The sequence below is a fragment of the Gluconobacter sp. P5B12 genome, from assembly GCF_018812035.1.
Taxonomy (GTDB): Bacteria; Pseudomonadota; Alphaproteobacteria; order Acetobacterales; family Acetobacteraceae; genus Gluconobacter.
The window spans coordinates 579215-636885 of the sequence record NZ_JACRVV010000001.1 but is presented as its reverse complement, the minus strand read 5'-3'; the positions used below and the strand labels follow the sequence as shown (position 1 = coordinate 636885).

Annotated in this window: 52 protein-coding genes (2 of these 52 running past the window's edge); 24 read left to right on the top strand and 28 right to left on the bottom strand. The window is 57.1% G+C overall.

What is annotated here, in order from left to right:
- From KP702_RS02890 to KP702_RS02875, 4 genes are all read right to left on the bottom strand, one after another.
- A protein-coding gene (locus KP702_RS02890) for a cytochrome-c peroxidase (RefSeq protein ID WP_202206580.1) crosses the window boundary here: on the bottom strand, positions 1–554 show its 5' end (the start). Its footprint begins 907 nt before the window's first position; 554 of the gene's 1461 nt are visible here — the first part of the coding sequence; the start codon lies at positions 552–554; its stop codon lies off the left edge, out of view.
- A 96-nt stretch (positions 555–650) separates the two neighbouring features.
- Positions 651–1481 carry a site-specific DNA-methyltransferase gene (locus tag KP702_RS02885; RefSeq protein ID WP_046899662.1) on the bottom strand — a complete coding sequence of 277 codons (831 nt, stop codon included), beginning with the start codon at positions 1479–1481 and terminating at the stop codon, positions 651–653.
- Entirely contained in the window at positions 1478–2623 is a 1146-nt protein-coding gene (locus tag KP702_RS02880) for a murein transglycosylase A (RefSeq protein ID WP_215768471.1), read from the bottom strand. Before KP702_RS02880 ends, KP702_RS02885 begins: the two co-directional genes overlap by 4 nt.
- Before the next feature lie 16 nt (positions 2624–2639).
- Entirely contained in the window at positions 2640–3395 is a 756-nt protein-coding gene (locus tag KP702_RS02875; protein WP_215768470.1) for a Tim44/TimA family putative adaptor protein, read from the bottom strand.
- A 180-nt stretch (positions 3396–3575) separates the two neighbouring features.
- On the opposite strand from KP702_RS02875, the gene secB reads away from it, so the two are divergent.
- A complete protein-coding gene (gene secB, locus KP702_RS02870; protein WP_046899665.1) occupies positions 3576–4100 on the top strand; it encodes a protein-export chaperone SecB in 525 nt (174 codons plus the stop codon).
- A 4-nt stretch (positions 4101–4104) separates the two neighbouring features.
- On the opposite strand, the gene KP702_RS02865 is transcribed toward secB, so the two are convergent.
- Entirely contained in the window at positions 4105–4776 is a 672-nt protein-coding gene (locus tag KP702_RS02865) for a uroporphyrinogen-III synthase (protein WP_202206577.1), read from the bottom strand.
- A gap of 2 nt (positions 4777–4778) precedes the next feature.
- Positions 4779–5828, bottom strand: coding sequence for a hydroxymethylbilane synthase (gene hemC / locus KP702_RS02860; RefSeq protein ID WP_064273994.1), 1050 nt, complete (start codon positions 5826–5828; stop codon positions 4779–4781).
- A gap of 58 nt (positions 5829–5886) precedes the next feature.
- Here hemC and tsaD point away from each other — a divergent pair, with 58 nt between their 5' ends.
- The 3 genes from tsaD to KP702_RS02845 are packed head-to-tail and all read left to right on the top strand — an operon-like array spanning position 5887 to position 8786.
- Positions 5887–6960 (top strand): tRNA (adenosine(37)-N6)-threonylcarbamoyltransferase complex transferase subunit TsaD, encoded by a 1074-nt coding sequence (tsaD, locus tag KP702_RS02855; RefSeq protein ID WP_202206576.1) that lies wholly within the window; start codon positions 5887–5889, stop codon positions 6958–6960.
- Between the two features lie 24 nt (positions 6961–6984).
- Positions 6985–7812, top strand: coding sequence for a 23S rRNA (adenine(2030)-N(6))-methyltransferase RlmJ (locus tag KP702_RS02850; protein WP_215768469.1), 828 nt, complete (start codon positions 6985–6987; stop codon positions 7810–7812).
- Positions 7809–8786: an NAD(P)H-dependent glycerol-3-phosphate dehydrogenase gene (locus tag KP702_RS02845; RefSeq protein ID WP_202206574.1), complete on the top strand. Its 978-nt coding sequence runs from the start codon at positions 7809–7811 to the stop codon at positions 8784–8786. The genes KP702_RS02850 and KP702_RS02845 overlap by 4 nt, the downstream gene beginning before the upstream one ends.
- Before the next feature lie 8 nt (positions 8787–8794).
- Here the strand turns inward: KP702_RS02845 and KP702_RS02840 are convergent, their stop codons facing one another.
- Positions 8795–10039, bottom strand: coding sequence for a NupC/NupG family nucleoside CNT transporter (locus KP702_RS02840; protein ID WP_237389840.1), 1245 nt, complete (start codon positions 10037–10039; stop codon positions 8795–8797).
- Between the two features lie 89 nt (positions 10040–10128).
- On the opposite strand from KP702_RS02840, the gene KP702_RS02835 reads away from it, so the two are divergent.
- A complete protein-coding gene (locus KP702_RS02835; RefSeq protein WP_083956279.1) occupies positions 10129–10623 on the top strand; it encodes a glutathione peroxidase in 495 nt (164 codons plus the stop codon).
- Here the strand turns inward: KP702_RS02835 and KP702_RS02830 are convergent.
- Positions 10564–11019 carry a DUF4112 domain-containing protein gene (locus tag KP702_RS02830; protein WP_202206572.1) on the bottom strand — a complete coding sequence of 152 codons (456 nt, stop codon included), beginning with the start codon at positions 11017–11019 and terminating at the stop codon, positions 10564–10566. The genes KP702_RS02835 and KP702_RS02830 overlap by 60 nt on opposite strands.
- A 105-nt stretch (positions 11020–11124) precedes the next feature.
- Here KP702_RS02830 and KP702_RS02825 point away from each other — a divergent pair, with 105 nt between their 5' ends.
- The 4 genes from KP702_RS02825 to KP702_RS02810 all read left to right on the top strand — a co-directional run bounded on the left by KP702_RS02825 (position 11125) and on the right by KP702_RS02810 (position 18557).
- On the top strand, positions 11125–11361 hold the full coding sequence (locus KP702_RS02825; protein ID WP_046899673.1) for a hypothetical protein: 237 nt from the start codon (positions 11125–11127) through the stop codon (positions 11359–11361).
- Positions 11362–11425: 64 nt separating this feature from the next.
- Positions 11426–12982, top strand: coding sequence for a murein biosynthesis integral membrane protein MurJ (gene murJ, locus KP702_RS02820; protein WP_202206571.1), 1557 nt, complete (start codon positions 11426–11428; stop codon positions 12980–12982).
- A 98-nt stretch (positions 12983–13080) separates the two neighbouring features.
- Entirely contained in the window at positions 13081–15711 is a 2631-nt protein-coding gene (gene mutS / locus KP702_RS02815) for a DNA mismatch repair protein MutS (protein WP_215768468.1), read from the top strand.
- Positions 15708–18557, top strand: coding sequence for a [protein-PII] uridylyltransferase (locus KP702_RS02810; protein WP_202206569.1), 2850 nt, complete (start codon positions 15708–15710; stop codon positions 18555–18557). Before mutS ends, KP702_RS02810 begins: the two co-directional genes overlap by 4 nt.
- Here KP702_RS02810 and KP702_RS02805 read toward each other — a convergent pair.
- Positions 18526–20214, bottom strand: a complete 1689-nt coding sequence (locus tag KP702_RS02805; protein ID WP_202206568.1) for a tetratricopeptide repeat protein — start codon at positions 20212–20214, stop codon at positions 18526–18528. The genes KP702_RS02810 and KP702_RS02805 overlap by 32 nt on opposite strands.
- Before the next feature lie 152 nt (positions 20215–20366).
- On the opposite strand from KP702_RS02805, the gene KP702_RS02800 reads away from it, so the two are divergent.
- From KP702_RS02800 to KP702_RS02775, 6 genes are all read left to right on the top strand, one after another.
- The gene (locus tag KP702_RS02800; protein WP_233126245.1) at positions 20367–20705 is read left to right on the top strand and encodes a hypothetical protein; all 339 of its coding nucleotides are present in this window, start codon (positions 20367–20369) and stop codon (positions 20703–20705) included.
- Between the two features lie 37 nt (positions 20706–20742).
- Entirely contained in the window at positions 20743–21747 is a 1005-nt protein-coding gene (locus KP702_RS02795) for a major royal jelly family protein (protein ID WP_252348493.1), read from the top strand.
- A 22-nt stretch (positions 21748–21769) separates the two neighbouring features.
- Positions 21770–23170: a threonine synthase gene (thrC, locus tag KP702_RS02790; protein ID WP_202206567.1), complete on the top strand. Its 1401-nt coding sequence runs from the start codon at positions 21770–21772 to the stop codon at positions 23168–23170.
- Between the two features lie 68 nt (positions 23171–23238).
- Positions 23239–24504: a pitrilysin family protein gene (locus KP702_RS02785; RefSeq protein ID WP_202206566.1), complete on the top strand. Its 1266-nt coding sequence runs from the start codon at positions 23239–23241 to the stop codon at positions 24502–24504.
- Complete coding sequence (locus KP702_RS02780; RefSeq protein ID WP_215768467.1) at positions 24501–25832, top strand: TldD/PmbA family protein; 1332 nt, start codon at positions 24501–24503, stop codon at positions 25830–25832. The genes KP702_RS02785 and KP702_RS02780 overlap by 4 nt, the downstream gene beginning before the upstream one ends.
- Positions 25832–26737 (top strand): TIM44-like domain-containing protein, encoded by a 906-nt coding sequence (locus tag KP702_RS02775; RefSeq protein ID WP_202206564.1) that lies wholly within the window; start codon positions 25832–25834, stop codon positions 26735–26737. Before KP702_RS02780 ends, KP702_RS02775 begins: the two co-directional genes overlap by 1 nt.
- Positions 26738–26863: 126 nt before the next feature.
- Here the strand turns inward: KP702_RS02775 and KP702_RS02770 are convergent, their stop codons facing one another.
- The 3 genes from KP702_RS02770 to KP702_RS02760 form a co-directional block, all read right to left on the bottom strand.
- The gene (locus tag KP702_RS02770; RefSeq protein ID WP_099210406.1) at positions 26864–27811 is read right to left on the bottom strand and encodes a heme o synthase; all 948 of its coding nucleotides are present in this window, start codon (positions 27809–27811) and stop codon (positions 26864–26866) included.
- Positions 27808–28983 carry a cbb3-type cytochrome c oxidase subunit I gene (locus tag KP702_RS02765; protein WP_202206563.1) on the bottom strand — a complete coding sequence of 392 codons (1176 nt, stop codon included), beginning with the start codon at positions 28981–28983 and terminating at the stop codon, positions 27808–27810. The genes KP702_RS02770 and KP702_RS02765 overlap by 4 nt, the downstream gene beginning before the upstream one ends.
- 83 nt (positions 28984–29066) lie before the next feature.
- Positions 29067–29747 (bottom strand): class I SAM-dependent methyltransferase, encoded by a 681-nt coding sequence (locus tag KP702_RS02760; RefSeq protein WP_202206562.1) that lies wholly within the window; start codon positions 29745–29747, stop codon positions 29067–29069.
- Positions 29748–29910: 163 nt separating this feature from the next.
- On the opposite strand from KP702_RS02760, the gene KP702_RS02755 reads away from it, so the two are divergent.
- On the top strand, positions 29911–30117 hold the full coding sequence (locus KP702_RS02755) for a hypothetical protein (protein WP_202206561.1): 207 nt from the start codon (positions 29911–29913) through the stop codon (positions 30115–30117).
- 36 nt (positions 30118–30153) lie between these two features.
- Here KP702_RS02755 and gshB read toward each other — a convergent pair whose 3' ends face one another.
- The 5 genes from gshB to uvrB all read right to left on the bottom strand — a co-directional run bounded on the left by gshB (position 30154) and on the right by uvrB (position 35293).
- A complete protein-coding gene (gene gshB / locus KP702_RS02750; protein ID WP_202206560.1) occupies positions 30154–31131 on the bottom strand; it encodes a glutathione synthase in 978 nt (325 codons plus the stop codon).
- A gap of 83 nt (positions 31132–31214) precedes the next feature.
- The gene (locus KP702_RS02745; RefSeq protein WP_202206559.1) at positions 31215–31628 is read right to left on the bottom strand and encodes an NUDIX domain-containing protein; all 414 of its coding nucleotides are present in this window, start codon (positions 31626–31628) and stop codon (positions 31215–31217) included.
- Positions 31629–31639: 11 nt separating this feature from the next.
- Positions 31640–32140, bottom strand: coding sequence for a transcription elongation factor GreB (greB, locus tag KP702_RS02740; RefSeq protein ID WP_086634557.1), 501 nt, complete (start codon positions 32138–32140; stop codon positions 31640–31642).
- Positions 32140–33021 carry an aldose 1-epimerase gene (locus KP702_RS02735; protein ID WP_202206558.1) on the bottom strand — a complete coding sequence of 294 codons (882 nt, stop codon included), beginning with the start codon at positions 33019–33021 and terminating at the stop codon, positions 32140–32142. The genes greB and KP702_RS02735 overlap by 1 nt, the downstream gene beginning before the upstream one ends.
- Before the next feature lie 64 nt (positions 33022–33085).
- On the bottom strand, positions 33086–35293 hold the full coding sequence (uvrB, locus tag KP702_RS02730; RefSeq protein WP_306795923.1) for an excinuclease ABC subunit UvrB: 2208 nt from the start codon (positions 35291–35293) through the stop codon (positions 33086–33088).
- A 262-nt stretch (positions 35294–35555) separates the two neighbouring features.
- Between uvrB and KP702_RS02725 the strand changes: the two genes are divergently transcribed.
- The 6 genes from KP702_RS02725 (at position 35556) to KP702_RS02700 (ending at position 41965) form a co-directional block, all read left to right on the top strand.
- Positions 35556–35972, top strand: coding sequence for a hypothetical protein (locus tag KP702_RS02725; RefSeq protein ID WP_215768466.1), 417 nt, complete (start codon positions 35556–35558; stop codon positions 35970–35972).
- A 197-nt stretch (positions 35973–36169) separates the two neighbouring features.
- Entirely contained in the window at positions 36170–37153 is a 984-nt protein-coding gene (locus KP702_RS02720; RefSeq protein WP_202206556.1) for a GDP-mannose 4,6-dehydratase, read from the top strand.
- Between the two features lie 9 nt (positions 37154–37162).
- Positions 37163–38086, top strand: coding sequence for a GDP-mannose 4,6-dehydratase (locus tag KP702_RS02715; RefSeq protein WP_215768465.1), 924 nt, complete (start codon positions 37163–37165; stop codon positions 38084–38086).
- A gap of 147 nt (positions 38087–38233) precedes the next feature.
- On the top strand, positions 38234–38785 hold the full coding sequence (locus KP702_RS02710) for a D-glycero-alpha-D-manno-heptose-1,7-bisphosphate 7-phosphatase (RefSeq protein ID WP_373687826.1): 552 nt from the start codon (positions 38234–38236) through the stop codon (positions 38783–38785).
- 355 nt (positions 38786–39140) lie between these two features.
- Positions 39141–40598 carry a glycosyltransferase family 1 protein gene (locus KP702_RS02705; protein ID WP_215768464.1) on the top strand — a complete coding sequence of 486 codons (1458 nt, stop codon included), beginning with the start codon at positions 39141–39143 and terminating at the stop codon, positions 40596–40598.
- A complete protein-coding gene (locus KP702_RS02700) occupies positions 40595–41965 on the top strand; it encodes a glycosyltransferase family 1 protein (protein WP_237389837.1) in 1371 nt (456 codons plus the stop codon). Before KP702_RS02705 ends, KP702_RS02700 begins: the two co-directional genes overlap by 4 nt.
- A 73-nt stretch (positions 41966–42038) precedes the next feature.
- Here KP702_RS02700 and KP702_RS02695 read toward each other — a convergent pair whose 3' ends face one another.
- The 8 genes from KP702_RS02695 to alkB all read right to left on the bottom strand — a co-directional run bounded on the left by KP702_RS02695 (position 42039) and on the right by alkB (position 52368).
- Positions 42039–43400, bottom strand: coding sequence for an AarF/ABC1/UbiB kinase family protein (locus tag KP702_RS02695; RefSeq protein WP_202206553.1), 1362 nt, complete (start codon positions 43398–43400; stop codon positions 42039–42041).
- A 7-nt stretch (positions 43401–43407) separates the two neighbouring features.
- On the bottom strand, positions 43408–45225 hold the full coding sequence (locus KP702_RS02690; RefSeq protein WP_215768463.1) for a M3 family oligoendopeptidase: 1818 nt from the start codon (positions 45223–45225) through the stop codon (positions 43408–43410).
- Between the two features lie 92 nt (positions 45226–45317).
- Positions 45318–45812, bottom strand: coding sequence for a DUF523 domain-containing protein (locus KP702_RS02685; RefSeq protein WP_215768462.1), 495 nt, complete (start codon positions 45810–45812; stop codon positions 45318–45320).
- Between the two features lie 19 nt (positions 45813–45831).
- On the bottom strand, positions 45832–48501 hold the full coding sequence (locus KP702_RS02680; RefSeq protein WP_202206550.1) for a pitrilysin family protein: 2670 nt from the start codon (positions 48499–48501) through the stop codon (positions 45832–45834).
- Between the two features lie 131 nt (positions 48502–48632).
- Positions 48633–49085 (bottom strand): hypothetical protein, encoded by a 453-nt coding sequence (locus tag KP702_RS02675; RefSeq protein ID WP_202206549.1) that lies wholly within the window; start codon positions 49083–49085, stop codon positions 48633–48635.
- A complete protein-coding gene (locus KP702_RS02670) occupies positions 49082–50272 on the bottom strand; it encodes a nicotinate phosphoribosyltransferase (protein ID WP_202206548.1) in 1191 nt (396 codons plus the stop codon). The genes KP702_RS02675 and KP702_RS02670 overlap by 4 nt, the downstream gene beginning before the upstream one ends.
- The gene (locus KP702_RS02665) at positions 50269–51663 is read right to left on the bottom strand and encodes a class II 3-deoxy-7-phosphoheptulonate synthase (RefSeq protein WP_202206547.1); all 1395 of its coding nucleotides are present in this window, start codon (positions 51661–51663) and stop codon (positions 50269–50271) included. The genes KP702_RS02670 and KP702_RS02665 overlap by 4 nt, the downstream gene beginning before the upstream one ends.
- A 48-nt stretch (positions 51664–51711) precedes the next feature.
- A complete protein-coding gene (gene alkB / locus KP702_RS02660) occupies positions 51712–52368 on the bottom strand; it encodes a DNA oxidative demethylase AlkB (RefSeq protein ID WP_202206546.1) in 657 nt (218 codons plus the stop codon).
- A gap of 145 nt (positions 52369–52513) precedes the next feature.
- Here alkB and KP702_RS02655 point away from each other — a divergent pair, with 145 nt between their 5' ends.
- Positions 52514–52921, top strand: coding sequence for a hypothetical protein (locus KP702_RS02655; protein ID WP_202206545.1), 408 nt, complete (start codon positions 52514–52516; stop codon positions 52919–52921).
- 85 nt (positions 52922–53006) lie between these two features.
- Entirely contained in the window at positions 53007–53828 is an 822-nt protein-coding gene (locus KP702_RS02650; RefSeq protein ID WP_202206544.1) for an alpha/beta fold hydrolase, read from the top strand.
- Positions 53829–53837: 9 nt separating this feature from the next.
- Here KP702_RS02650 and KP702_RS02645 read toward each other — a convergent pair whose 3' ends face one another.
- The 3 genes from KP702_RS02645 to KP702_RS02635 all read right to left on the bottom strand — a co-directional run.
- Complete coding sequence (locus KP702_RS02645; protein WP_215768461.1) at positions 53838–55877, bottom strand: FUSC family protein; 2040 nt, start codon at positions 55875–55877, stop codon at positions 53838–53840.
- Between the two features lie 75 nt (positions 55878–55952).
- Complete coding sequence (gene gorA, locus KP702_RS02640) at positions 55953–57353, bottom strand: glutathione-disulfide reductase (RefSeq protein WP_215768460.1); 1401 nt, start codon at positions 57351–57353, stop codon at positions 55953–55955.
- Positions 57354–57380: 27 nt separating this feature from the next.
- Positions 57381–57671: the end of a ferredoxin--NADP reductase gene (locus KP702_RS02635; protein ID WP_202206541.1), read on the bottom strand. It continues 597 nt past the right edge of the window; 291 of the gene's 888 nt are visible here — the last part of the coding sequence; the start codon falls outside the window, past its right edge; it ends in the stop codon at positions 57381–57383.

Below are 57671 nucleotides of genomic sequence, written 5' to 3'. Positions count from 1 at the left end.
GCAATTGTTTCCGGGATCGGCTGAAGGACTTCGCCACGGAATCCTGGCGCCACATCAGAGCTGGCGTAATAGCGCTCACGCTGATCACGTACCCACTTCAGAATGTCCGCACGCTGTTTCTCGTCCAGATGAGCATGGGGATGCATCGTCAGGTAAGCCGCAGGCGGCATACGGTTCTGAACAATCACTTCCTCAATACGGGAAAGCTGCTCGACCGATGGCGGCTTGCCCTGCTGGAATGCTTCAATGATCGGCGCAAACTCAAAATGACGCTGCCCCTGCTCCAGATCACGGCTCATAATCTGATTGGCGAGCGGCAGTTTGAAGTAGAATGGCAGATCGGCGTTGCGCGTGTGGCAGTAGTCACAACGGACTTCCTGAAACGCTGCAAACGCTGTCATGGCGATAGGGTCATGCCGTGTGGGGCTGCTCGCGGGAAGCTGCGGCGCACCAGCATGATCGAAATGCTCAAGATAGGTGACTGTTCCGCCCCAGGCGACAACGCCCAGTGCCACCAGACCGGCAATTCCTTTGGTAATTGTGCTGCGACGCACCGCAAATCTCCTCACTGTCACGAGAATGTGAGGTTTGGAGATTGTAACACAAGAAGTCAAAACGATTGATCCTGTCAGACCTACAGGTCTGACCGATCATTCGTCTTCCCAGTCTTCCTCCCGGGTCCCAATCGCAGCCCTGAGGCGCTTACGGGCGATGTTGACGTAACGTGTGTCTTTTTCCACGCCAATGCCGGACAACCCCTTGCGTTCCGCCGCAATCAGGCTGGTCCCCACTCCCATGAACGGGTCCAGCAGGACGCCGCCCGGCTTGGCGCCATGCAACCGCAGACAGGCTTCCGGCAACGCGATTGGAAACGTCCCCGGATGGCTGAATTTTTCTTTTCGGCTTCGCACGGTCTCATAGGGAATGAACCACGTGTCCCCACGGCATCGACGATCCATCTCATGCTGTCGGCGCGAGATATTGCTCTTGTCCGTAAATGGAACGCCAGCATCCAACCGGGCAACTTTGACGTCCCCCTTTTTCGTCAGATGGAAAATATGCTCGTGATTACGGTTAACAAAGCGGGGTGAATTCAGCGGCTTGAAATGCCCATAAGTAATTTCACCCACCGAAATCGACTTGATCCAGGTAATATGGTTCTGAAGCACAAAGAGCTTCCGCAACCGGGACATCAGTTCGAACGGCAGCCAGGGCTGTGAAGATGATCCAGCGATATTCAGAAAGAACGACCCATCGTCCTTCATGATCCGTTTCACACTGGCGCAAACGTCTTCCATCCAGTCCAGATAGGCATCTTCCGGCAACTGGTCCTGATAGGTCCGATATTCAATCCCAAGATTATAGGGCGGAGACGTCACCACGACGTCCACCGTCTGCGACGACATACGCCGCAGAACTGTGGTGCAGTCTCCCCGGATCAGCGTATGGGCGCCGAGTGTTTCCCGGCGGCTCCGGATCATGGGGTGGGCGAATCCGCTGGAGGACGCGGCAACAGAATGACCATCCGGCCATTTTCATGCAGATTGCCGGCAACATACTGGGCAAAAGCACCCCATCCGGTGAACAGATCGGCACGCCCCGCCCCCTTGATATCGGTTCCGATATCCTGAGCGAACACGAGGTGCTGCCAAGGCGCTGGCTGGCCCTTTGCATCCGGAAGCTTTGTCTCAACCCAGAGCGGGGTCGCAAACGGCACGATCGATCGGTCAATCGCAACGGACCGCCCAGCAGTCAGCGGCACACCGAATGCTCCTGTCGCGCCCTGCGCCAGACTTCCCGTATCTTTGCGGAAGAAAACGTAATTCGGGTTACGCTCCATCATCGCCATCATGCGATCCGGATGCGCCTCCAGCCATGCACGGATGCTTTCCATACTGACAGCAGAGGGAGCCAGCTCGTTATCCTGAACCAGCACACGGCCAAGCGGGACATAAGGCTGGCCATTTTTGCCGTCATAACCAGCCCGGATCTGTGATCCATCTGGCAGGATCAGACGACCGGAGCCCTGAATTTGCAGAAAAAACAGGTCCACAGGACTTTTTAGCCATGCGATTTCCAACCCGCGCCCCGCCAGAGCACCACCGTCAATCTGGGTACGATCGTAATACGGTTTGAACTGACCGTTCTCCCAACGTCCCGTGACCATCTGACCGTTGGTTGCTTTTGCACGAACCAGATCTGCCGGGCGCCCATAAAGAGGCGTCTGGTACGGCCCCTCGCGCGTCAGGGATGCCTCAATCTGGGGTTCAAAATACCCGGTGTAAAAAGCTTTGGTATCGGTCTCGTAGGGCTGGAACCATGTCTGCAGGTAAGATTTGGCATCCGCAGCACTCTCCAGTCCGGCGCAAGCACCAGACCAGTCTCCAACCTGACGACCATACGGAAGGGTCTCAGCCCCCCCGAGAGGCGTTTCAGGCGGCAATTGCGTCAGCCGATGACACTCCTGCCGCAGAACGGGCAGCAGCGAAGCGAAATCCTCCCGATCCCACCCCGCGAGTGCATCGAAACCTACAGGCGTCAATGAAACAGAAGATGACGGTTCATTCGACGTGGTGCACCCGGCCAACATGGTCAGGGCAGCCAGACTCAGCAGCTTTTTCATAATAAACGAACTATTTTCAGGCTGGCCGCGATGCCGCAAGACGCCACCGCGCGTCCGACGTCCCAAACTGACGTTCAAACAGCCAAAGATCGTGGAATTCCGTCACGGCATCCGTGCCCTGCACCGGGTCTCCGTTGCGATCCGTCAGCATATTAACCTGACGGGACACAATCTGAACTTCGATTCGACCGATCTGGGCAGCCCCATCGTCGATGGGAAGCATCGCATCCAGAATGGCCATGCTTTCGATACCGCGCAGATCGCTGCGCTGTGTTTCGCCGGCTTCAGCACGCGCGTTGATCGCGGAGAGAAAGGCGTCTTCAGTTTCCGAGGTCATAAGACCTGACAGAGCCGCACGGTCCCCCGCAGCGAAAGCCGGAACAATCTGGCGGAACGTGTTCTCAGCATCCTTAAGAAAAGCCTGAGGCGTAAAACCTGCATCAAGCTGGGTCATACGACCCAGTACGCTGCCCACCCGGGTTGCCGGAGCGGGAATGTCGTATTCGACCTGCGCCACGACAGTTTCTTCACCCCGCTGGCTTGTACCAGGCAGCGGTGGAGGCGTCGGACGGGCGGAAGCCTGCCCACCAGCAGCGAAAACCGGCGGACGCTCCTGACGCACACCCTGCATGCCAATGCGACGCCCCAGCACGCGGTACAGGCGAAAGCCCAAGGCAATCGCCAGAATTGCCAGCACCACGATGTCCCATGGGAACGCGTGGCCGGAATGGCCCATCAGAGCGGAGGGAAGATGAATGTCGTCAGAAGACATGAAGATTATGTTTCACACAGATCGTTGGAATTTCCGTTGTCTTACAGATAGGGCGACAGCGAACCAATCTCAACCTTCCGCATGCAGGAACCCCGTCTTGGCGCGCATGACACATCATGCTACCGCCACTGTATCGCAATCGTTCCATCGCTATCCGCCTCGCGGATCCGGAGACCGTACATGTCCGAGAATACCACCGACAACACCGCACAGAACATGGAAGGCGCTCCGCCGCAGATGCCGCTTGCCGTCAATCTGCAGTACACGAAGGACCTGTCCTTTGAAGTCCCGGCTGGCGCTTCCATTTTCGCTACCCTGCGCGCTGCACCGCAGATTTCCGTGAACATCGATGTTCAGGCAAACCGCCTGGAAGAAGAGCAGCCCGTTTATGAAGTTGCCCTGGCCGTCCGCGCCGAAGCTGCTGAACCCGCAGCAGAAGAAGGTGGCAAGGCTGGCCGCACGGTGTTCATTGCCGAGCTGACCTATGCCGCCATCGTGACTCTCGGCAACGCTCCGCAGGAACTCGTCGAGCCGATCCTGCTGGTTGAAGTGCCGCGCCTGATCTTCCCGTATGTGCGTTCCATCATCAGCGACGTCACACGTGACGGCGGCTTCCCGCCGGTGGTTCTGCAGCCGATCGACTTCGTTGCCCTATGGCAGGCCAAGCGCGCCCAGCAGTTCCCAGAGCCAGCTGGCGAAGCCTGATCCTTCAGGTGACGAAAGGCCCGAGCCGTTCCAGTGGATCGGGCCACTCCACTGCACGCCAGTCCTTTTCGGTCAGGCGTGCAGCGATGGCCCCTGACAGACAGAGCGCCCTCACACCGGACAGAGCATTTCGCTCCGGCGCACCCAAAGCCTCCATGAAGGCTTCAGCCGTTTTTCCGGAATAAAGAACAACCCCTTCAATACGATCGCTCAACAAAGCGTCTCGCGCAGCATCCGTAAGAGTTTTCCTCTTCGTCACTGCGTATACATCGATGCGCTGTGCTCCCAACGCTGCTGCGAGCTCGATGCCATAACCCTTCCCACATGCCAGCATAAGGGACTGTCCCGTCAGGTTGTGACGACGGCAGAACTCCAGCAGGGCTTCAGCGTCGCCATCTGCGGCATGAACATTGGAAAAGCCCATGGTGCGAGCATGTTCAGCCGTCTTTGCTCCTACCGTGACCATCAAACGGTCTCGCGGCCAATTTTTGAGAGCGGCCAGCGCATTGGCGCTTGTCAGAGCTACAGCCGCGCAGTCAGTCACGGCTATGGGTTCATAGGTCTGAATTTCCAGCATAGGGCAGGCAATCGCCTCCCATCCCTGACGCTGAAGGGCCTCCGAGGTAGACGCCAGACCCGGCTCAGGACGCGTGACCAGAACAGCGCGCCGCGCCATGATCAGGCGCGTGTCATCTCGGCGAAAATTGCTGCCGGCGTATTGCGGCGCAGCTCGTCTGCCAGTTCCGTTCCCATCCGGGCGGCCTCAAGTGGCGCACCAGTGATTTCACGGCGGATCAGGAACGTCCCGTCTTCGCTTGCAACCATACCCGTCAGTTTCAGTACGCCAGCTTCAATTCTGGCATATCCGCCAATTGGCGTTCGGCAGGAACCGTCAAGCTCAGCCAGCAAAGCACGCTCAGCAGTCGAAACGGCCCGGGCTTCCGGGTCTTCGATGGCAGACAGAAGCTCACGCAGTTCCGTGTCACTCTCGCGGACCGTCACACCGACGATACCCTGCCCTGCAGCTGGAAGCATTTGGTCTGGTTCAAGCACGATATCGACACGATCTTCCATTCCGAGACGCCTTAGTCCCGCGAGAGCCAGAAGCGTGGCATCACACGCCCCCGCCTGCAGCTTGTCGAGACGCGTCTGAACATTGCCGCGCAGCAGCCCAAACCGGAGATCCGGGCGACGGCTCAGCATCTGCGCCTGTCGACGGACGGACGCACAACCGATCAAGGCACCCTCTGGCAGGGACGCATACGGATCAGCCGGGTCAACTTTGGTGGACCGGTCACGCAGGATAATGGCATCGCGGGCGTCTTCACGCTTCAGCGTGCACGCCAGGACAAGGCCGGGAGGGAGATTGGTTTCGAGATCCTTGAGGCTATGAACTGCGAAGTCGATCCGGCCCGCTACAAGAGCTTCGTGGATTTCCTTGGCAAACAGGCCCTTGCCACCAATTTCCGCCAGACGCTGGCTGAGGTTACGATCACCTTCAGTGCTGATCTGATGTTCCTGGAATGCTCCCATGTCACGCAGGACCGGACAAAAACGGGTCAGACGTGTCAGGAACGTCCGCGTTTGCCACAGCGCCAGCGGTGACGCGCGCGAGCCCACTCTAAGTGGGAGTTTGCGCTGGCCGGACGGGCTGGCGGCATGAGATCGGCGGACGGCTTCCGCCGCGACCTTTTGAAGGGCGTCGGAAGACAGGACGGAAGCATTCATGGACCGCACCTGTAGCTCATTCAGGCGGGGCTGTCATGATATGAGAGACTCGGTCATAATGCATGCCATGTCTGACCCTGCTGCATCCCGCCCCCTTCTGGCGATCGAAACGTCCTGCGACGATACCGCTTGCGCTATTCTGGCCTATGACGGCACCATTCTCGCTGAAGGTGTTCTTTCCCAGAACGATCACGCCATTCTTGGTGGCGTTGTACCGGAAATTGCAGCACGAGCTCATCTTGATGCCCTGCCTGCCCTTGTCCAGTCCGTACTCGACAAGGCCGCCCTCACCTTGCAGGACATTGATACCTTCGCAGGAACGACTGGCCCGGGCCTGATTGGTGGGCTGATTGTGGGCAGTTCCTATGCAAAAGGGCTGGCTCTCGCACTGGGCCGACCTTTTATCGCCGTCAATCACATTGAAGGGCACGTCCTGACGGCTCGACTGCCGTCTCTTGAGGCCGATCTTCAGTTTCCATTCCTGACGATGCTGGTCTCAGGCGGTCACTGCCAGTGCATTTCCGTGGAACAGACAGGCCAGTACGTGCGCCTTGGTGGCACCATTGATGACGCCGCCGGCGAGGCTTTCGACAAAGTTGCCAAAATGCTTGGTCTTGGCTGGCCGGGTGGGCCTGCTCTTGAAAAACTGGCACAGGAAGGCCGCGCTGATGCTTTTGCGCTTCCCCGCCCGCTTAAAGGGCGTGAAGGCTGCGACTTTTCTTTTTCCGGCCTGAAAACAGCCGTCAGCCGCCTGATTGAGCCCTTGGGATCAGGCGCTCTTCCGCGCCAGTTCGCTGCCGACGTCGCCGCATCCTTCCAGCAGGCTGTGGCAGATGTCATGGCAGACCGTGCGGAACATGCGCTTGCAATGGCGCCTCACACGACTGCACTCGTCGTCGCAGGTGGTGTGGCTGCGAACCGGACCCTTCGCGGTGCGCTGGAAACTGTCGCAGACCGCCACGGTATCCCATTTATCGCTCCTCCGCTTCGCCTCTGCACGGACAATGCTGTCATGATCGGCTGGGCAGCCCTTGAGCGCCTCCATGCGGGTGAGCATCCCAACGAAATAGATGTCGCAGCCCGCCCCCGTTGGCCTCTTGCGGAACGTCATCCCGCTCATAGCCCTTCCTGATTCCATAGCCGGAACCTGTCTCCCGTGAACTACAGACACGCCTACCACGCCGGAAATTTTGCGGATTGCATGAAACACGCGATCCTTCTGGTGCTTCTGAAGTCCCTCGCGCGCAAACCTGCGGGATTTTGTGTTCTCGATACACATGCAGGCTGCGGACAATATGACCTGTCTTCTGAGGAAGCCCAGAAAACCGGCGAATGGAAAAGCGGGATCGGCCAACTTCTGGACTCGGAAGATCCAGCCCTTCAGGATTATCTCTCCGCCGTGCGCGACCTCGGCCTTTATCCGGGATCACCGGCCCTCGCTCGCCATGCGCTGCGCCCCCAGGACCAGCTTGTGGCCTGCGAACTTCACCCAGAAGATGTTCGCCCGTTACGTCGCCTTTTCCGGGATGATCCGCAGGTCTCCATTCATCATCGCAACGGTTATGAAGCTCTGCGCGCGCTTCTCCCCCCGAAAGATCTGAAGCGTGGTCTGGTTCTGATTGATCCGCCATTTGAGAAGCTGGACGACTTTACGCAATGTGCTGAGGCGATCTCGCTGATCCGCAATCGCTTTCGCGCAGGCATTGTCGCGGTTTGGTATCCCATCAAGCACCGCACCCCGGTTCGGGCATTTTACAATGCCCTGAAGGGTGCAGGCATTCGCGACATTCTGGCATGTGAGTTTCTTCTGCGCCCGGCGTTGGATCCGTCTCGCCTGAATGGATGCGGAATGCTGGTGGTGAATGCTCCTTTCGGATTTGAAGAGGATGCCGCGCGCGTCCTGAATGCGTTGAAGCAGGGGCTTGCGACGGATGACCCGGAAGACGACATGCAGGTGCATATCGAACGTCTAATAGAGGAATGAACATGAACGGGCGCCATATCGCAGTCATCGGCGCAGGCGCCTGGGGAACGGCTCTCGCATGTGCCGCGGCCCGCACCGGAGCACGCGTTACACTCTGGATGCGAACTCCAGTTCCTGATGGCGTCCGGGAGCTTCCTCGATTGCCCGGTATTCAGCTTCCTGATGCGGTTACCGTTACAGGCGTTTTCCCAACACATGCGGACGTTGTGCTTCTGGTTGTGCCTGTTCAGACTGCCCGATCCGTATCCGTCGCACTGGAAGGTGTTCTCGCTTCAGGTGTGCCAGTCGTGACGTGCTGCAAAGGCCTGGAACAGGCGACCTCGCTTCTGCCACTTACCGCACTCGCCGAAACGATGCCTGATCGGCCAACTGCCGTTCTCTCCGGGCCAAACTTCGCCATTGAAATTGCAAAAGGCCTTCCGGCAGCAGCGACATTGGCCAGCACAGATCTGACGCTGGCAAAACATCTCACCAGTATCCTCAACTCGTCATCGTTTCGTCTCTATGCCAGTGACGACATTGCGGGAGTGCAGCTTGCCGGAGCAGCAAAAAACGTTGTGGCGATCGGCGCGGGTATCGTGATCGGAGCAGGCCTGGGAGAAAATGGCCGGGCAGCCCTTATCACCCGGGCTGTCGCAGAGATTGCGCGCCTGGCCGAAGCGTTGGGCGGACGTGCTGCCACTCTGGCGGGCCTATCTGGCGTTGGAGACCTGATCCTGACCTGTACCGGGCGGGGCTCACGGAACTACAGTCTCGGCATTGAGCTCGGAGAGGGTCGCCCCCTGTCGGAAATCCTTGCTTCCCGTACAACGGTTGCAGAGGGCGTTTTGACCGCGCCGGCGCTTGTGGCGCTCGCTCACAAGATGGGCGTGCACGTCCCGATCCTTGAGACAATCACCCATCTGCTTTCAGAAAAACTTACACTGGAAGAAGCCAGAATGCTGCTGCTGGACCGGCCTCCGACGCTGGAATAATTGGCTTTTCAGACGAACAGCCCGGCGATCACGGCGCTCATGGCGTTGGAAAGTGTACCGGCCACCACAGCGCGAACCGCCAGCTTCGATACATCCGTCCGCCTGCGCGGCTCCGCACTCCCAAACGCACCAATCAAAATGCCAATGGTGGAAATATTCGCAAATCCACACAGTGCGAAAGACAGGATCGTGATGGTTCGATGCGACAGGACATGCGCGTGAATCATGGGAGAAAGATTCACGTAGGCGACGAATTCATTGAAAGCGATTTTCTGGCCGAGCAATCCACCCGCCACCACACACTCAGACCACGGCACGCCCATCAGCCAGGCGAAGGGCGCAAAAACGTAACCAAGGATTTGCGCGAGAGACAGCCCGACCATCGCCAGAAGACCATCTGTCAGGGCAATAATGCCAACAAAGGCAATCAGAACCGCCCCGACTGCAACCGCGATTTTGGCACCGTTCATGGCACCTTCGGCCAAGGCCTCAAACATGCTGTGATGGCCATGATCCGCCCCAGCAATTTCTGTGCTGACATGCCTCGGGCCGGGGAACAGAACACGTGAAAACAGCAGTCCACCAGGAATAGCCATTGCAGATGCAGCGAGCAGGTTCTCCATCGGAACCCCTAGCGACGCATAACCTGCCAGAACCGAGCCTGCGATGGATGACGTCCCGCTACACAGAACCGTCGCCAGTTCTCCAAGAGAAAGTCCGGCGAGACAGGTCTGGAGTGCAATCGGCATTTCACTCTGACCAAGGAAAATGGTCAGAACGGCTGAAAAAGATTCCAACTGTGTGGTGCCAAGAATTTTCGCGAGAGCGCCACCGATGACGCGCGACAGGAACTGAAGAACACCCCAGTGTTGCATCAGCCCCAGAAGCGCCGCGACATACACGATTTCAGGCAGAACCTTGAGGGCGAAGATAAATCCTCCGTCCCCGAAAACCGTGTCCATTTTCGGCCCTACAAGACCACCGAAAAGGAAGGCACTTCCCTGATCCCCATAAGACAGGACCTTCGTCACGGCGCCGGAAATCATGTGGAGCCCATGTGCCCCGGCGGGAATCCAGAGAATTACGGCTGCGATAGCCACCTGAAGGGCTAAGGCACGCGCAACCAGTTTCCAGTCGATCGCCCGCCAATTCGTGGAAAATAACGCGCCAAGACAGAGAAGACCGGCCATGCCGATCAGGACGCGCAGGATCACGAAGGCAAGCTCCCTTTCAAAAACAGAACGGTTGCACAACCTGTCTGCATGACAGCGCCATGTCCAGCCCCGCTCTCGCCTCTTTAGCAGTATGATATTACAGTAGATGAAAATGAGGGGGAGAAACCATGACCTGCGCCTATGATTTCCACCTGCCCGGGCTCTCTGGGGAAACGATCGATCTTTCCCAGTTCCGTGGTCGGCCACTCCTGATCGTCAACACGGCCTCAAAATGCGGCTTTACCCCCCAGTATGAAGGCTTGCAGCATCTTTGGTCCCTCTATGGGCGCGACTACCCGGATGGCATGACCGTTCTCGGCGTACCTTCGAATGACTTTGGAGAGCAGGAGCCGGGCTCGGCAGAAGAGATCAAGACATTCTGCCACCGCAATTACGGGGTCTCATTCCCTATGGCGGCCAGAGCCCATGTCAAAGGGCCAGATGCCATCCCGCTCTTCAAATGGTTGGGTAAAGAGGGCGGATTTTTATCTCGCCCCCGCTGGAATTTTTATAAGTACCTCGTGAACCGCGAAGGGCATCTCGTGCGGTGGTTCACACCGCTTTCAAAACCGACGCCCGGACGGGTAGAAGAGGCCGTCCGCCGGATTCTTCTCGATCACTGAATTATATGGTGCCCCGGTTTCCGACCGGGACAGCGCCTCTTCAATCAGGCGGACATTGCGCATGTCAGCCTTGAACACGGTATCGAACAGATCCCCCATTAGCGGAACAACACCAAACACCGCTTCAATGCCGACATTAATCAGCATCTTGCGAACGGTTGCTGCTCCCACACCCATCCGGTGGCCTTCCCAGACAATATAGAGGGACAGGAGCGTTCCAAGAGCCAGCCCTCCTCCGGGAATGAGCCCCAAGACCGTATCAACACCTGCTCTCATGCGAAGCCCGGGAATTCGGACAGCCGAGTTCAGAACCCAAGCCAGACGCTTGAGCCGCTCCAGCCTTCGTAAGAGTTCTGCGGTGTCTGATGGAGATGAGGAAAATGCGGTTTTGACCATGATACAAAATAACACGCAGACGGGATCGAGAGTTTCCTCTTTTTCCTTGACGCAGCGTATCAAAAAACGCGAGCCTCATGACAGGAATATGACAGGAGACTTCTCATGACAGCGTCTCTCCTTCGGCCCATTCTGCCGCTTCTGGTCGTTGCTGCCCTTGGCGCCTTCACGCCTTCTGTCGCACATCACGTCACGAGCTTTCTGGGCCTACCCGGTATCTTCTGGGCGAGTGTCATGCTGACGCTGGAAATTGTTCTGCTTTGTATCGGTCTGGCTGCCGTTCGCCCCTCCATGACGCGTCCTTCGGAAAAACTTTACGCTCGCGAGACTGTTCTTCGCTAAAAATCGTTCCTTCTGGCTTCAGGAGGATATGTTACCCGTCAGCGGGATACGCTAGAGACAGGAAATGCTTCGCAATTTCCTGACAGTTGGCAGCTGGACCATGCTTTCGCGTGTTCTGGGCCTGATTCGTGACCAGCTTCTTGCTGCCTTCCTTGGAGCCGGCCCTGCACAAGACGCCTATCTGGTGTCCCTGCGCCTGCCGAACATGTTCCGGCGACTGTTCGGAGAAGGCGCGTTCAACGCAGCCTTCGTGCCGATGTTTACCGCCAAGTATGAGACTGAGGGACGCACCGCAGCCCTGCGTTTTGCAGGGCAGGCTCTGTCCGCTCTGGTGGCATGGCTGGTGATCCTGACGATCATCTGTGAACTGTGCATGCCCCTCATCATCTCGATTCTTGCCCCTGGGTTTCAGGGCGAGCGTTTTGAGATGGCCCTGACGCTGACACAGATCACTTTCCCCTACATGGTCATGATCTGTGCGGCGGCTCTGGTTTCCGGCGTGCTGAATGGTCTGGGGAAATTCAGCGCTGCATCCGCTGTCTATCTGAGTTTCAACATCATCGGCATCGCAGCGATCTTTCTGGGGGCCTATGTTTGGCACAGTGTTGCGCTGACCAGTGCATGGGGTGTCGTTATTTCGGGCATCGTTCAGCTGGGTGCCCTCTACTGGGCCGCTCATCGTGCCGGTGTTGCGCCGCATCTCGTCCGCCCCAGCTTTTCAAAAGATATCCGTGGTCTGATGCGCCGGATGGGACCCGGTCTCGTCGGATCGGGTGTCACACAGATGAACCTGATGGTGGACACGATCATTGCCACCAGACTGCCCGTTGGCTCCCCGTCGATTCTGTACTTCGCGGACCGGATCAACCAGCTCCCTCTTGGCGTTCTTGGTGCTGCTGCGGGTACAACCCTTCTTCCGCTTCTCACCCGACACGTGGCCAACAACGACCGCGCTTCCGTACATGCCAGCCTGAACCGGGCCCTCGATTACGCCCTGCTTTTGACGCTTCCCGCAACGATGGGCCTGATTGCACTGGCTCCCTCGATCATGGCTGGCCTGTTCAGCTACGGTCACTTCACGGTCGCAGATGCGCTGAAGTCCGCCCAGTCCCTCCGGGCCTACGCCCTCGGGCTTCCAGCATTTGTACTCATCAAGGTCTTTTCGCCCGGCTTTTTCGCGGAAGGGGATACCAGCACGCCAGTCCGGATTGGTTTCTTTACCCTTGGATTGAATCTGGCGCTCAATCTGTTGCTCTACAAGCCACTGGCTCATGTGGGCCCTCCATTGGCCAGCACGATTGCAGCGGTCGTGAACGTTGCCATTCTGGCCGTGCTTTTGCATCGCCGTGGCATCTTCCAGCCTGACCCACGATTGAAAAGCCGCTCAGCCCGGATAATTGGCGCCTCTCTCATGATGGCCCTCTGGGTTGCCGCAGCACAGAAATTCGCCGCTCCCGACCTGCCGAACTGGCACGGAATCTGGCGCCTGAGCATGCTGGGCGCACTGATCGTGTTCGGGGGCGTGGTCTACGCCATTTCTCTCGACGCCCTGAAGGTTCTGAAACTCAGTGACGTGCTCGCAGCGTTGCAAACGCGCATCGCCAGAAGACGCACACGCTAAGACACTGATCCTGCCGGTTCACACACCGGCAGGGACACGGTAGTTTCCCCTCCCCTCCTCATATCTCACCACCGGAGACCGGACCCATCGGCACGTTCATGCCCCTGCCTTCTGCCGCCAATGCTACGCCTTCCATGGCGCAATGGTTCGCGCTCAAGCATCAGGAGCCAGATGCTCTTCTGTTCTTCCGAATGGGTGATTTCTACGAGCTATTCTTCGCAGATGCCCAGGCCGCCGCGATGGCACTCGATATCGCGCTGACAGCACGGGGTAATCACAACGGCGAGCCGATTCCCATGTGCGGCGTTCCTGTTGCAGCGGCACCGGCCTACCTGTCTCGTCTGATTCGCCGAGGCTTTCGCGTTGCTGTTGCGGAGCAAACGCAGGCACCGCAAAAAGGCCAGAAAGGCCCCCTTCCCCGTGCGATCGTCCGTGTCGTCACTCCGGGCACTCTGACGGAAGACGAACTGCTCGAAGCTGGCCGCGCCAATCTGCTTCTGGCTATTGCCCGCTCCGGAGACCGCCGCTCCAAAATGATTGGCGCAGCCTGGATCGATATTTCTACAGGCGCGTTCGAGACAACGTCCGTGCCTGAAGTCGCCCTTCCAGAGCTGATGGCCCGCCTGGACGCTGCGGAAGTTCTTTCAGATCCCGAGCTCATCCCGGCAGACCACGCCAGCCGGCTTGCACCAGTCGCTGTTCCGCCGTCTCTGGATAGCGCCCGTACTCTGATTTCCCGTGCCTATGGGGTGGCACAGATTGATGCGCTCGGAGACTTCCCGGACGAGCAGGCCATCGCCTGTGCCATGGCACTTCATTACGTTCAGCGCAGTCAGGCCGGAGCGCTTCCCAGACTCTCGCGCCCGATGCCGCAGGGCATCAGCGGCGTGCTCGGGATCGACCCAGCAACCCGCGCCAGCCTCGATATTCTGCGTACCCGTGATGGGGAGACAAAATACAGCCTGTTCGGTGTGATCTCCCGCACCGTCACAGCAGCAGGCTCCCGCCTGCTTTCTCAATGGATTTCCTCTCCACTCACTAACGCCATTACCATCACCGAGCGTCAGAACGCATGGCTGTGGCTTCAATCCGTTCCGGGTTTTACAGCCGCATTGGGCGATATTCTTAAACGCACACCAGACCCGGCTCGCGCCCTCGGCCGGCTGTCGGCAGGACGTGGCCAACCGCGCGATCTCGCATCCATCCGCGATACTCTGATTGCCGCTGACGATCTGACAGCCCTTTTCCAGCCGGCCTGTGATAAGAGCACACCATCTCTGATCCGCACGCTAACTGCTGGCCTTTATGGCCGCGCCGATGCCCTGTTGGACACGCTAAAAGCTGCGCTTGCGGAAGAATTGCCTGCACGCATCGAGGACGGTGGTTTCATCGCCATCGGATTTGATGCTGAGCTGGATCGATACCGGACACTCCGGGACGAAAGTCGACGGATTGTCGCTGCACTTCAGGGACGCCTCTCCGAAGAGTACGGGATCAGCAATCTCAAGATCCGCCATCATGCCCAGCTGGGTTACGTCATTGAGGTCCCTGTTGCAGCCGGGGCGAAGCTGAAAGAACGACCTGAGTTCTCTTTCCGACAGGGCACAGCGAGCCTCGCACGCTTCTCCACCGAAGAACTCGCTGCGCTGGACCGCGCCATTCTCGAGGCCGCAGACAAAGCGAGCACGCTGGAGCGCCACCTTTTCACAGCGCTCTGCACCCGCATCCTCGAAACTCCAGCGCTGGACGAAGTCGCAGAATATCTTGCCCTGACAGACGTCTTACGATCCTGCGCAATTCTGGCAGAGGGAGGCTCGTGGTGCCGCCCAACTGTCACGGACGATACCGATTTCGAGCTGGTCGCTTGCCGACATCCCGTTGTCGAAGCCGCCCTCACAGAAACCGGCAGCGCGGACGCACGCTTCATTCCCAATGACTGCGCTCTTCCCCCAGAACACCGTGCCATGCTCCTCACCGGCCCGAATATGGCTGGTAAATCCACATTCCTCCGCCAGACTGCGCTTGCCGTGATCATGGCGCAGGCCGGGCTGCCGGTTCCGGCGAAAAGCGCCCGAATTGGTGTTGTGGACCGGCTATTTTCCCGCGTGGGCGGGGCAGACGATCTGGCGCGTGGCCGCTCCACCTTCATGGTGGAAATGACTGAAACCGCTGCCATCCTCAATCAGGCCGGTCCCAAGTCTCTTGTCGTCGTCGATGAGATTGGACGTGGAACGGCAACATTGGACGGCCTATCCATTGCCTGGGCAACGCTTGAGGCACTTCATACCCAGCTTGGCTCGCGCACGATTTTCGCTACGCACTTCCATGAGCTGGGCGCTCTGACCGAGTTCCTGCCGCGCCTGGCTCCGTACACTATGGCCGTCAAAGAGTGGCGCGGCGAAGTCATTTTCCAGCATGAAGTGCGTCCTGGCTCAGCCCGTAAGAGCTGGGGTCTGCATGTGGCCAAACTGGCCGGGATTCCGCAATCGGTGGTGAACCGTGCTTCCCGGCTTCTCAGCACATTCGAACGTGAACAGGCTGAAACCCGCTCTTCGCTGCCATTGTTCGAAGCCGTTGCAGACGCATCAGAAGACGCCCCGGAGCCGCAGGTTCTGCACTCTCCGGCCCTCGATGCGCTCACGACCATCAATCCGGATGATCTCTCTCCCCGAGAGGCGCTAGCCGCGCTATATGATCTTAAACGCCTCGCTACAGGAGACAGGACTTGAAAAGTGCTGGTTTCTGGGGCGAAAGTCTTCCCTCCCCTTTCGCTGACGATACGGATACGACCCTGTCTGACCGCAAAGCCATGACCCCGTCGCTGCAAACAGCTCTTCAGACTGCCGCCGCACAGGGGCTGACGTCCCGAGATGACGTCCTCTCCATCCTTCGTCGTCATCTTGGCAATGGCCATGCGGATATCCGCATCAGGTTCGAAAAGCGCCTGATCTCGGGGATTGATGCGGCACGCGCGCTCGCGGCTCAGGCCGACAGCGTTGTCTGTGCGCTGGCTGATCTTTCTGCCGCGCAGGACAATGCGTCCTCCGAAGAGCCACTCTGTCTGTGTGCCACCGGCGGCTATGGAGCGGGCCTTCTCGCCCCCTTCAGCGATATCGATATCCTGTTTCTCATTCCGGAAGATGCGTCTCCGGCCCTGACCACACGCATTGAGTTCATTCTCTATGCCCTCTGGGATCTTGGCCTCCGAGTCGGCCATGCGACGCGCTCCATCAGTGCCTGCATCAAGGACGTGGCCGAAGATCTGACCATCCGCACGGCCCTTCTGGACCTGCGCCCCCTTTATGGTGATCGGACGCTCGCCCGTAATCTTCGCTCCGCCCTTGGCGCGGACCTCCAGAACGACACGCTGTGCGATTTTGTCCGTGGCAAGATTGAAGAACGTGAGCTGCGCCATCGCCGTTTTGGCGACAACCCCTACATGGTTGAGCCGAACATCAAGGAAGGCCGCGGCGGCCTCCGTGATCTTCAAACGCTGAACTGGATGGGCCGTGCCGCTCTTGGCTGCGCCATTACAACGCCAGACCAGAGCACGGCCCCGGCCGAAGCCGTCCCGACACCATCCTTTATTTCCTTTGGCCTCCTGACCAACCGTGAAACCCACCGCGCCCGGCGTGCGTGGGATTTTTTCTGGACGGTCAGGCTGCACCTTCACTACATCACCGGCCGCGCGGAAGAGCGACTCACCTTTGACGTTCAGCCCGTCATCGGTGGCCGGATGGGCTATGCCACGCACGGACGTCAGCGCGGTGTCGAACGCTTCATGCGACACTACTTTCTGACGGCACGAGACGTCATGCGCCTGACGCATGTTCTTCAGCCGATCGTGCTGATGCGCCTGCAGGATCAGGCCAGCGACACTCATCCGGAAGCACTCCCGGGGCCAGAAGGCTTCGAACGTATTGCCGGACGTCTCTGCCCTGTTGATCCGGTCACGTTTGCGAAGAACCCGCGTGACATGTTCCGAATGCTGGACTGCGCGCGCCGGCATGATCTGGAACTGCACCCACTTGCCATTCAGCAGCTTATCCGCAACGAACGGCATGCCGTTGAACTGCGGGATGATCCGGAAACAGCGCAGATCTTTCTTAATCTGCTCTGTGAACCGAGTGCGGATGAGACAAAGACCGTTCCGTTCTGGCTTCCCATTCTGAACGAAACCGGTCTACTGGGTCGCCTGCTGCCAGACTGGTCACGCGTTGTCGGCCAGATGCAGTTCGACAGCTATCACATCTATACAGTGGATGAGCACATCATTGAGGCCGTCCGCATGATGGGCCAGATCGAAGCGGGTCATATGGCGGATGAGATCCCGCTTGCATATGGGCTTGCCAAGGATCTGCGCTCACGCCGGGCCCTGTATGTCGCGGTCCTTCTCCATGACATTGCCAAGGGCCGTGGCGGCGATCATTCGGAGCTCGGGGCGGATCTTGCCCTCACCATCTGCCCGCAACTAGGTCTGGACCCTGAAGAGACAGAGACAGTTTCGTGGCTCGTGTTGCATCATCTGCTGCTGTCCCAGACAGCATTCACCAGAGACATTGATGATCCCCGGACGATCCTTGATCTCGCAGACACCATTCAGTCTCCGGAACGCCTTCGCCTTCTCCTCCTCCTCACAATCGCTGACATGCGCGCCGTCAGCCCCAAAGTCTGGAATGCCTGGAAAGCCACGCTTCTCCGTGAACTGTTTTCCCGTGTGGCAGAAGTTCTGGAAGGCGGACTGGCCGCAACAGAGCAGGACGGCCGCGTTACACATGCCCGCGAATTGGCCCGGGATGGTCTGAGTTCGCTACTGCCAGAAAGCAGTATCGAGCATTTTCTGGCTCTCGGATATCCCAGCTACTGGCTCGGTTTCGACACCGATACCCACATGCGCCATGCGCGCATGATCCACGATTCGGACCGATATCGCTCACCGGTCACGGTCGAGGCTTATCCAATTCCGGAACGCGGCGTGACGGAGCTCACTGTGCTCTGTGCTGACCATCCGGGGCTGTTCTCACAGATTGCTGGCGCCCTTGCTGTCGCAGGCGCCTCGATCGTGGATGCCCGCATTCACACCCTCAGCGATGGCATGGCTCTGGATACTTTCTGGGTTCAGGACGCTGATGGATGTTCCTTTGAAGATCCTCACCAGCTTGGGCGTCTTAATCATCTGGTCGAGCAGGCCCTATCTGGTCGCCTCGACCTGAAGAAGGGTATCGCAGAAGCGCGTCATCGCGGAGCTTCCCGCCGGATGCGCGCTATTCACGTTCCGCCCCGTGTAGTGATCGATAATACCGCTTCGGACCGGCACACCGTCATCGAGATCAACGGTCGTGACAGATCTGGCCTGCTCCATGACATCACAACGACGCTGAGCGAGCAGTCGCTTCAGATTTCCTCTGCTCACATTACCACCTATGGAATGCGAGCTGTGGACGTTTTCTATGTTCGTGACCTTCTGGGCATGAAGATCACAGATCCAACGCGCCTGGCTCACATACGTGAGACACTCCTTGCTTCCCTGACGCCAAAAACCATCAAGAAGGCTGTTGCTGCGCCCACTTCCTGAGGTTTTCGGCCACCTGTTCCACAACGGGTGGCCATGCTTCTGGCAGGAAGCCTTCCGGCCTGAACTGCTGCACATTCTGGTACCAGGGAGTTGTTTTCCACCGCCAGTCACCGCCTCGGCGATTCAACAGCCAAAGCGGGCGACCCACGGCACCGGCCATGTGTGCCACCGCAGTATCCACACTAATAACAAGCGAGCACCGCCCTACGGCGTCCGCGAGCTCTCCGGGTGTTTCGAGAGAGACCTTTTCCATCCATTCCGGGCAATTTCCCTGCTGAAGGGATACAAAACGAACGCCCTCAACACGTTGTAGCGGCTTCAGCCATTCCAAATTTAGAGAGCGACGACGATCAAACCTGTAAGACGGATTTCCAGCCCAGCAGAGTCCAACAACCCGCGGCTCCGGGATCGACGGGGACTTCATATAGGGCGCTGTTCCTCCCTGGCCCGCCAGCCCCAGAACAAATGGTAAGCTCAGAAGACTGATTTCTCCTGCGACAGGTCCTTCTGGTTCCAGAATCCGAGCATGTTCCATCGTAGACATCCGGCTTACTAACGAATCTACCGGGACATGCAGTCGGAGAGGTCGTCTGGCAGCGGCTAAAGGCAAAAACCTCAGAAACTGGATGCTATCTCCCAGACCCTGCTCTGCCGTCACGGCAATCGGTAATTCCCCCTCGGAGCCATCCCACGCTGGAGAAGACTGCGGCGTCTTTAGAAGGCGATGTCGACTTTCAAATTCCTGCCAGCCTTCCGAAAACTCACCTTCTCCCAGCAGAATAGTCGCGTGATTGAAGCGCGCCTGGGCTTGCTCGTAACCAGACGTCCGATCAGTGATGGCCGAAAAAAGCCGCTTGGCTGTCTCTTCCTCGCCCATCTCCATTAGAACCGTTCCAAGGTTATTAGCAATCCGGGCATCTTCGGGAGCAAAGCCCAATGCTTCTTCCAAGGCTCTGCGTGCTTCCGGCAAATTCCCAAGAGCCATCTGAACCAAGCCGAGACTATTCAGTGTTGCTTCGGTTCGGGCTCCCAACTCACATGCCTTTTCCAAAGCCTGTAGGGCTGACTCTAAAAGCCTGCTTTCAAAAAACGCCGCTCCGAGATTAGCCCAGCCACGCCCATCGCGCGGCGCACGTTTCGTCACTCTGTCAAAACAGAAAAGTGCCTTATCCGGACGCCCGTCCTGCAGATAGATTTCACCAAGCCTTGTGAGATATTCGACATCGTCGCGCGCAAGGGCGCACGCTTCCTCCAGAGCTTCACAGGCCGCTTTACGCTGCCCCAGCAGCAAAAAGACTTCAGCACTCGCGGCATGGGCGCGCGGGTCAGCAGGCTGCAATGTTCGCGCTACGGAGAGAGCCGCACGTGCGGGTTCAAAATGGCCCTCTGCAGCGAGTGCCAACCCCAATGTGATATGAACACGCGCTGATCTTGATGCTGGAAGGCCACCAGACTGCAAAGCCCGTCCCGCCATCGCAATAGCTGTCGCATTCTGCCCGCGAGCACGAGCCAGACAGGCCATGCCGTGCCACGCATCAGGTTGCCTAGGGTCATGAGCCAGGATGTCACGAAAGGATTTTTCGGCGCTCGCGAGGTCGCCTCCGGCGAAGCAGTCAAAAGCAAAACGCGTCGGATCTGGCTTGTAATGACCTGTCATCCGTCAGTGATGCGGCCAAATGCCCTGAAAATCCATTCTTTCGAGAAGATTTCGGCAAGACGCCCCAAAGAAACACCATGAGGCGTTAACGAAGTTTTCAGACTCTGGGCGTCATAACGTCTTGTAACAAGACTAGCCAGAGGCGTCTGACCATGCATCTTGAACAACGGACAGGCAGCGTTCCGGGCCTGGTTTATGCAACTGTGCGCCAGGGTATGACCACGCGCACGTTCCCTATTGAAATCAGACAGACTGCATCCGGTCATTACATTGCTCGCATGCCCGACCAACGCTGGTCCATTGAATGCATGACCGTAGATGCGGCGTTGCTTATGCATGCAGCCGTGCTTTTCCCGGTTGAGCATGAACACGCCCCCTGGCTGTCCAACCCGCGACCGGCACTGTCGCCTGTGCAACGTCATGCAGCCCGCATTCTTTCTTCGAAAACCCGAGAAGAAAAAACGGAGCGAGAAGCCACGCTGGATTATTAGTCCTGTTTGAGGCTTGCCAAATTTTCTGGACGGGCCGATGTCTGGAGCTATGAAAAGCCGGTTTTTATATTCCGTCGCGAGCGTCCTTCTGGGCGCTGCTGGTCTGTTCTCTTCACCTGCTTATGCAGACCATCCGTGGAAAGATGCTCCGCAGTCAGCACAGATTGTTGCTGATGCTGCGCTTGATCATGTTCAGCTTGGCTCCCTGCTTCCACATGGCGCAGACACTTTCCTGGCTTTGAGTGAAGAGGGTCGCCCTGTTTTACTCGATTCCCAAAATCACACTCATCCGTTTCCGATTGATGCCGCTGAGCAGGGACAAATCCCACCCCTCGCATTTCTGACGCAGGCAGGATCGGATTACTGGGGCCTGACAGTATCGCCTCAGGCTAAGCTTGTTCATCTCTCTGTGGATGGAAAGCTTCTTGGAGCGGTCCCCTTCGTCGGCGGAACGCTGAAAGGCAGCAATCTCACGGCACTTCAGGTCCATGGAAGTTTTGCCTATGTGACGGACGAAGGAAAACCGGCCCTCGTTGTCGTTTCCCTGAAGGGCGGTAAAGCACAGCGCTTTCTGCCGTACGATCCATCCGTCACAGGACGCAGACCGTTCACGCGCAACGCACAAATTATCAACGGACCAGACGGGCACCCTCTGACTGGCGGAAATGTTCGGTTTCTGGCGCTCGACGCAAAGGGGCAATGGCTGTTTTACATGCCTGCCTGCGGCCCCCTGTATCGGATTGACGCTTCCCTCCTGACAGATCCGGCTTTCACGCCCGTTGAGCAGCTTGATGGCATTGTAGAATGGCGCGACACGCCGAGCCTCGGCGGCATCACCCTAAGCCCTGAAAACGTCTTCTACATGTCTGACCTTACGGATGGCGCTCTCCTTCAGTTCGGCAGCGAACGCAATCCCCTGATCCTCATCCGGGACACTCGCCTTCTCGAGGCTGGAGCACTGGCGGTTTCTGACAGCCATCAGGTTGCCGTTCTGACATCAGAAGATGGAAAACCGCACATTCTTCGCATCGCCTTGCCATAGAAGGTCGTGATATAAACTTCCCATGCGCTACCGATCTACTCGCGGCGACCTGACCGCCGACGCACCCAACTTCTCCGACATCCTCCTTGCCGGCCTTGCTGGAGACGGTGGTCTCTACATGCCGGAGAGCTGGCCAAAAATCAGCGCCCAGACGTTCCGTGAATGGCGCACGCTCTCCTACGCGGACCTGACTGCCGAAGTCATTTCGCTGTTTTCCGAAGGCGCCATTGACCGCGATACTCTTCGCGACATGGCCCGGGACGCCTATGCGGGCTTTGATCACGCCGCTGTCGCGCCGCTTTGCGAAGTGGAGCAGGACCTTTTCTCACTTGAACTGTTCCATGGCCCTACGCTCGCCTTCAAAGATATGGCGATGCAGATGCTCGGCCGCCTGTTCGATCATGTCCTGACGCAGCGGAACCATAAAGTTACGATCGTCGGTGCAACATCCGGTGACACCGGCTCGGCTGCCATCGAAGCCTGCCGTGGCCGCGAGCGCCTGTCCGTCGTCATTCTTCACCCAAAAGGCCGGACGTCAGAAGTTCAGCGCCGCCAGATGACAACGGTTCCGGACGACAATATCCTGAACATTGCCGTCGAGGGTGACTTCGATACCTGTCAGGACATGGTAAAGGCCCTCTTCGCAGACACGACGTTCCGCGACGAAGTCTCTCTTTCCGCCGTCAACTCCATCAACTGGGCCCGTATCGCCGCCCAGATCCCGTATTACGTCCGGGCAGCGCTGGCATTAGGCGCACCAGATCGCGAAGTATCTTTCTCCGTTCCGACCGGCAACTTCGGCAATGTGCTGGCAGCCTGGGCCGCACGCCAGATGGGTCTCCCCATCCGTCGCCTGTGCATTGGGTCGAACCGCAATGACATTCTCACGCGCTTTCTGATTGAAAACGATATGAGCGTCCGTACGGTGGAGCCAAGCCTTTCGCCGTCCATGGACATTCAGGTCTCGTCCAATTTCGAACGTCTGCTGTTCGAACTTCTGGACCGCAACCCGACGCGTTGTGCTGCGATCATGAAAGAGTTTCGTGAAACTGGCCGAATGGCCGTACCCCACGATGCTTGGACGCGCATGAAAGACGTCTTTGACGGCATGACGCTCAGTGATGAGCAGACCAGCGAAGCCATGCGTCACTTCTACAGCGAAAGCCTCTATCTGGCGGATCCCCATACGGCGATCGGCCTGGCAGTCGGCAAGCGCTTCCAAGAGCCGGGCATTCCGATGGTCGCTGCAGCCACTGCACATCCTGCCAAATTCCCGGATGCCGTTTTCGCGGCGACCGGAATCAAGGCTGCTTTGCCGCCTCACCTCGCTGATCTTTTCGAGCGCCCAGAGCGCTATGACACCATGAGCAGTCAGCTCGCCGGTATTCAGGATGCGGTTCGCAGCCATATCCGCCGCCACTGACAGGCTTGTTCCTTCCTACAGGCTCCCCATCTCAGGGAGCCTGTCTTTTTATGATTTTACGGAAACTCATGCCCGATACGATTGAAGTCACCACGCTCGACAACGGTCTGACCATCATCACGGAACGCATGGAACGCGTTGAGACCGTATCCTTCGGCGCCTATGTTTCGATCGGCACACGCGACGAAACTGCAGAAAACAACGGCGTCTCCCACTTTCTCGAGCATATGGCTTTCAAAGGCACAGAAAGACGGTCCGCAGCCCGTATTGCCGAAGAGATCGAGAATGTCGGTGGTCATATCAATGCTTACACTGCGCGGGAAACCACCGCATATTACGTCAAGCTCCTCAAGGAGGATCTGCCGCTTGGTGTAGACATCATCGGGGATATTCTCACGCACAGCACGTTTCTGGATGCCGAAATCGAGCGTGAGCGTGGTGTCATCCTTCAGGAAATCGGTCAGGCCAACGATACACCAGATGACATCATCTTCGATCACTTCCAGGAATGTGCCTTCCCGGCGCAACCGATGGGCCGCCCGACGCTAGGGACGGAAGAGCTCGTTTCAGGCATGACGCGTGAGACGTTGATGGGCTACATGCGTGAACATTACACCACGCGTAACATCACGATCGCCGCGGCCGGCAACCTGCATCACCAGCAGGTCGTGGATCTCGTGAAAGAGCACTTCGCCGACCTTCCCACTCATCAGACCTCAACGCCCCGCAATGCGGACTATGCCGGCGGTGACATCCGCACCACACGCGAGCTGGATCAGGCCCACCTGGTGATGGGCTTCCCGTCTGTCAGCTATCACCACCCCGATCATTACGCTGTCATGATCCTGTCCACCTTGTTGGGCGGCGGCATGTCTTCGCGGCTCTTTCAGGAAATTCGCGAACGTCGCGGGTTGGTTTACAGCGTCTATTCGTTTGCCTCCCCATTCAGCGACAGTGGTCTGTTCGGACTTTATGCGGGAACGGGCGAAGCCGAAGTGGCTGAGCTGGTGCCGGTCATGATTGACGAGCTCAAGCGCCTTCAGGACGGCCTGACACCTGAAGAGCTTTCTCGTGCTCGGGCGCAGCTCAAATCATCCCTGCTCATGTCTCTGGAGAGCACGGGTAGCAGGTGCGAACAGCTGGCACGCCAGATCCAGGTTCATGGCCGCCCTGTTCCTGTCACGGAGACAGTCGGTAAAATTGATGCCGTAACGGAAGCTGACATCCTACGGGTTGCGAAGACCATCTTTGCAGGCACTCCAACTTTCACGGCTATCGGGCCCGTGAAGAATGTGCCTGCCATTGAAGACATCACTGCGAGGCTTGCTGCATGACCACTACGCCCATTGAAGCCCTCCTCGCCGCTGCCAAACGACATGGTGCCGATCACGCCGATGCCGTGTTCATCAGAAATGAATCCGAATCCGCGATGGTTCGGAAAGGTGTCCCTGAAGGCATAGAGCGCTCAGAAAGTGTTGCGCTGGGCCTCCGTGTTTTCCGGGGCCAAAAAGCCGCATCGGTGTCAACCAGCGTTCTGGATGAAGCCGAGTTTGATCGCCTGGCAGAACAGGCCTGTGCCATGGCGCTTGTCGTGCCAGAAGACCGCTTTGGCGGTCTTGCGCCTGACAGCATGGTTGGACATTTTGATGCGTCCGGTCTGGATCTGGAAGACACGGCAGCACCGCACATGGACGCCCTTCTGGCGCGCGCACGAGAAGCGGAAGACGCTGCCTTGGCTGTATCTGGTGTTACCAATACCAACGGCGCTTCTTCCGGACATGGCCGCACAGTTATTGCGCTTGGTACGTCTGCGGGCTTCATGGGGCGTTACAGCCGTACAGGGCACTCCATCAGCGCCAGCGTACTGGCCGGTGATGGCGCGCTGATGCAGCGGGACTATGCTCATCACGGCACCGTCCATTTGGAAGATCTGGACGCACCTGCCCTTATCGGCCGTGAGGCAGGAGAACGTGCTGTCTCGCGCGTGAACCCCTCTCGTCCGAAGACTGGCACATACAGCATCATTTATGATCCGCGGGTTTCCTCCAGCCTGTTGGGTCATCTGGCGAGTGCCATCAATGGCGCATCCGTTGCGAGAGGCACGTCATTCCTGAAAGAAGCCATGGGGACACGTATTCTGTCCGCTGGCCTGACAGTCCGTGACGATCCTCGCCGTATTCGTGGTGCGGGCTCGCGTCCCTTCGACGGTGAAGGCTGCCCCGCGACAGCTCTGGATCTGATTTCGGACGGCGTTCTCACCACATGGCTGCTGGATTCCAGAAGCGCCCGTCAGCTTGACCTGCGGTCCAACGGGCGCGCAAGCAGAGGCGTTTCAGGTCCACCGAGCCCAAGTGTGACAAATCTTCATCTTGAACCAGGTGATCTTTCCGCAGGGGATCTGCGTTCCGATATAAAGGAAGGAATACTGGTCACGGAACTCATGGGGTCATCCATCAATATGCTGACGGGTGATTACAGCCGAGGGGCTTCCGGCTTCATGATCCGTAACGGCGAGCTTGCTGAGCCCGTTGCTGAACTCACGATTGCTGGAAATCTTCGGGACATGTTCTCCCGTATGGTTCCAGCCAGCGATCTTTCCTTCCGGAGCAGCGTGAATGCGCCGAGCATCCGGATTGATGGCATGAGCATTGCAGGACTTTGATGCGTAATTTTCGTCTTTTCTCCGTCGCCTGTGCGCTACTTTGCGTGCTGGGTTCCGCCGATGCCCGTCCGGGTGGCGGTGCCTCTATGGGGAGCCGTGGTTCACGCACCTGGAGTGCGCCTCCACGGACATCCATCACGCCGAGCTGGACACGCCCAATGGACCGGACAATGGCGCCGCAGTCCAACTATGGTGCACAGACCGCTCCTCGTCCGATGGCACCCATGACGCCGGGTTATCGCCCGTCCTTTCCAAACCGCCATCCGTTCATGACAGGTTTTGCAGGAGGCCTGCTGGGCGCTGGTCTGTTCGGAATGCTGAGTGGACACGGGTTCTTTGGTGGCATGAACGGCGGCACGTCATTCCTTGGATTTTTGTTCCAGGTGTTCGTGATTGGTGCCCTGATAATGTTCGTTCTTCGGCTGTTTAATCGTCGCAAGACGGCAGCAAACGGAATGTCTGGCAGCGCTCCGTTCAGTGCGGCTGGAGGAAGCGCTCCCGTTACGTTGAGCAACGACGATTATACCAGCTTCCAGCGCCTCCTTCTTGATATCCAGGCAGCCTGGAGTGCACAGAACACACGTGCGCTTTCCAGCATGACCACACCGGAAATGGCTGGATACTTCAACGAACAGCTTTCTGATCTCACCAGCCGTGGCGCACGTAACATTGTCTCCAATGTTCAGTTCCAGCGTGGCGATCTGTCTGAAGCCTGGCGCGAACGCAACCTGACCTATGCGACGGTTGCCATGCGTTATTCCATGACGGACGTCACAACCGACTCGTTTGGCAATGTGATTGATGGAAGCTCAACAGAGCCCGTAACCGTTACGGAACTCTGGACGTTTGTCCGCGCAGACGGGCGCGGGAACTGGATCCTTTCAGCCATCCAGCAGGCTGGCTGAAAGCCCGTTCTTAGAAACGGATCAGTGTAATCACATAGAAAATTGCAGCGAGGGTAATGACCCCTCCTGCAATTCCGACGATACGGCTCTGACGCCGTTTCGCTGCGAGATCAGGCATCGTTGTTTTCATGACAGCAGAACCCGATCCACCAGAAGACCACAAAATAGAAAAAACAGATAAGCCAGCGAATATCGGAAAGCGAAGCGCGCTGGCTTGTCTTTTGTCAGGCTTACGCCCGTTGCATCCTGCTGGTCCATCAGCACACGCAAGGCGCACAGGATGAAACCCAGATCCAGCAGGCTTGTCGTCACTGTGTAAAACATTCCGCATTCATGCGCGAAAGATGGCCACAGTGAGACGGCCGTGAGGATGAATGTATAAAGAAGGATCTGCCAGCGTGTGTGACGGGCGCCTTTGACGACCGGCAGCATCGGGATCCCCGCTTTGTCGTAATCCTTGCACGCGTAAAGCGACAGAGACCAGAAGTGCGGTGGCGTCCAGAGGAACACAATGGCGAACATGGCAACGGGCAGAACTGCCATGGAATTCATAGTCGCTGCCCAGCCGATCATCGGAGGAAACGCCCCTGCGGCACCCCCAATCACGATGTTCTGCGGCGTACTCCGCTTGAGCCACATCGTGTAAACGACACTGTAGAAAAAGATCGAGAACGCCAGAATGCCTGCGGCAAGAGCATTTGTGGCGAGCCACAGCACGACAACAGACAGTACGGACAGCGCGATACCATAAACCAGCGCGCTATCCGCTGGCATTCTGCCATCAGGGATCGGGCGTACATTGGTTCGGCGCATGACTGCGTCGATATCGCGGTCGTACCACATATTGATCGCACCGGCGGCGCCAGCACCGATACAGATGCACAGGATGGTAATGAGGCCAATGGGGATGGACGGCCACTGTGGAGCCACAGCCATGCCCGCAGCGCCGGTAAACACCACAAGGGAAATAACCCGCGGCTTCAGCAGAGCCAGCCAGTCCTTGAGCGACGAGTCTCCTTTATCGCCCAGAACTGAAAAAAGCCCCGAGGGGGCTAAGGGTGTTGCTTCACTCATGCTTTGGCCCGGGCGCGCCCGGTCTCCTTGATCAGGAAAAGTCCGAGTATGCCGAATGTCAGCAGGCTGAGGCCCATCAGGCCTTCTCCGACTACCATCAGCGCTGGTGTCAGAGAGCAAAGAGCTCCCACAAAGGTCAGGCCTGCATGCATGCGGCTCAGTGGAGACGGAATATGATCTGGGAGCACACGCATCATCCAGGCATAGAAACCACCACAGAGAGCCATAATGCCACCAAACGCCGCGGCTGAATGATCTGTTCCATGCCCCGGCATGAACTCTGCAATCCAACCCGCAGAGAAAAGGATCACACTTCCTAGAGCCCAGAGCGTCGTCCCATCCAGCTCCTGGCGCTGCTTCCAGACGTCAACGCAAAGCGCAGTTACCAGCAGGACCGACGGCACAAGCTGGGTCAACACCACGAGGCTTCCCTGCACTGCCGCAGGCACACCACCGAAGAGGCCGTCCATCCAGAAGAGCGGGCCCACGACAGCCATCACGCCAAAAGCATACGGAGCCAGCCGGTCAGCCAGTCCCGGCTTATTCCGGCTGGATGACAACAGATAGCAAACCAACCCCAGCGCTGGGGTCAGCATCAGAGATGTTTCTGGAAGATGAAGCATGCTGACCAGCTCATGAGCAGCATTGGCCGGAGCACCATTGATCATCATCCGCGTCATGATTGCAGCAAGGACAGGCGCGACAATCGTCACACCGGATGCTGTCGCAAGCATGGACCAAGCCAATGGAGAGAGCTTCCGGAACTGAAGAACACGCCCTTCGAGAAAAGTTGTGATGACATCCAGCGCAACAGCGAAAACACCCACGGCCCAGAGCGCAAGTGCAATGATTGGCTGGATTGGAAGAAGAACAATGCCGGATGACAGGAAACAGAAGCCCGTCAGTGTCAGAGCCGGAAGAGTCGTTCTGTCTGTTCCAAGCTCGGCAGGGAGGAGCCATTGGCCGAATCCACCGAGCGCAGCCGGACAGATTACAAAGAAAGCCATCAGAATGCCGTGGCAGAAAGCCTGCCCGGCAGTTGGATGAATCTGAAGGAATGGCAGAGCCAACGACCCACCCAGAAGACCAGCAAACAGTGCCAGTAAAATAAAGGATGCGCCGATCCGTCTATTGGAAAGAGCGGGGGTAGAGTCGAAGGCCTGATAAGTCATGATCGCGTAGTCGGTCCCTGCCAAGGAATACCGCAGCGAGCGTCGGAATACTCGGCGCCGGCTTAACCGGAGCCATACGCCGATCAGGCGACCAGGGCTGCGGCATCGCTTTTACTCTCGCATTGCGGCAATGTCACGAGTGTAAACAGCCCGGCAGGTGGAACAGGCGTCATAGTCGCGCGTTTCAGGTCTTCTGGTGGCAGAAGAGACTCGATTGCGAAGTCCGGATGCCAGCCGAGGGAACGCGAGGCACGGGCCATGCCGCGTTCTACTGTCAGACGCAGGCCACCCGTTGCAAGAAAGTGGTTCACAAACAGGATGTGACCGCCCGGACGAACAACACGCTTCAGTTCGGCGAGAAGACGGTCGGGGTGTGGAACGACGGACGCTACGAACATCGCAACTGCGATGTCAAAGCTGTTGTCTTCGAAAGTCGTGGCTTCTGCATCCATTTCCAGCAGGTCATCGACATTGGTCAGACGGTCCTGAAGAATGCGCTGACGTGCGCGGTCAAGCATGTCTTCCGACAGATCGATGCCGGTAATGCGTTTATCCGGAGAATATGACGGCAGCGCGAGGCCTGTCCCAACGCCGACTTCAAGAACCCGCTCTCCTGGGAGGGCGTTTACGGCTTCAACAGCCCTCTTGCGTCCATAGCCGGAGATACCACCAAAAACAGTATCGTAAACTCGCGCCCATCGACGATAGGCCGCCTTGACGGCCTCCGCATCCAGTGCAGAACGCGGGGAGAGGGTTGAAGACATAATATATGCGACCTTCTGTGTCCGCTCCCCATCAAGACTGGAGAGCTTGTCCGGAAACTTCGTTCAGTTGGGTCCTTCTTGCCCTTCAAGACATGCATCTGGCAAGACACGCGTTGCGGATGACGGGCGAGTTACCCGTTTTTCACCGTTTTGGAGGTCCCGGATGCTGAATTTTCTGCTGATCGTGCTCTGCCTCGTTACATGGGCCGGCGTCTACGTGTTTCATTTTCGGGAAAAAATCACGGAATGGTGGGATAATCGTTTTGTAAAGGACAAACCACCGGAAGCGCAGGACGAGCCTGCACCCGAGTTGCAGCTTCCTATCCGCTATGATGCGGTGCCCCCTGAAACAGAGAAAAAAGACGCCTGAGCTGTACCGCCCAGACGTCTTTCTTGTTCCTTCACTTCAGGATGGATAGCGCCGCTCAATCGCATCCCAAACCAGCCCGGCACTGTTGATGCCCTCAAAGCGATCCAGTTCCTGCAAGCCTGTCGGAGACGTCACGTTAATCTCCGTCAGCCAGTCCCCGATCACGTCAATACCAACGAAAATTAGGCCATGATCTCGAAGGTACGGACCGATCGAATCACAGATCTCCCGATCGCGCTCCGTCAGTTCCACCCGTTCTGCACGCCCGCCAACATGCATGTTTGACCGCGCTTCCCCTGTAGCTGGAACGCGGTTAATGGCCCCAACTGGCGCTCCATCCACGAGAATAATGCGCTTGTCTCCAAGGCGCACAGCGGGCTCATAGCGCTGGATCATCAACGGTTCGTTGGTGCGGGCAAAATGCATTTCCAGCAGAGCCTTCAGATTTTCATCATCCGGCTTGATGCGGAAAATTCCGGCGCCGCCATTGCCGTAAAGCGGCTTGACGATGATGTCCTTGTGCTGCTCGCGGAATGCCAGAATATCCCGGCTATCCCATGCAACCAATGTCGGCGGCATAAGGTGCGGGAAATGCGTGACAAGCAGCTTTTCAGGCGCATTCCGGACGGCGACTGGATCGTTCACGACCAGTGACAGCCCCTCGCCCACCCCATGAACGTGCTCAAGCATATGGGTCGCGGTGATGTACCCCATGTCAAACGGCGGGTCCTGCCGCATCAGGATCACATCGGTCTCGCCCAGCGGAAGAATTTCTTCTTCACCAAACGTCGCATGATCTCCGCGGACCCGGCGAACCTCAACCCGGCGCGCGCGCGCCTGAAGGCGGCCGCCCTTGCCCTGGCCTTCAATCAGACTGAGCGTGGTTACAGGATAAACCCAGAGCTCGTGTCCACGCGCCTGCGCTTCAAGCATGAGGGCAAAAGTAGAGTCGCCATCGATATTGACCTGTTCTAACGGGTCCATCTGTACGGCGACCCGGAGTGAGCGGGACATGTCGGAAACTCCGGCTAAGGAAAAATGGGATTTTATTCTGTAGCGGCCAGAATAGCTTTTTCAAAGCCACCCACAGCTCGCTCTCAAAAGATGTCGGCCCGGCTACGCAAAGCGGCCATAGCCTGCACTGTCGGTGTGGTCAGGGAAGAGGGAAGCTCACCCAAAGGAAACCAGCCAAAATCACTATGCTTTTCTGGCTCCATGAGCCTCGGCGTTCCATTCAGTTTCGTCACCAGATAAACGGGGGCGATCCAATGCGTACCGCTCTCCCGATCAGACTGCTCGACCAGACACAGCATGTCCCGGGCGTGGATCGTAATGCCCAGTTCTTCTGCAACTTCCCGTTCGACAGCACGCGAAACAGGCTCAAACAGATCTACTTTACCGCCGGGTAGTCCCCAGCATCCGGCTTCGGGCGCCTTTTTGCGACGAATCAGCAGAAGCTTTCCATCCACGAGAATGGCAGCGCCACATCCAACACGCGGTTCAGATTGCACGACGCCCTCTTTCAACCCTGTGACTCAGGATAAGTGATTTTGAGAATTTCGATTTCGACAGGGCCACGAGGCGTCTGCAACATGGCCACATCCCCGACACGGGTTCGCATCAGGGCACGTGCGATGGGTGAAATGAGACTGACCTCCCCCCGTACCAGATCCGACTCGTCTACACCGAGGATCGTTACGGTGTGTTCGACATCGTCCTCATCGACATAGGTCACGGTCGCGCCAAAAAAGACCCGATCCCGCGTGGTCTGCGCCGCAGGATCAACGATGACCGCATTTTCCAGCCTTTTTCCCAGAAACCTCAGACGCCGGTCGATCTCCCGCAATCGGCGTTTGCCGTACTGATAATCGGCATTCTCAGACCGATCTCCATTGCCTGCGGCCCAGGAGACGATTTCGACAATGCGCGGACGCTCTTTCTGCGCCAGTTCCTTGAGCTCGGCCCGCATGACCTCAGCACCGCGCGGGGAAAGATAATGCGAGAGTGGTGTTTTTTCAGACATTAGAGCGCCTGGACCCGAAAGCGCATCCGACCGCCAATCCGTGTTTTTGGTTTGAGGAGATGCAGCCCGCTAGCAACAACATCCGCCTGATTGATAGCGTCCGTCATGTTCGTAACAGGTTCCACAGCAACAAAAGGACTATCCGGGGAGGTAAAGACGACGAGATGCTTGAAGATCGGGTCTGCCTCGACCGTCACTGCCAGCCCATCATTCGGCCGCTTCAAAACAACCCGTCCCCCAAATCCTGCAAAGCAGTTATCGACAAAACGGTCATGAGCGGGCTTGGGCGTATGAAAAGACCATTCCCCATCACAAGGAACATCCTGAACAGGCAAACCATCCGGAGACGTCAGCCAGACCTTTTCAGCATCGAACGAAAACGTTGCATCTTCTGCTGCGGCAAGGAACGGATGAAAGCCAAACCCAACCGGCTGTTCCACATCATCCCGGTTTTCAATGGCAATCTGAACATCCAAACCTGCGTCTGTCAGTTGGTAAGACAGGGCAGCACGATAGGCAAAAGGCCATGCCTGATCATTCTCTTGCGGGACATGATACAGCGTCAGAACTGCGTGGTTTGCCTCCTGATGAGCAATAGTCCAAGGCTGCTCCCAGGCATTCCCGTGGATGGTGTGCGGATGGTCTCCCATGTTCGGCGCCAGATCGTAACTCTTTCCGCCAAATGAAAAGCGCCCCTCGGCAATACGATTGGAATACGGAATTAGCGGGTACGCCCCAACTGCCACTCCATTCAGCGCGCGCAAAGCTGCATTTGGGGTTGGTAGAAAAATATCTTTTCCATCCCGCTGCCAGAGGCCGACAGAGCCTCCCGTTTCGGGAAGAATAGTGAGCCGGCTCTTGCCGCAACTCAGTTCAATCATGACAGTCTGCAATCCTGATAATGGCGGTCGGTCATGGGCAACCCGGGGCCCTCATATAGCCGGATCAGCGACGCCCGCCACGTTTGCGCTTGTTCGGGTCATAGCCGCCGCCGCCCGGCCCGAGGGGTGTTGGGCCTTTTGGCTTTTTCCCGCCCCCCGGTCGCCCGGCGGTTGACGTTGCCAGCGGTGGTGGCTCCAGGCCCATATCAATGGCTTCCAGACGCCGCACCTCATCACGCAGCCGGGCAGCCTGCTCGAAGTCCAGATTGGCGGCGGCTTCGCGCATCCGCTTTTCCAGCTCCTGAATCGTAACAGGCAGAGACTTGCCAACGAATTCTTCCGTGTCGCCAGCATCGTCCGGCGCAACAGTGACATAGTCCTGCTCAAAGATAGACGACAGCGCATCACCAATCTTGGAGCGAACCGTCATGGGCGTAATCCCATGAGCTTCGTTCCACTCAGTCTGCCTTGCGCGTCTCCGAGCGGTTTCCTCAATCGCGAATTTGAGGCTGTCCGTCATCTTGTCCGCATAAAGCAGAACTCGACCATCCACGTTACGGGCTGCACGGCCGATTGTCTGGATCAACGATGTCCGGGATCGCAGGAAGCCTTCCTTGTCTGCATCCAGAATGGCGACGAGGGCACATTCCGGAATGTCGAGCCCCTCTCGCAGCAGGTTGATCCCGACCAGAACATCAAAAGCACCCAGACGCAGATCACGGATAATCTCGATCCGCTCCAGCGTATCCACATCAGAATGCAGATAACGCACTTTGATCCCCGCTTCGCCCAGATAATCCGTCAGATCTTCCGCCATACGCTTGGTCAGCGTTGTGACAAGAATGCGTCCGCCCTTGGCAATCGTCTCACGCGCTTCGTGCAGCAGATCATCAACCTGACCTTCCACGGGCTTCACATCTGTTACCGGATCAATCAGACCTGTCGGACGAATAATCTGCTCGGCAAACACACCCCCCGTCTGTTCCATTTCCCATGGTCCAGGCGTTGCCGAGACAAAGATACTTTGCGGCCGGAAAGCATTCCACTCACCAAAGGCGAGCGGGCGATTATCAATGCAGGATGGCAGCCGGAATCCAAAGTCAGACAGGACAGATTTTCGCGCCCTGTCTCCGCGCTCCATGCCGCCAATCTGTGGCACTGTGACGTGGCTCTCATCTACAATCAGAAGAGCATCTTCCGGTAGATATTCGAACAACGTCGGCGGCGGATCACCGGCGCCACGGCCTGAAAGGTAACGGGAATAGTTCTCAATCCCTTTGCACGCCCCAGTCGTTTCAATCATTTCCAGATCAAACGTCGTCCGCTGTGACAGGCGCTCTGCCTCCAGCAATTTTCCTTCTTCGGTAAACTGCGCAAGCCGCTGCCGAAGCTCGTTCTTGATCCCGATCATCGCCTGATTCAGCGTTGGTCGCGGTGTCACATAATGGGAATTTGCGTAAACGCTGATCTCAGCCAGATCAGCCGTTTTATTTCCCGTCAGAGGATCAAACTCGGTGATCTGATCAATCTCATCCCCGAACAGAGACACACGCCAAGCGCGGTCTTCATTCTGCACAGGAAAAATGTCGATCTGTTCGCCGCGCACACGGAATGTCCCGCGCTCAAAGGCCGCGTCGTTGCGACGATACTGAAGCTCGACAAGGGCTTTGATGAGCTTCTCGCGATCAATCTCGCCGCCCATCTCAAGCCGGACCACCATTTTCGAATACGTCTCAACCGAACCGATACCGTAAATGCAGGATACGGACGCAACAATGATAACGTCATTCCGCTCCAGCAGAGCCTGCGTTGCTGCATGGCGCATCCGGTCGATCTGTTCGTTGATCTGGCTGTCTTTCTCGATATACGTATCTGACCGTGGAACGTAAGCTTCCGGCTGATAGTAGTCGTAGTACGAGACAAAATATTCGACGGCATTATCAGGAAAAAACTGCCGCATCTCGCCGTAAAGCTGGGCAGCCAGCGTCTTGTTTGGCGCAAGGATCAAGGTAGGCTTCTGTGTCCGCTCAATGACCTTGGCCATACTGAACGTCTTGCCCGACCCCGTCACACCAAGCAGCACCTGATCCCGCTCTCCCGCCTCTACACCCTGAACAAGCTCCCCTATTGCGGTGGGCTGATCCCCTGCGGGCTCATAGTCAGCTTTGACCACAAACTTCCGCGTCTTGGCCTTGGCAGGCTGCATTTCAGGGATGAATGCTGTCACGGGCATTTCGGTCGCATTGCGGAGCGCGGAAGGTTTTTTGGCCATAGGGTCCAAGATGGGAAAGAAACGGGAACATCACAAGAGCGTCTCACCGGGCTTGTCGTTTCGTTCTGCAATGACGAATGATGAAAATCGTGATGATTACCCATCTTCTGTTTCCAGAACCAAAGCCACCGCGCCAAGCGCGTGTCCCGGGAATACAGAAATCTGCGAAACTCAATTTATGACATAACATTTCTAAAAATGGATAGTGAGACTCGTTTTCTCGCGCTATTGAGGCGAGCACATTTCGGAGGGAAGACCGATCATGGACGTCCAGACGATCGAGCAGACGTACAATCAGCTTCAACAACAGGCCCGGCAATCCGCCCAGGCGCTTCAGGCGCTGGGAGGCAAGATGCAGACTGCCGCACAGACCGGAGACTTGCAGGCTCGTGAGTGGTCTCTGGACCTGCGTGAATTGGCTCTGTCCTTTCAGGCGGAGCAGCAACAGGTCACCAACCTGCTTCAGCAATTGCACGCTGCACTCGAAAATGCTGCGAACAGCCAACTAGAGACGATCACTGCATCATCGTCCTACACTGCTCAACCACCCATTCAGGCTGTTGAACAGGCATCTGACAACGGATTTTTCTCCAATATCCTTAACTCCGGTTTTGCGCGCTCCGTGGAAGCCGGTACGGGGTTCAGCATTGGAAATGATCTGATCAAAGAGATTTTTTAAATCTCCTAGTTCTGATGCAGAATGGAACGTGCACGTTCGCCCGCTGCACAACGGACACGCTCCTTTGCCAGCATCTCCCACCACAACATCATGCGCCCACGCATTGACCGTATTCAGCCTAAAGCGCTAACCCACAACAGACTCATGCGGCCAGATGACTGGCGCGGATCGGTACCAGAACCGAGATCAGGAAAACCATGACTACAGCCCTCATCACAGGAATCACCGGCCAGGACGGCGCATATCTCAGCCAGCTCCTGCTTGGAAAAGGCTATCGCGTTGTAGGTCTCCTGCGTCGCTCTGCTTCTGCAGATGTAGTCGGAGAGAGACTTCGCTGGCTCGGAATTATTGACGATGTTGAATTGATCGATGGCAACCTGACCGATCTTTCGTCCTTAATCCGTATCATGGAAACTGTGCGACCGGACGAGATTTACAATCTCGCAGCTCAGAGCTTCGTCGCAGCCTCCTGGCAGCAGCCGCTTCTCACTGGAAATGTAACGGGCATCGGCGCCGTCAACGTTCTGGAAGCGGCGCGTATCGTGCAGAGCAAAGCCAGATTTTATCAGGCATCTTCGTCTGAAATGTACGGCCTGATCCAGCAGCCGGTACAGAACGAAAATACGCCGTTCTACCCCCGCTCACCCTACGCAGTTGCCAAACTTTACGCTCACTGGATGACAGTGAACTATCGTGAGAGCTTCGGGATGCATGCCTCATCAGGCATCCTCTTCAACCATGAGAGTCCCCTGCGCGGCATCGAATTCGTAACCCGCAAAGTCACGGATGGCGTCGCACGTATTAAACTGGGGCTGGCAAAGGAACTACCACTCGGCAACCTGGACGCAACGCGTGACTGGGGCCATGCCCGCGATTACGTTCGCGCCATGCACCTGATGCTGCAACAGGACACGCCGGACGACTACGTCGTCGCTACCGGCCGTACCACCAGTATTCGCGACCTTTGTCGCATCGCATTCTCTTACGCAGACCTCAACTACGAAGACCATGTGGTCACAAACCCGGCCTTCCTGCGTCCAGCCGAAGTAGAAGTTCTACTGGGGGATGCAAGTAAGGCCAAAAGAGTTCTTGGTTGGGAAGCCGAGACAACGCTTGAAAGCATGGTTGCCGAAATGGTGGACGCTGACCTCGCCCGCCATCGCAACCGGGCGACTATTTAAGGACGCTTCATGCGTATTCTTGTTACGGGCCAGCGGGGCTTTGTCGGGCAGCATTTAAAAGACCGGATGAAGGCTCGCTTTCCGCAAAGCGAGATCCTTTCTTCCAGTCCAGACATCCGTGACGCAGAAGCGGTTGATACCGCTATTGCGGCCTGTAAGCCGGACCATTGTATTCATCTTGCGGCCATATCAAGCATCGGCGACGCCAGGCAGGACCCTAATCATGCCTGGCAGGTCAACCTGCACGGCACGCTCCATGTTGCACGAAGCATGCAGCGCCATGCCCCGGAAGGCACAGTCCTTTTCGCCTCAACGGCTGAAGCCTACGGCTCCACATTCCAGCGCGGCCTTCCCGTCACGGAAAATGCCCCCCTTGCTCCTGGCAATACTTATGCAGCAACAAAAGCCGCAGCCGACCTTGCTTTGGGCGCCATGGCGAAAGAGGGCCTGAATGTCATCCGGATGCGGCCATTCAATCACACGGGTCCGGGCCAGTCAGTCGATTTTGTCGTCCCGGCTTTCGCCTCGCAGATTGCTCACATTGCCAAGGGCCTTCAGCCGCCGGAAATTCACGTAGGCAACCTTGATGCCCAACGTGATTTCCTGGACGTACGGGACGTCTGCGATGCGTATCTTGATGTCCTGATGACCGCCCCCTCTCTCGAACGCGGTACAATCCTCAATCTCTGCTCCGGACAGACACGATCCATTCGGTCCATTCTGGACGATCTGATCGCTATCAGCGGAATCAAGGCTGATGTTATCATCGACCCCACCCGCCTGCGCCCTTCCGACACACCCATCGCACGCGGCGATGCCACCCTCGCCAGAAGCACTCTCGGATGGGCCCCTCGTATTCCATGGCTGCAAACGTTGGGCGATATTTACAGAGACAGCCTACAGCAAGCCACCGCGAATGGTCTGTCACTATAAAGGACGTTACTGTTCGCCCTGTTCGATCACTCCATATTCCAGCATTTGACGGGAACCTGCTCACTGGAGCAGGATGTTCTACCAACTCTGATTCGTTATGGAGATCTGAAGGGTCTGTCCCTTCCCAGCGACATCCATGATCTCAGCGTGCCTGCAGATTTGGTCTTGGCCGAAAACGATGTACCGAAGAGACTACGCCGTCCAGCTGTGTTTCTTGACCGTGATGGCGTTATCAACCGCGATCATGGGTGGGTTGGAACACGCGAGCGCTTCGAGTGGGAACCAGACGTTCTCGAAACCATCGCTCAGATGACGGATAGCGGCCATCATGTTTTTATCGTCACAAACCAGTCGGGCGTTGCCCGCGGGTTATACACTGAAGACGATCTCAAACAGCTTATGGACTGGGTCATCGAGACTATCCGCAAACACGGTGGCACCATTGATGACTGGCGATACTGCCCCATGCATCCAGAAGCGGTGGTGGAACAGTATCGGGGGCAGAGTCCTGACCGTAAGCCAGCGCCCGGAATGATTTTAGACTTAATCACACGATGGGAACTGGACCCGGCCCGATGTGTGATGTTTGGAGACCAGCCTACCGATATTCAGGCGGCGGACGCAGCTGGAATTAAAGGTATTCGCGTTGGCCCGTCCACTCTCGCCGAACTGGCTTCCCACAGAGGTTCATTCCAATAAGTGCAAATATTCCTACCTCAGTAGCACTGGCTTTGTGTGTCCATATCAAGAACCCAGTAACGGCGAGGCTTTTAGATTGGACTGTCACGCAGGCAGGTTGAAGAACACAGACCTTTCCCCATCCTCTCAAAGACGTCTGATATCTGCCTTTGCTTCAGATGCGATCTGATCGATGGCGTCCTGATCAATTATGTCAAAAACAAAGTAATACCGAGAAATAAATAACAATTTATCGACACCTGGTAAGTTAGCCCCTCACCCTTGCTCACCCAAGGACACTTATTCTACAATCATCACTCGAAATATCTTGAATGACTGCCGTTTTCTTCGGCTCTACTGAAGCTAGCCTGGACCCATGAACAAAGATTACATTATCTGGATCGACGTTGAAGACATCTTTCAGTACTTCGAAAACAATGCGCGCCCCAGCGGAATTCAGCGCGTTGTCTTTGAAATACTGCATGTCATTCGGCAGCAGGCTGCCCAGAAACCTAGTATTGGCCGCATTGTTCTGACGCGCCGCGGCCAAGGGGAAACACACCTTCTCTCGTCCGTCTCTTTTGAAGAACTGGAAGCTCTTTTTTCTGTCCGTTCGGAAGAAAAAATTGCCTCTACACGCAAAACCGCACCTAAAAAACGACAGGATGCTCGTTCGCTCCTGCGCGGACTCCGTCACGCATTGATCCGGCGCCTTGAAAGTCTGCCGCCAGAACTTGCACGCCCTCTGCTGAATATTGCTGTCAATCAGCTGCGTGCATTTCAGTTACTGAAACGTTATGCACGTTCGAAACTGCACCGCACATCTTCTGCGCCCGCTCAACCAGCGCCCGTTACTCAGCCCTCTGCTGCCTTTGTATCAGCGAACTCTGATGCCTCCCCTCGGCCAGGTGATATTTTCCTGATCCTTGGTGCCGCATGGTCCGAGCCAGACTTTGGAGAGCGCCTGGCCAGCCTCCGCAAGGTATTTGGCGTTAAACCTGTTCTCCTTGTTTACGATCTCATTCCTGCCGTCAGGCCGGAATGGTGTGCCCTCTCTTTGATCTGCGATTTCCGACACTGGCTGGACACGACCCTGCCACAGTGCGGACGCCTCCTGGCAATCAGCCACTCCACAGCCAACAGTGTCGAGGAATATGCTCGCAAACAGCGCCTGACATTACAGGGCCCGGTCCAGACCATTCCAATTGGCAGTGGTTTTGGGCCCCCTCGACACGCTGAGGGCGAAAGACCCAAGGGACTTCCCGCAAAAGACAGCTATGTGCTGTTCGTTTCGACCCTTGAAGCCCGCAAAAACCACCTGCTGGCGTTTCGGATCTGGCGGCGTATGGTCATTGACCTGCCGCGAGATCAGGTTCCGACGCTCGTTTTTGCAGGACGCGTTGGCTGGCTGGTTTCTGACCTCATGCAGCAACTTGAAAACACGGAATGGCTCCGCGGGAAAATTCGCCTTCTGCGCGACCCCAGTGACGATGAACTAGCCCATCTTTACGACGGCTGCATGTTCACTCTTTTCCCGTCTCTCTATGAAGGCTGGGGCCTGCCGGTTACCGAAAGCCTCGTGAATGGCCGCCCCTGCGTGGCATCCCACTCGACTTCCATTCCGGAAGCTGGCGGTCCGCTGACCCGTTACTTTGATCCGGAAGATTTTGACGATGCCTATCGTGTTGTACGCGGGACAATCGAAGACAGGGCCGGCTTGAAAGTCTGGCAGGATCAGGTCCGCACACAGTTCAAACCCGTTCCTTGGGAAGACAGTGCAAATGCCGTGCTGGACGCCTGTCATGCCGCCTATCTGAGCGGGGACCAATCATGACGCTCTGGGTAGATATTGACGACCTTCTGTTCCACCTTCTGCATCACAGTCGACCGAGCGGAATTCAACGTGTCGTTTTCGAGATCAGCGCAGGATTGCGGGAACTCCGCGGACATGAAGTCCAGTTCGTTCGCCGGGGCCCAGACTCCGGAGACCCTCGCGGTTTCCGAACTGTGGACTGGACGTCTATTGAGACCCTGTTCCGGCAGATCATGGAAGGCAAGACTGCCAAAGCGGGCTCTTCCTCCCCCGGATCATTTCCCGTTACACCACCGATCGACAAAATTGCCTCAAAGGACGTTCTGACAACCTTCTTTAGAGCAGAAAGCTGGGCACTCCGGGAACTCAGCACGCTACCCCGCGCCCTTGCTCACCTTGCTCTGGACATGGGCCGCTCCAAGATAAAGGAACGTCAGAAAGGGCAATCCTCCATCCAGTACGATGAAGGGACCAGGCTAGCTGATGCCGCCCAGCCCGGCGATGTTTTTCTGACTCTTGGAGCGCCCTGGCATCATCCAAACTATGTTCAGAGCATCCGATGGATGCGTGATGAACTGCGTATGTCGTTCGGAATGCTCATGCATGATCTGGTTCCGGTTCGTCATCCCGAATGGTGCGACCGTGGGATTATCATGACCTTCAAGGCCTGGCACAGCGCAATTCTACCACTGGCAGACATGATTTTCGCAAATAGCGATGCCACAGCGCGCGATGTGCAGTCCTATCTGGCCGAACAGGACATTGGCACCAATGTCACCGTTCAGACCATTCCGCTGGGTACGGGCTTTGGTCTCGCGGATGCTCCCATGGCTCCTGAACCCGTTGTGCAGGAACCATACGTCCTCTTCGTCTCCACCATCGAAGCCCGTAAAAACCATGTCCTGCTTTTCCGGGTCTGGCGCAAACTGCTTGAGGACATGCCCGCAGAAAGCGTCCCCACTCTCGTCTTTGCGGGACGAGAAGGCTGGCTCGTTTCAGATCTCATGCAGCAGCTTGAAAACGCTCGCTGGCTGGATGGGAAAATCCGTTTCGTTCAAAATCCTACTGATGCCGAACTGCGACGTCTGTACGCTGATTGCAGCTTCACGATCTTTCCTTCATTTTTCGAAGGCTGGGGCCTGCCGGTGACAGAAAGTCTCTCCATGGGACGCCCTTGCCTGGCATCAGGGACAACATCCATTCCAGAAGCCGGGGGAGAGCTCACCCGCTATTTCAACCCCGACAATATCAACGAGGCCTACACGCTCGTTCGTAAGACCATCGAGGATGCCGATGGCCTGAAAGCCTGGACCCAACAGGTGCGTTCAGACTTCAAACCCGTTCCGTGGAACGAAAGCGCCAAAGCTATTCTTGACAAGATAAACTAACGATACCTTCGATCATCACCTTGAACAAAAATTAAAAAAGGGTGTTCCCGCATGGGAGACACCCTTTTTGCGTTCAGAGTGTGGATAGCGCAGGTGGCACCTTGGCTTTGGCCAAAGCTTCTTTCTGTCGCTCAGCCAGAACATTCACATCGAAGCCTTCAATGAGTTCCTGGAACATCTGATGCCAGTTCAGACGAGCTCCCAGACGTAGGAAAGCGCTTCCCAAACCGATGGCCGAGCGATCCATCAGAACAAACTCGCGCGGCAGCTTCACACCGCCCGTTCGCTTCAGTCCATCATAGACCCGTTCCAGAACCTGCTTGGCTTCCGCCGGATCATTGCTCTCCTGCATGGAGCAGACCCGATCCGTCATGAGCGGCCGATAGAAGAAGCGTGCCCACTCGTTCAGAACTTCAGCCGTCTCACGTGACAAGCCTTCAAAGCCCCATTTGCTATAGGCGTGGAAGGCTTTGTCTTCATCGTTATCCCGAAGCGCCGCAAACAGATCCACAACACCTTCAACAAAGCGAGGGGAAAAAATGCGGACGGCCCCGAAATCCAGCAGGTTCAGACCGTAATCATCGCGCACGGTGAAATTGCCCATATGCGGGTCACCGTGGATGACACCATAGCGATAAACCGGTGTGTACCAGGCGCGGAACAACGCCCGCGCCATATCGTCCCGCTGTTCCTGCGTCGCCTCAGACGCCAAAACCGCCTTCATGCCGCGACCAGACACCCAGTCCATCGTCAGAAGACGCCCGGTGGACAGTTCCTCAATGGGTGCCGGAACGGTCACAGTCGGGGTTTCAGACAGCATGTCCCGATACAGGCGCAGATGACTGGCTTCCCGACGATAATCCAGCTCTTCCCGAAGCCGGTCAGACAGTTCGGTGTAAACCTCGTCCTGACGGATCGTTGTCTCAAACCGCTTATACACGCCTAGAGCCGCACGGAACTGCCGCAGATCAGAATCCACCGCGCCCTGCATGTCCGGATACTGGAGCTTGCAGGCCACTTCGCGTCCATCAACCAGACGGGCCCGATGCACCTGCCCCAGAGACGCCGCTGCAACAGCGTCATGACTGAAAGAGCGGAAGTTCTTTTCCCAGCCAGCACCCAGTTCCGCCGTCATCCGACGACGCACGAAGTTCCAGCCCATCGGGGGTGCATTGGCCTGAAGATGAGCCAGTTCTTCCGCATATTCGTCCGGCAGAGCGCCGGGAATGGTGGACAGAAGCTGAGCGGCCTTCATGAGCGGCCCCTTCAGATTGCCCAGCGAAGACTTCAGGCCTTCAGCGTGGACACCCTTGTCCGTCTTGATGCCAAGACGGTTTCCAGCCAGGCGCGCAGCGATACCGCCGACTGCACCAGATGTCCGAGCCATCCGGCGGAGTTCGCCCATCAAACCGGTATTATCGAGATCGCGCGCCATGGTATTTTCAGCCCTCCTGCTCGAGCTGATCAATCAGACCCGAGATCACATCCAGTCCTTTACGCCAGAAACCCGGATCCGTCGCATCAAGACCGAACGGAGCGAGAAGTTCTTTGTGGCGTAGTGTTCCGCCTGCTTCGAGCATGGTGCGATATTTATCAGCAAAACCGTCTGGCTGATCTTGGTAAACACCATACAGCGCATTCACGAGACAGTCCCCGAACGCATAGGCATACACATAGAACGGCGAATGCACGAAGTGCGGAATATAGGACCAGTAGGTGTCGTAGTCCGGCGTGAAGTGGAACGCCGGGCCGAGGCTGCGTTCCTGCACGTCACGCCAGATGGCACCAAGCTGTTCGGCTGACAGCTCGCCTTTAGCCCGTTCATCATGCACACGAACTTCAAACTGATAGAACGCGATCTGGCGGACTACCGTGTTCAGCATGTCCTCCACTTTCGCCGCCAGAAGATGACGGCGGCGCTTCGGATCAGTTTCCCGGTCGAGCAGGGACTGGAATGTCAGCATCTCACCAAAAACTGACGCTGTTTCAGCCAGCGTCAGAGGCGTCGCGGAGTTCAGATAACCCTGTTTCTGGCCCGCAAGGATCTGGTGCACCCCATGCCCAAGCTCATGAGCCAGCGTCATCACGTCGCGGGCACGGCCATGATAGTTCATCAGAATATAAGGATGGACAGAGGGTACTGTTGGGTGTGCGAACGCCCCCGAAGATTTGCCCGGCGCAGCTTCCGCATCAATCCACGGGTGCGTCAGGAAGCGATTTACCAGATCGCCAAGCGTCGGATCAAAACCCGTATAGGCATTCAGGACGATCTCCTTGCCATTCTCCCACGGAATAATCGTGTCAGCCACGCCCGGCAGAGGTGCGTTCCGGTCCCAGTGTTCCAGCTTTTCCAAACCGAGCCACTTGGCCTTCATCGCGTAATAACGATGGGAAAGGCGCGGATAAGCCTCATCAACGGCGCTGACCAGCGCGTCCACAACTTCGTCCTCGACCATGTTGCCACGGTTCCGGCTGCTGGACGGACGCGGATAACCACGGAGTTTGTCCCCGATCGCCTTGTCTTTGGCGAGCGTGTTCGTGATCATCGTCAGGAGACGGGAATTATCTGCCAGTACAGCGCTGATCTGCTCTGCTGCTGCGGCACGCCTGTCACGTTCAGCGCTCGTCAGAGTGTTGAAAGCCGCACCGAGGGGCTTTGTCTCTCCATCCAGCGTGACGGTCAGGCTGGCCATGGTTTCGTCGAACAGGCGGTTCCAGGCACTCCGTCCCGTTACGGACTTGTCCATCAGAACCTGCTCAACTTCATCCGAGAGCTGATAAGGACGGAACACCCGCAGATCACGCAGGAACGGCTGCCATTTAGCCATTTCTGGCGCCGCTGACACTTTAGCAAGAACGTCGTCCTCCAGACGGTTCAGTTCCAGCGAGAAAAAGAGCAGGTCAGCGGAAATGTCAGTGACACGCTCCTGAACGCCCTGCGTGAAGCGGCCCCAGACCGGATCTGTCGTGTGTGCGGCAAAACCCAGCTGGGCGAAGGAGCCGATGCGCCCCAGCCCTTCCTCGATCCGCTCATACTCTGCGAATGCCTTCGCCAGAGCGGCACCTTCTGCCTGACCGAGCTTGCCTTTCCAGGTTTCGCTGAAAGTCTTTGCCGCAACCGTCAAAGACTCGAAATCTTTTTCAATCGCAGGGTCTTCCAGCGACGCATAGAGATCGGACAGGTCCCAGCGGGGCGGCGTACCGCTCTCGGCAGGAGGAGCGGACGGGCCAGCAGGCGCGAAAGGGTGCAGACTGTTCATACCCTGAATTTAGACTGCTGAGCCGCCTGGTCAAACGGGTGCTTAATGACAAATCCGTAGTAATTGCAACCGGCAGATCCGAAAGCGCGGTTTCAATCTGCCAGACGCAACGCCGCTTCAAGATCTTCGATTGTATGCTGGCTAAAAACCTGGATGCCATTCTGCCGCAAGAGAGCTGCCGTTACCCCCGCACCGGCATGTTTATGGCCTGTAAAGCTGCCATCATAAATCGTCTGGCTTCCGCAGGACGGACTGCCCTCCATCAGTAATGCAAACCTGCATCCCTGCGTTTGGGCAACGTTGAGCGCGATGCGTGCACCGGCGACGAATTCATCCGTAACGTCCGCTCCGGAAGTATCCATGACGCGCGCTTCGCCCTTCAGGACATTTCCGCCTGCCTGACCCCCTTCTATCTCTGCCGGAGGCCGCGGCACAGACATACCGCCCGCCAGTTCAGGACAAACCACGATCAGTCGCCCCTCGTCCTGCCATTGTTGAAGCACAGGATGCAGAAGGGTTTTTGCCTTACCATCATATCGGACTGGTTGACCCAACAGACAGGCACTGACCAGAATTCTGTTATTCACAAGCGGCAATATCCTGCTCTTAATTCAAACCTTGAGGCATCTGCCCCAATACGAACGTCGCAAATTCATCCGGGCGGACATAGCTCTTAAAAGCATCACGAACGCTCTCCGGGGTCGCGGCCTGATAGGCTCTGGCAGCATCGTTCAAATGCTCCCAGCCAAGTCCGCGCAATATCAGATTTGCGTCCCTGCGACTGGGCGCCACCATGGTCGCGTTTGAGATAATCATTTCGCGGATCAGATGTGCTCTGGCCCTGTTCAGTTCCTCAACTGGGACTGGCTTTGCTGCCATGCTTTGCAGCTCTTGCAGAACATGCTGCCGCGCGACCTTCACGGAGCCCGGATCAGCCCCGAAACTCACACTGTAGGTTCCAAAATTTTTCTGGGCAAAGACCATCGATCCGACAGTATAAACATATCCCGTTCTGATCCGCAGATCCCGATACAGGCGACTGTCGGGGCCGTTGGTTAACATGGTATCAGCCAGCATCATGTTGTAACGCTGAGGATCATTCCATCCGTGGGCATTCGCCTGTGCGATAATCACCATATTCTGTGACCGAACAGGATCATTGACGGACTGGACTTCCGGAAGGGTACGCAATGGAAGGGCTGGCAAATCCACATCTGGCTTTGGTCCGCTGGCTTTCCAATCCCCAAAGGCCGCTGTGATCTTTCTGCGTGCCTCTTCGACGGAAATGTCACCAACAACTTCTATCGTCGTCATATCTGGCCGATAAACGGACGTGTAATAGGACAGCACATCCTCACGGGTCAGATCCGATAGTGTCTTCACGGTTTGCATGCGACGAGAGGGAAAACCTTCCGGCATCAATGTGTTCGTGATGCTTCTCTGAAAACGATAGGCAGGCATCTGCTCAGCACCTGCCTGCAGACGGATCATGTTCTGACGTATCAAATCAAACGCGTATTGGGGGAACGCCGGATGCAGTTCCAGGTCTGCCAAAATGGTAAGGGCGGCACCGAAATCCTGTGTCCGGCTCCGGATGGAAAAATTGGTCCCGCCTCTTGCAGTAGCTGCCAGATCATCCAGATTTTTCTCTAATGTCTCCCGGCCTCGTGTAACTGATCCGAACGAAAACAACTGACCTGTCAGGGCGGCAACGCCCTCTTTTCCGGTTGGGGCCTGCATGTCAGGGTCGGACTTTATGTACCCAAACAAAAACACCGTTGGACTGACATGTCTGGTTCGCACCAGCACCCGCAGACCATTTGGAAGCATGAAGTCTGCATCCGGCGCGACGTAGATTGGGGGCGCGGGAACGTTCTCAATCGGCTTGGCCCAATCAGGCAGCGGCCCCGTCGCGCCCGCCTGACCGCCAAAGGATTCTGCACCACCAAAGCCTTTTCCTGCTGGCGAAACTGCATGATCTGATGCCAGCATCGTCACCGCAACGGCACGTTCCGGATCCAGCAGTTTACGCGCCAGAGCATTGACGTCCTGCACAGTCACTTTCGCAAAACGATCGTAGACAGCATCGGGGCTATCGGCATTCTCTGCTGTCAGAGCGGCAGACCATTGGCTAGCGAGCCCTGCAATGGAGTTCTTTTCAAAATCTTTAGAGGAAAGCGCCCCTTTTTTCATACCCTCGAGCACATCCGCCGATACACCCTTGGCCCGAATTTCAATAAGTGTCGCCTTGAGAAGGGCCATAGCCGCCTTTGGGTCGCCTCCTCTGGGAATTGTCAGAGATGCTTGAACGGTTCCCGTGTGAAGACCCCGAGCGATACCCAAGTCCGCCGACAGCGCCTTATGTTGCAGCACCAATTTGTAGAGGGGCCCACGACGGTTCGAAAGAACTGCGTCCAATAGAACTGCAGCCGGAGCATCGCTATCGCGGAGAGTGGGTCCTCTCCAGAATAGCCCAACCCCATCGACCGCATAATTTGACTGCATACTCAAGGACTGGGGAACAACCGGTGCAACAGGAGCCTTCGGGCGCTCTGGAAGCGGATGTGCGGGAATAGACCCGAAGATCTGTTCAACATGCTTCAGGGTCGCAGCCGGATCGACATCTCCGACAATAACCAGAACAGCATTATTGGGCACATACCATTTACTGTAGAAATCTCGTAGGAGCTTCACGTCTGTCGCCTCGAAAGACGGCCGGGTTCCTAACGGCGAATAATCGTAGCCACTGTTTTCAAACAGAATAGAATTCATTTGTTCTTTCAGCCTGAAATTAGGGCTCGAAAGATCCCTGGATACTTCCTGCTCGATCGCACCCCGCTCTTTCGCCCAGAGCCCTGCATCCAGTGAGAGATGCTGCATCCGGTCAGCTTCCATATGCAGGACAACATCCAGATCCTGCGCCGGTATCAAACAGTGGTAACGAGTCAGGTCGGTTTGCGTAAAAGCATCGAACTGACCTCCCAGCGTTCCTATAACTGTTAAAAGCTGATTTCCGCTGAGCGTTGGCGTTCCACGGAACATCATGTGCTCAAGCGCATGGGCTGTCCCCGGAAAGCCTTTTGGAGCCTCAGCAGACCCCACCATATAGGTCAGTTGCACGCTGACAGCAGGGGCGATCGGATTGCGGACCACAACCACCCGCAAACCATTCGGCAAAGTTTCGCGCCCAATGTCTGCGCCATAAGCCGTTGAGCAGACCAGACCCGTGAGCAGGGAAATCGCCAGAAATGTCTTTTGAAAAATATGCATCGACATGACTTCATCAGTGTATCGGTCAATGTAACGTAACAGTTACAGATCCCAAGTCATGTGGATATTTTGTGACCCCACTCGGTGCGGGGATGCTGCCCTTGTGAAACAGTAGTCTCACAAGGGCAGCCATTTATTCAGTGACGAATGACTTCGTGGGTATTTTCGTCGTCTTCATCATCTTCGTCATCGTCTGGAGGACCAGCAATCTCGTCGTCATCCACGAGACGACGCGGATCAATAGCGCGCCAGTCGCGCTCCATGGGTGTCGCCCGATTGGCAACGAAGTCATCCAGTTCCGTGGACGACTTCCAGCCATCATCTCCCGCATCAACAACTTCCGCGTTCTCACCAAAAGCCATCCAGCTTTCCAGCACTTCACGACTTGTCGCACCGGAAACACGGCAGCGCTCAATACTGTCTCGCACATAGGCGCGGGCGTAAGCATTGGCGTGCATCAGGTCCATGAAGTCTTTTACGACTTCCACAGTATCGTCCTCAGATGCGCCGGAGAGATCGATGATCCTGACACTCCAGGACTGGCCCTGCCCGGCGGTTTCCGTTCCAGGGTTTTCGGGTTCGTCACTCATGAGACCTCCTGTTCGGCTTTTGCCTTGTTCAGCAGAAATTCACGCCCAACCTTGACGCGAAGCGTGCCGTCATAGGCCACGATGTCTGCCGTTGCATAGGTTTCGGACCAACGATCCGGAATAAAAGAGCCACTGCCGACAACATCAATCGGCGCATGAGCATCCCGCATGCTCGTGCACTTGGACACATTGAACCCTGACGACACCGTGATTTTCACCTTCGGAAAACCAGCCTCGTTCAGAGCTTCGCGCATCCGCCAGATTGCAGCAGCCGAAACACCCGTGCCAACCAGATCCCGCAGTTCTGCGTCAGAGCGGTAACGACGGATCGTGCCCGGCGTGTAGCGTTCCAGCACGGCGTAAGACGACTGTGGGTCCAACCCTTCCAGAAAGCGCCCACCATGCGTATCGAGGCGGACACTCAACTGCCCGGCAGCAGCTTTCTCCGGGAAACGTCGACACACTTCCAGCGCATCCGTCACTTCCTGCCCGAAATAGTCTACCAGAATGGTCAGGGGGTCATTCGGGTAGACTTCCGCATACATCTCGGCCGCCCGGAGCGTTGAACCGGCATAACCGATCAAGGCGTGCGGCATGGTCCCAAGACCATGCTCCTGCCCAAAGAATCCGGCCGTTGCATCGTTGGCATTGCCAATGAAACCACGCGCCCCTTCCCTCTGGGCCGCACGGGAGCCGACGGCTGCCGCATAGCCCATTTGTTCCTGCATCTCGAAGCCCGCGCAATGACGCGCTTCCATCGCCAGGAACGGGACTTCCGGTAATGCCATGGCCATCTGGTAAGCATTGTGGGCAGCCACGCAAGCAGCGCCCAGGCGTTGAAGGACGAGAGTTTCCAGAGGAGCCAGTTTTGTGAACGGGCCAGTCAGATACAGAAGCGGTTCACCCGCGCCGACCCACTGCCCTTCTTCATAAACTTCGCGGATATGGAGATCGAAACTCTGGGCCTTGGCCACATTCCGCAGCCAGGTCACTGCTATGCCACAGGCCGCAATGACCGGGCGACGGATAAAAACTGCATAGGTGACTTTCGCATCACCAAAATGTTCGACGATTTTTCGGGTTCGCCCGAAGTAGGCGTCTGTCCTGGATTCAATTGTTTTTTGATCCAGCGGGCCAATGGCACCGCTGGACTGTTCTAATGCGCTTTGAGAAACGGAAGAATTCATTCCTGCTTTCCTGCTCGTCGGCCTGTCAGTTCATGCGCAAGTAGAAACGCCATTTCAAGCGACTGTTCCGCATTAAGGCGCGGATCACAGAATGTTTCATACCGATCACCCAGATCAGCTTCCGTCAGACACTGGGCGCCACCGATGCATTCGGTCACATCCTGACCTGTCATTTCAAGGTGGATACCGCCCGGACGACGGCCTGCGGCTTCAAACACATCGAAGAAACCAAGCACTTCGCCCAGAATGCTCTCGAACGAACGCGTCTTGACCTTGCTGGATGTCGTGGTGGTGTTGCCATGCATCGGGTCGCAGAGCCATGTGACCGTACGACCCGTCTTGATGACAGCGTCAAGCAGCGGCGGCAGATGCTCGCGCACCTTGTCCTTGCCCATACGCGAGATCAGCGTGATCCGGCCGGCTTCATCGTTCGGGTTCAGGATTTCGAGCAGCTTCTCCAGATCCTCAACTGTGGTCGTCGGACCAACCTTGATGCCGATCGGATTCTGAACGCCACGCAGGAACTCGACATGCGCGCCATCCGGCTGACGGGTGCGATCCCCGATCCACAGGAAATGCGCCGAGCAATCGTAGTAGTCACCACTGGTGCTGTCGATCCGCGTCAGGGCCTGCTCATATGGCAGGAGCAGCGCCTCGTGAGAGGTGTAGAATTCCGTCTCATCAATCTGGGATGCGGCACTGTCGAAGCCACAAGCCCGCATAAAGGACAGCGTTTCATCAATACGATGCGCCAGATCCTGATAGCGCGCTGCGAGCGGTGAGCGCTCCACAAAGCCGAGGTTCCAGCTATGGACCTGATGCAGGTTTGCATAGCCGCCGTTTGCAAACGCACGCAGGAGATTCATAACGCCAGCGGACTGGAAATACCCCGTTTCCATGCGGGCAGGATCAGGAATACGGGAAGCCGCCGTAAATTCTGGACCATTGATGATGTCACCGCGGTAACACGGCAGCGTCACACCATCGATCGTTTCCGTATTGGACGAGCGCGGCTTGGCATACTGACCCGCCATACGGCCAATCTTCACGACAGGCACCTTGGCGGCGAATGTCAGAACCACAGCCATCTGAAGCAGCACGCGGAAGGTGTCGCGGACGATATCTGCGGTAAATTCGTCAAAGCTTTCCGCGCAGGCCCCACCCTGAAGCACAAAGGCTTCACCGCGGGATGCTGCGGCCAGACGCGTCTTCAGGCGGCGGGCTTCACCCGCGAAAACCAGCGGGGGATATCGATGCAGACGAGCCTCGACAGCAGCAAGCGCAGCTTCGTCTTCATAAGACGGGGCCTGGACGATCGGACGGGAACGCCAGCTTGCAGGAGACCATGACATCGTGTTGGTGGACGTCTGGGTCTTGGTCGAGGGGTGCATTGAATGCCCTCCGGGGGTCGGGAAGTGAACAAAATTGCGGGGCGCTGTTTATGGCTGAAAAAGCGCCGGGTTGATAGCGCGAAAAGTTAGATTGTAACGCATGGCACCTGTCTGCTGATGGAATGTTTCACGCACAGGGGAAACGCCATGCCACGCCAGCCGGGAAGCCCCACCCCAGACCACGACATCTCCATGCCTCAGATCAAAGCGCCTGACCGGGTCTGTCTTTAGCATACCGCCAAAAGCAAATCGGGCTGGAACGCCCAGAGAAACAGACACAATCGGAGACGCCAGGTCGTCTTCATCCCGATCCTGATGGAGCCCCATCTTCGCGCCCGCCTCATAGCGGTTCACCAGACAGGACGTGGGAGAAAAATCCGGAAACCCTGCCTCAACTGCTGCGGCTACAGCGATGTGACGAAATATATCCGGCATCTCCGGCCATGGATGACCAGTCGACGGGTCTTGCCGAACATACCGATAGCCGCGCTTGTCCGTATACCACCCACAGGCCCCGCAACTGGTCATGGCGACGGACATAGGCCGACCACCCGGCGTTATCATGAAGCGGAAAGGGGAAGCCTGAGAGAGGAGATGGACATGCTGCAACAGCTGTTCTGCAACGGAGTCGGCAAAGCCAGGGAGCCAGACCGCACCACTTCCAAGGTCCGTACGGCCCCGCATTCCAGCAAAGAGATCCTCCACGTCTTCCTCCTGCTCCAATAATTCGAGATGAAAAGAACTCTTGAACCTCAGCCCAAGCGGACCGATTATAAAAAAATATGCGGTTCTGCTTTCCATATGGTGATGGGGCCGTTGATTTCCATGAATTGGCTCAGGACCAGATCCCATGCTGCCCTCTTCCCACTTTTTCTGCCACGCCCTGCTGGCAACTGCTTTACTGGGAGGGGTGGCTCAGGCGCAGACTGCCACTTTCGGCCAGCCTTATGATGCAGCACCCTCGCAGAACAGCACTCAGTCCCAGGTGCCGGGCGCCGAACAGAAAGCCAATGGTGGCGAGCATTTCCGTGCCCGCGGTCATCGGTCCCTCCCGCCTGGCTACCAAGATGCCCCGAGCACGGAATTCGAGCACGGGCCAGATCCGGATCATGAAGCCGGTGTGGAGCGTGATAGCGTAACGGGCGCCAATCTTTCTAAATTCGGGTCGGCCTATCAGGGCAGCAACAACACCCAGTCTGGCCAGCTCGGTGATGCCACGGGCAACGGCTATGTGGCTCCACGCGGCAACGGCTGGTAAAACGAAACCAATCTCTGGCGCCGGGGTTCTGCTCTTCAGGATGCGGCTGGTATTATCCAGCCAGATCGTATGAGGAGCAGACTCCATGCCATATATTACTGCCACTGACGGAACGAGCCTTCATGTGAAGGATATGGGCGTTGGACGCCCGGTTGTTCTGATCCACGGCTGGCCGCTGACCGGCGACATGTGGGAAAAACAGACCCTCGCTCTTGTCGAAGCCGGCTACCGCGTCATTACCTATGACCGTCGCGGCTTTGGTCTCTCAGGCCACCCCATCAACTGCTACAATTATGACGTTCTGGCTGATGATCTTGCCGTCATTCTGGAACAGCTTGATCTATGGGACGCAACTCTCGTTGGCTTCTCAATGGGCGGCGGCGAAGTGGCCCGCTATCTGACACGGCACGGCCGAGCCAGAATTTCCAAGGCCGTCCTTCTGGCATCCATCGTTCCGTTCCTGCTGAAGACCGCCGATAATCCTGATGGGGTGGATATCTCCGTCTTTGACGGTATCAAGCAGGAAATCCGACAGGATCGTTTTGGCTTCCTGAAGAGCTTCCTTCCAGGTTTTTATGGCACAACGATGCTGCACCATCCGGTCAGTGAAGGCGTGCTCGACTGGTCCTTCACGCTGGCCAGCATGGCGAGCCCAATGGCTACGCTCGATTGTGTGGATGCCTGGGGAAAAACGGATTTCCGCGGAGACCTTCAGTCCTTCACCATTCCGACGCTCATCATCCATGGAACGGCTGACTCGGCAGTCCCGGCCGATATCGCCGGACGCCGGGCTGCCGATATGATCCCTGGATCGATTTTCCGTGAATATGACGGGGCGCCACATGGGCTGTTCCTGACCCATGCCGAGCAGGTCAATGCAGACCTGCTGGAATTCCTGGCGTCCTGACCTCCCGGCTCAGGTCGTTGCCCTGAGAAATGCCCTGCTGGTCGGCAGTTCTGACTGCACGATCAGCAGGGAACCAATCGCCAGAACCAGATCATGGCGAATGGACGGGTCCTGAGACGCCCGCTCAAGGGCATAAAGCTCTGTCAACGTGGGCTCAATTGTTGCGGCTGTATGGGTAAGCGGTAATTTCCGACGCAAGAGATTTCGGATCAGACCATCCACGGCTGCCACAGCGGTCTCCGGCAGGCTGCCATGCTGGGCCAGCTTGCGCAGCATCAGCACGTTGCGTCCCACTGTCATGACCGAGAGAGTGCCACGTAACATTTCCTCCGCACGGTCACTCTCCAAAGAGCCAGCGAAGCGAACCGCACGTTCCATGCTCTGCGTGCCATCATTGATCCAGACATATTCGTCCATCACAACACCCGGCAATGCCAGTCGCCGCAGACTGCGCTTGAGCTGATAGCGAAGAACTTCCGCGGCCCGACGCGGCGTAAATGGCAGAACCGCACGGAAGATGACCACACCGGCCCCCAGACCGAGCAGCAGCGCAATGGTCGTATTGAGCCATGATAGCTCATCCATACGCCCCTGATTGTCCATGCCGAGCAGGAAGGGAAAGAACGTGCCGTAAGACGCCGCCATCACAGCCGTTCCCGGATTCCGGGTCGCAAGACCGCCGAGCATCATGAAGAAGCCCACTGTCAGACAGAAAAACGCATAGCTGGCTGTGACCGGCATCACGACAAAGACGGGAATGACACTGGCGAGTGCCGCGAAAACGGCTCCGTAGAAGAACGCTGCGCTGAGCAGGACGGTATTTTCGAAAGTTGCAAAACGGGCACAGACCACCGCAATGAAGGTCAGGAAGACGCTTCCCTGCGGCCATGCTGTCACTTCCCAGACATACGCCCCGAAAAGAAGTGCCGCCATGGTCCGCACCCCGTTTCGGGCAGCCGCTCGCCAGTCCGTATTCCGGGTCAGGCGATGACGTTCGGAAATCGGGGCACCATCTACGCTGGCGCGATAGGAGCGCAGAGTTTCGCAGAGGTCCGAAATCATGACCTCCACACCCGTCAGAATGATGCCTTCGTTTAGGGAGTCTTCATCGTCGCGCGGTAAAACGGCCTGCATTCGCCCCCGGCATTCCGCGAGTAGCGCCTCGGTCTGGACAAGGGCCGCAATACCGCGACGGTCACTTTCCAGACGCGCAGGCAGTCCTTCAAGGGCAACGCCCATATCGTGAAGAAAAGGAAGCAGTGCGTCTGGAATATGAGACACGGACGTCATACGCGTCTTAAGGCCCAGTCCGCGCGACAGAACACGCGCCACGAGGCCCAGCGTTACATAGGCGTGTTCGACTTCGTTACCCTGGCTGCGAATTTCAATCCGAGAAAACTCAATCTGATCGCTGGAAGCCTGAAGCGATCCCATGAGGGCACAGAGCGTATCTGTGGCGTTGGCTTTCTGGTTCAGAACATCCGTCAGGGCACCACTGGCTTTTGTGAGAATAGCCTGTAACCGCTTTCGCAGTTCTTCCCGGGCGCGGTCTGCCACATTGGGAACGAACACCATTCCCATGACCGTCTCGCAGATCACGCCCAGAAAAATGTATGTTCCGCGCGCCATGGCGATATTGAACACATTGTCCGGCTCTTTGACGGCGCCAAGGGCAATGATGGTGCAGGTATAACCGGCAAGAACGAGTGCATAGCCTCGGAAGTTATGCGTCAGGGTGGCAAACCCGGCGCAAAGCCCGACCCAGATCGCCAAAGCGGGAAGAAATAGCCAAGGGTATTGCGGGAACATTCCCATCAGGGCGATGGCGGCAACCATGCCAACGACCGTGCCGACAAGACGCCACCGACCCTTGGAAATACTTTCTCCACGGGAATTCTGGGCCACAATCCAGACCGTCATGGCGGCCCATTGTGGCTCACCAAGCTCCATCCACAAGGCAATGGCCAGGGCCAGCAGGGAGGCAATCGTCGTACGCAGGGCGAACATCACGGACGTGATGGACGGCGCAAACAGCCAGCCGAGTTTCACGCCTGCACCTGCCCTGTTATGTGATGGCTCATGATCTTCAGGGGCGGCAAAGGATCGTCATGAGCCATCGGAGTATCAGTTCTGTTTGTCGGAGGAAGGAGGAACATGGCGCGTTGGCGTCCGCATGGTCACGAACTCCTCCGCACTTGTAGGGTGAAGGCCGATCGTGCGGTCAAGATCGCGCTTGGTCAGACCTGCCGTGACGGCAATGGCCAGCCCCTGAATGATCTCCGGTGAATCCGGACCAATCATGTGGGCACCAAGCACGACCTGGCTTTTTGAATCCACGACCAGCTTCATGAAGGCCTTGCCCTTACGGCCGGGCAGCGACTGGCGCATCGGCGTGAAGGACGAGGTGTAGATATCAAGTGTGTGGTGTTCAACAGCCTCTTCTTCGGTCAGACCTACCGAAGCGAGCGGCTGGCTGAAGAACACGGCTTTGGGTGTCGTGGCAAAAGACCACTCACGCCCCGCCTGACCGAACAGACGCTCCGCCAGAAGATGGCCCTCGGCGATAGCGGTCGGCGTAAGGTTATAGGTATCGGTCACGTCCCCAATGGCATAGATGCCCGGAACGTTCGTCTTTGCATCTTCAAGGCGCGTCACGATGCGACAGTCTGTGACTTCGACCCCGGCCAGATCCAGCCGCAGGGATGTCAGGTTCGGATGCCGCCCGGTTGCCATGAAAACGCAGTCGGTTTCGATGACCTTTCCACCCCTTAGGTGAAGACGATACCCTTCAGAAGTCTTTTCAATCCGCTCCGGTGTGCTGCCCGGATGAGACGTGATGCCATTCAAGGGCACCAGCTCTGCCATATGGCGACGCAGTTCCTCGTCAAACCCACGCAGCGGCAGATCCTGTCGATAAACGAAGTCCACCTGCGAGCCGAGGCCCGCAAAAATTCCTGCAAATTCGATCCCGATATAACCGCTGCCAATAATGGCAACGCGCTCAGGCCGGTTCTCCAGATAAAATGCATCATCCGAGACAATCGCGTGCTCTGCGCCGGGAATATCGAGACGCGTCGGCGCACCACCCGTCGCAATGACAATGTTCTTGGCACGAACGGTCTGAACCGCAGCATCCGGAGCAAGCTCAGACGGACCGATTTCAACCGTATGCGCATCCACAAAGCGCGCATCGCCCGTGAACAGCTCAACACCAGCTTTCTTCAGCATTGAGACGTAAATGCCATTCAGGCGCTCGATCTCGCGATCTTTGGCATCAATCAACGTGCGCCAGTCATGCGGTCCCGGCGTCACGTCCCAGCCATAGGCGCGGGCATCATCGATCTCGCGGCCATATTCCGCCGCATAAACCATCAGCTTCTTCGGCACGCAGCCGAGATTGACGCAGGTTCCGCCCCAGTGACGACGCTCCGCAATCGCGACGCGCACGCCGTTCTGGGCAGCGATACGCGCACAGCGTACCCCGCCCGATCCGGCTCCGATGACGAAAAGATCGAATTCCTGCATAAATCCCGGCCTTCCGTGCCTGTGGTCTCAGCGCTCTGCGAACGCCTTCTCGACAACATAAGAACCCTGACGGCTCATATTGCCTTCCTCAAAGCCCATACGCTCCAGAAGCGCTTCCGTATCTGCCAGCATTTCCGGCGAACCACAGATCATGACACGGTCATGCTCGGGGTCCAGCTTGTCGATGCCCAGATCCTCGAAGATCTTGCCACTTTCGATCAGCTTCGTAATGCGATCCGTGACGGCATAGTCTTCACGCGTTACAGCCGGATAGTACTTCAGCTTGTCGGCAACGAACTCACCCAGGAACTCATGCTC

Bases quoted from the DNA above. Each gene is read 5' to 3' on its own strand.
- KP702_RS02885 (WP_046899662.1), bottom strand. From the start codon at position 1,481: ATGATCCGGAGCCGCCGGGAAACACTCGGCGCCCATACGCTGATCCGG.
- KP702_RS02880 (WP_215768471.1), bottom strand. From the start codon at position 2,623: ATGAAAAAGCTGCTGAGTCTGGCTGCCCTGACCATGTTGGCCGGGTGC.
- KP702_RS02875 (WP_215768470.1), bottom strand. From the start codon at position 3,395: ATGTCTTCTGACGACATTCATCTTCCCTCCGCTCTGATGGGCCATTCC.
- secB (WP_046899665.1), top strand. From the start codon at position 3,576: ATGTCCGAGAATACCACCGACAACACCGCACAGAACATGGAAGGCGCT.
- KP702_RS02865 (WP_202206577.1), bottom strand. From the start codon at position 4,776: ATGGCGCGGCGCGCTGTTCTGGTCACGCGTCCTGAGCCGGGTCTGGCG.
- hemC (WP_064273994.1), bottom strand. From the start codon at position 5,828: ATGAATGCTTCCGTCCTGTCTTCCGACGCCCTTCAAAAGGTCGCGGCG.
- tsaD (WP_202206576.1), top strand. From the start codon at position 5,887: ATGCATGCCATGTCTGACCCTGCTGCATCCCGCCCCCTTCTGGCGATC.
- KP702_RS02845 (WP_202206574.1), top strand. From the start codon at position 7,809: ATGAACATGAACGGGCGCCATATCGCAGTCATCGGCGCAGGCGCCTGG.
- KP702_RS02835 (WP_083956279.1), top strand. From the start codon at position 10,129: ATGACCTGCGCCTATGATTTCCACCTGCCCGGGCTCTCTGGGGAAACG.
- KP702_RS02830 (WP_202206572.1), bottom strand. From the start codon at position 11,019: ATGGTCAAAACCGCATTTTCCTCATCTCCATCAGACACCGCAGAACTC.
- KP702_RS02825 (WP_046899673.1), top strand. From the start codon at position 11,125: ATGACAGCGTCTCTCCTTCGGCCCATTCTGCCGCTTCTGGTCGTTGCT.
- murJ (WP_202206571.1), top strand. From the start codon at position 11,426: ATGCTTCGCAATTTCCTGACAGTTGGCAGCTGGACCATGCTTTCGCGT.
- mutS (WP_215768468.1), top strand. From the start codon at position 13,081: ATGCCCCTGCCTTCTGCCGCCAATGCTACGCCTTCCATGGCGCAATGG.
- KP702_RS02805 (WP_202206568.1), bottom strand. From the start codon at position 20,214: ATGACAGGTCATTACAAGCCAGATCCGACGCGTTTTGCTTTTGACTGC.
- KP702_RS02800 (WP_233126245.1), top strand. From the start codon at position 20,367: ATGCATCTTGAACAACGGACAGGCAGCGTTCCGGGCCTGGTTTATGCA.
- KP702_RS02795 (WP_252348493.1), top strand. From the start codon at position 20,743: ATGTCTGGAGCTATGAAAAGCCGGTTTTTATATTCCGTCGCGAGCGTC.
- thrC (WP_202206567.1), top strand. From the start codon at position 21,770: ATGCGCTACCGATCTACTCGCGGCGACCTGACCGCCGACGCACCCAAC.
- KP702_RS02785 (WP_202206566.1), top strand. From the start codon at position 23,239: ATGCCCGATACGATTGAAGTCACCACGCTCGACAACGGTCTGACCATC.
- KP702_RS02780 (WP_215768467.1), top strand. From the start codon at position 24,501: ATGACCACTACGCCCATTGAAGCCCTCCTCGCCGCTGCCAAACGACAT.
- KP702_RS02775 (WP_202206564.1), top strand. From the start codon at position 25,832: ATGCGTAATTTTCGTCTTTTCTCCGTCGCCTGTGCGCTACTTTGCGTG.
- KP702_RS02770 (WP_099210406.1), bottom strand. From the start codon at position 27,811: ATGAGTGAAGCAACACCCTTAGCCCCCTCGGGGCTTTTTTCAGTTCTG.
- KP702_RS02765 (WP_202206563.1), bottom strand. From the start codon at position 28,983: ATGACTTATCAGGCCTTCGACTCTACCCCCGCTCTTTCCAATAGACGG.
- KP702_RS02760 (WP_202206562.1), bottom strand. From the start codon at position 29,747: ATGTCTTCAACCCTCTCCCCGCGTTCTGCACTGGATGCGGAGGCCGTC.
- KP702_RS02755 (WP_202206561.1), top strand. From the start codon at position 29,911: ATGCTGAATTTTCTGCTGATCGTGCTCTGCCTCGTTACATGGGCCGGC.
- gshB (WP_202206560.1), bottom strand. From the start codon at position 31,131: ATGTCCCGCTCACTCCGGGTCGCCGTACAGATGGACCCGTTAGAACAG.
- greB (WP_086634557.1), bottom strand. From the start codon at position 32,140: ATGTCTGAAAAAACACCACTCTCGCATTATCTTTCCCCGCGCGGTGCT.
- KP702_RS02735 (WP_202206558.1), bottom strand. From the start codon at position 33,021: ATGATTGAACTGAGTTGCGGCAAGAGCCGGCTCACTATTCTTCCCGAA.
- uvrB (WP_306795923.1), bottom strand. From the start codon at position 35,293: ATGGCCAAAAAACCTTCCGCGCTCCGCAATGCGACCGAAATGCCCGTG.
- KP702_RS02725 (WP_215768466.1), top strand. From the start codon at position 35,556: ATGGACGTCCAGACGATCGAGCAGACGTACAATCAGCTTCAACAACAG.
- KP702_RS02720 (WP_202206556.1), top strand. From the start codon at position 36,170: ATGACTACAGCCCTCATCACAGGAATCACCGGCCAGGACGGCGCATAT.
- KP702_RS02715 (WP_215768465.1), top strand. From the start codon at position 37,163: ATGCGTATTCTTGTTACGGGCCAGCGGGGCTTTGTCGGGCAGCATTTA.
- KP702_RS02705 (WP_215768464.1), top strand. From the start codon at position 39,141: ATGAACAAAGATTACATTATCTGGATCGACGTTGAAGACATCTTTCAG.
- KP702_RS02700 (WP_237389837.1), top strand. From the start codon at position 40,595: ATGACGCTCTGGGTAGATATTGACGACCTTCTGTTCCACCTTCTGCAT.
- KP702_RS02695 (WP_202206553.1), bottom strand. From the start codon at position 43,400: ATGGCGCGCGATCTCGATAATACCGGTTTGATGGGCGAACTCCGCCGG.
- KP702_RS02690 (WP_215768463.1), bottom strand. From the start codon at position 45,225: ATGAACAGTCTGCACCCTTTCGCGCCTGCTGGCCCGTCCGCTCCTCCT.
- KP702_RS02680 (WP_202206550.1), bottom strand. From the start codon at position 48,501: ATGTCGATGCATATTTTTCAAAAGACATTTCTGGCGATTTCCCTGCTC.
- KP702_RS02675 (WP_202206549.1), bottom strand. From the start codon at position 49,085: ATGAGTGACGAACCCGAAAACCCTGGAACGGAAACCGCCGGGCAGGGC.
- KP702_RS02670 (WP_202206548.1), bottom strand. From the start codon at position 50,272: ATGAATTCTTCCGTTTCTCAAAGCGCATTAGAACAGTCCAGCGGTGCC.
- KP702_RS02665 (WP_202206547.1), bottom strand. From the start codon at position 51,663: ATGCACCCCTCGACCAAGACCCAGACGTCCACCAACACGATGTCATGG.
- KP702_RS02655 (WP_202206545.1), top strand. From the start codon at position 52,514: ATGCTGCCCTCTTCCCACTTTTTCTGCCACGCCCTGCTGGCAACTGCT.
- KP702_RS02650 (WP_202206544.1), top strand. From the start codon at position 53,007: ATGCCATATATTACTGCCACTGACGGAACGAGCCTTCATGTGAAGGAT.
- gorA (WP_215768460.1), bottom strand. From the start codon at position 57,353: ATGCAGGAATTCGATCTTTTCGTCATCGGAGCCGGATCGGGCGGGGTA.